56 protein-coding genes and 2 pseudogenes (2 of these 58 only partly in view) are annotated in these 54907 nt (G+C 71.8%); 25 read left to right on the plus strand and 33 right to left on the minus strand.

The window, feature by feature from the left end; all coding sequences use genetic code 11:
• Positions 1 to 768, plus strand: partial view of an SMI1/KNR4 family protein gene (locus ACGFMM_RS13705; RefSeq protein WP_393646149.1) — the 3' portion only. It extends 663 nt beyond the left edge of the window; only the last 768 of its 1431 coding nucleotides appear in the window; its start codon lies beyond the left edge, outside the window; it ends in the stop codon at positions 766 to 768.
• Between the two features lie 4 nt (positions 769 to 772).
• On the opposite strand, the gene ACGFMM_RS13710 is transcribed toward ACGFMM_RS13705, so the two are convergent.
• The 5 genes and pseudogenes from ACGFMM_RS13710 to ACGFMM_RS13730 all read right to left on the minus strand — a co-directional run.
• Complete coding sequence (locus ACGFMM_RS13710) at positions 773 to 1198, minus strand: hypothetical protein (RefSeq protein ID WP_393646152.1); 426 nt, start codon at positions 1196 to 1198, stop codon at positions 773 to 775.
• Entirely contained in the window at positions 1195 to 1905 is a 711-nt protein-coding gene (locus ACGFMM_RS13715) for an Imm52 family immunity protein (RefSeq protein WP_393646154.1), read from the minus strand. The genes ACGFMM_RS13710 and ACGFMM_RS13715 overlap by 4 nt, the downstream gene beginning before the upstream one ends.
• Before the next feature lie 10 nt (positions 1906 to 1915).
• On the minus strand, positions 1916 to 4177 hold the full coding sequence (locus ACGFMM_RS13720) for a Tox-REase-5 domain-containing protein (RefSeq protein WP_393646156.1): 2262 nt from the start codon (positions 4175 to 4177) through the stop codon (positions 1916 to 1918).
• A 255-nt stretch (positions 4178 to 4432) separates the two neighbouring features.
• Positions 4433 to 6451: an AMP-dependent synthetase/ligase gene (locus ACGFMM_RS13725; RefSeq protein WP_393646158.1), complete on the minus strand. Its 2019-nt coding sequence runs from the start codon at positions 6449 to 6451 to the stop codon at positions 4433 to 4435.
• Positions 6452 to 6511: 60 nt separating this feature from the next.
• Positions 6512 to 6718: pseudogene (locus ACGFMM_RS13730) on the minus strand (acetyl-CoA C-acyltransferase); the annotation flags it as partial.
• Between the two features lie 81 nt (positions 6719 to 6799).
• Here ACGFMM_RS13730 and ACGFMM_RS13735 point away from each other — a divergent pair.
• Together ACGFMM_RS13735 and ACGFMM_RS13740 are read left to right on the plus strand one after the other, a co-directional pair.
• Entirely contained in the window at positions 6800 to 8116 is a 1317-nt protein-coding gene (locus ACGFMM_RS13735) for a 3-oxoacyl-ACP reductase (RefSeq protein ID WP_393646160.1), read from the plus strand.
• 3 nt (positions 8117 to 8119) lie between these two features.
• A complete protein-coding gene (locus ACGFMM_RS13740; RefSeq protein WP_393646162.1) occupies positions 8120 to 8941 on the plus strand; it encodes a MaoC family dehydratase in 822 nt (273 codons plus the stop codon).
• Here the strand turns inward: ACGFMM_RS13740 and ACGFMM_RS13745 are convergent.
• The gene (locus ACGFMM_RS13745; RefSeq protein WP_393646319.1) at positions 8910 to 9530 is read right to left on the minus strand and encodes a TetR/AcrR family transcriptional regulator; all 621 of its coding nucleotides are present in this window, start codon (positions 9528 to 9530) and stop codon (positions 8910 to 8912) included. The genes ACGFMM_RS13740 and ACGFMM_RS13745 overlap by 32 nt on opposite strands.
• A gap of 238 nt (positions 9531 to 9768) precedes the next feature.
• Here ACGFMM_RS13745 and ACGFMM_RS13750 point away from each other — a divergent pair, with 238 nt between their 5' ends.
• On the plus strand, positions 9769 to 10002 hold the full coding sequence (locus tag ACGFMM_RS13750) for a hypothetical protein (RefSeq protein ID WP_393646164.1): 234 nt from the start codon (positions 9769 to 9771) through the stop codon (positions 10000 to 10002).
• 70 nt (positions 10003 to 10072) lie between these two features.
• On the opposite strand, the gene ACGFMM_RS13755 is transcribed toward ACGFMM_RS13750, so the two are convergent.
• The 5 genes from ACGFMM_RS13755 to ACGFMM_RS13775 form a co-directional block, all read right to left on the minus strand.
• Positions 10073 to 11464: a dicarboxylate/amino acid:cation symporter gene (locus ACGFMM_RS13755; protein WP_393646166.1), complete on the minus strand. Its 1392-nt coding sequence runs from the start codon at positions 11462 to 11464 to the stop codon at positions 10073 to 10075.
• A 309-nt stretch (positions 11465 to 11773) separates the two neighbouring features.
• A complete protein-coding gene (locus tag ACGFMM_RS13760; protein ID WP_393646168.1) occupies positions 11774 to 12067 on the minus strand; it encodes a DUF4229 domain-containing protein in 294 nt (97 codons plus the stop codon).
• A gap of 50 nt (positions 12068 to 12117) precedes the next feature.
• A complete protein-coding gene (locus ACGFMM_RS13765; RefSeq protein WP_393646169.1) occupies positions 12118 to 12642 on the minus strand; it encodes a GNAT family N-acetyltransferase in 525 nt (174 codons plus the stop codon).
• Positions 12643 to 12646: 4 nt separating this feature from the next.
• On the minus strand, positions 12647 to 13810 hold the full coding sequence (gene mqnE, locus ACGFMM_RS13770) for an aminofutalosine synthase MqnE (RefSeq protein WP_393646171.1): 1164 nt from the start codon (positions 13808 to 13810) through the stop codon (positions 12647 to 12649).
• 57 nt (positions 13811 to 13867) lie between these two features.
• Entirely contained in the window at positions 13868 to 14323 is a 456-nt protein-coding gene (locus tag ACGFMM_RS13775) for an Lrp/AsnC family transcriptional regulator (protein ID WP_393646173.1), read from the minus strand.
• A gap of 114 nt (positions 14324 to 14437) precedes the next feature.
• On the opposite strand from ACGFMM_RS13775, the gene ACGFMM_RS13780 reads away from it, so the two are divergent.
• Positions 14438 to 14575: a hypothetical protein gene (locus ACGFMM_RS13780; protein WP_393646175.1), complete on the plus strand. Its 138-nt coding sequence runs from the start codon at positions 14438 to 14440 to the stop codon at positions 14573 to 14575.
• On the opposite strand, the gene ACGFMM_RS13785 is transcribed toward ACGFMM_RS13780, so the two are convergent.
• Genes ACGFMM_RS13785 through ACGFMM_RS13795 form a run of 3 tightly spaced genes read right to left on the minus strand, consistent with a single transcriptional unit; the run spans position 14572 to position 17641 of the window.
• Positions 14572 to 15282 (minus strand): UbiX family flavin prenyltransferase, encoded by a 711-nt coding sequence (locus ACGFMM_RS13785; protein ID WP_393646177.1) that lies wholly within the window; start codon positions 15280 to 15282, stop codon positions 14572 to 14574. The genes ACGFMM_RS13780 and ACGFMM_RS13785 overlap by 4 nt on opposite strands.
• Before the next feature lie 2 nt (positions 15283 to 15284).
• Positions 15285 to 16187 (minus strand): menaquinone biosynthesis prenyltransferase MqnP, encoded by a 903-nt coding sequence (mqnP, locus tag ACGFMM_RS13790; protein WP_393646179.1) that lies wholly within the window; start codon positions 16185 to 16187, stop codon positions 15285 to 15287.
• Positions 16184 to 17641, minus strand: a complete 1458-nt coding sequence (locus ACGFMM_RS13795; protein WP_393646181.1) for a menaquinone biosynthesis decarboxylase — start codon at positions 17639 to 17641, stop codon at positions 16184 to 16186. The genes mqnP and ACGFMM_RS13795 overlap by 4 nt, the downstream gene beginning before the upstream one ends.
• Positions 17642 to 17730: 89 nt before the next feature.
• On the opposite strand from ACGFMM_RS13795, the gene ACGFMM_RS13800 reads away from it, so the two are divergent.
• Together ACGFMM_RS13800 and ACGFMM_RS13805 are read left to right on the plus strand one after the other, a co-directional pair.
• Positions 17731 to 18123: a PLD nuclease N-terminal domain-containing protein gene (locus ACGFMM_RS13800; RefSeq protein ID WP_393646183.1), complete on the plus strand. Its 393-nt coding sequence runs from the start codon at positions 17731 to 17733 to the stop codon at positions 18121 to 18123.
• 1 nt (position 18124) lies between these two features.
• Positions 18125 to 19009: a LysR family transcriptional regulator gene (locus ACGFMM_RS13805; RefSeq protein ID WP_393646185.1), complete on the plus strand. Its 885-nt coding sequence runs from the start codon at positions 18125 to 18127 to the stop codon at positions 19007 to 19009.
• Here the strand turns inward: ACGFMM_RS13805 and ACGFMM_RS13810 are convergent.
• Both ACGFMM_RS13810 and ACGFMM_RS13815 read right to left on the minus strand, forming a co-directional pair.
• Positions 18912 to 19841 (minus strand): DMT family transporter, encoded by a 930-nt coding sequence (locus tag ACGFMM_RS13810; protein ID WP_393646187.1) that lies wholly within the window; start codon positions 19839 to 19841, stop codon positions 18912 to 18914. The genes ACGFMM_RS13805 and ACGFMM_RS13810 overlap by 98 nt on opposite strands.
• A 115-nt stretch (positions 19842 to 19956) precedes the next feature.
• Complete coding sequence (locus ACGFMM_RS13815) at positions 19957 to 20862, minus strand: 2-dehydropantoate 2-reductase (protein ID WP_393646189.1); 906 nt, start codon at positions 20860 to 20862, stop codon at positions 19957 to 19959.
• A gap of 88 nt (positions 20863 to 20950) precedes the next feature.
• On the opposite strand from ACGFMM_RS13815, the gene ACGFMM_RS13820 reads away from it, so the two are divergent.
• From ACGFMM_RS13820 to ACGFMM_RS13840, 5 genes are all read left to right on the plus strand, one after another.
• Positions 20951 to 21187 (plus strand): winged helix-turn-helix domain-containing protein, encoded by a 237-nt coding sequence (locus ACGFMM_RS13820; protein ID WP_393646321.1) that lies wholly within the window; start codon positions 20951 to 20953, stop codon positions 21185 to 21187.
• Positions 21165 to 21671: a nucleoside deaminase gene (locus ACGFMM_RS13825; protein WP_393646191.1), complete on the plus strand. Its 507-nt coding sequence runs from the start codon at positions 21165 to 21167 to the stop codon at positions 21669 to 21671. The genes ACGFMM_RS13820 and ACGFMM_RS13825 overlap by 23 nt, the downstream gene beginning before the upstream one ends.
• Positions 21664 to 22572, plus strand: coding sequence for an isopenicillin N synthase family dioxygenase (locus tag ACGFMM_RS13830; RefSeq protein ID WP_393646193.1), 909 nt, complete (start codon positions 21664 to 21666; stop codon positions 22570 to 22572). Before ACGFMM_RS13825 ends, ACGFMM_RS13830 begins: the two co-directional genes overlap by 8 nt.
• Positions 22573 to 22670: 98 nt before the next feature.
• Positions 22671 to 24734 carry a hypothetical protein gene (locus ACGFMM_RS13835; RefSeq protein ID WP_393646195.1) on the plus strand — a complete coding sequence of 688 codons (2064 nt, stop codon included), beginning with the start codon at positions 22671 to 22673 and terminating at the stop codon, positions 24732 to 24734.
• A 5-nt stretch (positions 24735 to 24739) separates the two neighbouring features.
• Positions 24740 to 26272 carry a hypothetical protein gene (locus tag ACGFMM_RS13840; RefSeq protein ID WP_393646197.1) on the plus strand — a complete coding sequence of 511 codons (1533 nt, stop codon included), beginning with the start codon at positions 24740 to 24742 and terminating at the stop codon, positions 26270 to 26272.
• Between the two features lie 29 nt (positions 26273 to 26301).
• Here ACGFMM_RS13840 and ACGFMM_RS13845 read toward each other — a convergent pair whose 3' ends face one another.
• The 8 genes from ACGFMM_RS13845 to hemL form a co-directional block, all read right to left on the minus strand.
• Entirely contained in the window at positions 26302 to 26832 is a 531-nt protein-coding gene (locus ACGFMM_RS13845) for an SRPBCC domain-containing protein (RefSeq protein ID WP_393646199.1), read from the minus strand.
• A 54-nt stretch (positions 26833 to 26886) separates the two neighbouring features.
• A complete protein-coding gene (ccsB, locus tag ACGFMM_RS13850) occupies positions 26887 to 27969 on the minus strand; it encodes a c-type cytochrome biogenesis protein CcsB (RefSeq protein WP_393646201.1) in 1083 nt (360 codons plus the stop codon).
• Entirely contained in the window at positions 27966 to 29672 is a 1707-nt protein-coding gene (locus tag ACGFMM_RS13855; protein ID WP_393646203.1) for a cytochrome c biogenesis protein ResB, read from the minus strand. Before ACGFMM_RS13855 ends, ccsB begins: the two co-directional genes overlap by 4 nt.
• Before the next feature lie 3 nt (positions 29673 to 29675).
• Positions 29676 to 30440 carry a cytochrome c biogenesis CcdA family protein gene (locus tag ACGFMM_RS13860; RefSeq protein ID WP_393646205.1) on the minus strand — a complete coding sequence of 255 codons (765 nt, stop codon included), beginning with the start codon at positions 30438 to 30440 and terminating at the stop codon, positions 29676 to 29678.
• 4 nt (positions 30441 to 30444) lie between these two features.
• Positions 30445 to 31050, minus strand: coding sequence for a TlpA family protein disulfide reductase (locus ACGFMM_RS13865; protein ID WP_393646207.1), 606 nt, complete (start codon positions 31048 to 31050; stop codon positions 30445 to 30447).
• Between the two features lie 122 nt (positions 31051 to 31172).
• Complete coding sequence (locus ACGFMM_RS13870; protein WP_393646209.1) at positions 31173 to 32417, minus strand: hypothetical protein; 1245 nt, start codon at positions 32415 to 32417, stop codon at positions 31173 to 31175.
• Positions 32418 to 32579: 162 nt separating this feature from the next.
• Positions 32580 to 33260: a histidine phosphatase family protein gene (locus ACGFMM_RS13875; protein WP_393646211.1), complete on the minus strand. Its 681-nt coding sequence runs from the start codon at positions 33258 to 33260 to the stop codon at positions 32580 to 32582.
• Positions 33257 to 34564, minus strand: coding sequence for a glutamate-1-semialdehyde 2,1-aminomutase (hemL, locus tag ACGFMM_RS13880; protein ID WP_393646213.1), 1308 nt, complete (start codon positions 34562 to 34564; stop codon positions 33257 to 33259). Before hemL ends, ACGFMM_RS13875 begins: the two co-directional genes overlap by 4 nt.
• Positions 34565 to 34888: 324 nt before the next feature.
• Here hemL and ACGFMM_RS13885 point away from each other — a divergent pair, with 324 nt between their 5' ends.
• Together ACGFMM_RS13885 and ACGFMM_RS13890 are read left to right on the plus strand one after the other, a co-directional pair.
• Complete coding sequence (locus ACGFMM_RS13885) at positions 34889 to 35434, plus strand: hypothetical protein (RefSeq protein WP_393646215.1); 546 nt, start codon at positions 34889 to 34891, stop codon at positions 35432 to 35434.
• Between the two features lie 75 nt (positions 35435 to 35509).
• Positions 35510 to 35926 (plus strand): MerR family transcriptional regulator, encoded by a 417-nt coding sequence (locus ACGFMM_RS13890; RefSeq protein WP_393646217.1) that lies wholly within the window; start codon positions 35510 to 35512, stop codon positions 35924 to 35926.
• Between the two features lie 224 nt (positions 35927 to 36150).
• Here the strand turns inward: ACGFMM_RS13890 and ACGFMM_RS13895 are convergent, their stop codons facing one another.
• Both ACGFMM_RS13895 and ACGFMM_RS13900 read right to left on the minus strand, forming a co-directional pair.
• A complete protein-coding gene (locus ACGFMM_RS13895) occupies positions 36151 to 37047 on the minus strand; it encodes an ABC transporter substrate-binding protein (protein ID WP_393646219.1) in 897 nt (298 codons plus the stop codon).
• A gap of 505 nt (positions 37048 to 37552) precedes the next feature.
• Entirely contained in the window at positions 37553 to 38143 is a 591-nt protein-coding gene (locus ACGFMM_RS13900) for a TIGR03086 family metal-binding protein (protein WP_393646221.1), read from the minus strand.
• Between the two features lie 80 nt (positions 38144 to 38223).
• Between ACGFMM_RS13900 and ACGFMM_RS13905 the strand changes: the two genes are divergently transcribed.
• The 3 genes from ACGFMM_RS13905 to ACGFMM_RS13915 all read left to right on the plus strand — a co-directional run bounded on the left by ACGFMM_RS13905 (position 38224) and on the right by ACGFMM_RS13915 (position 40806).
• On the plus strand, positions 38224 to 39072 hold the full coding sequence (locus tag ACGFMM_RS13905) for a DUF6597 domain-containing transcriptional factor (protein WP_393646222.1): 849 nt from the start codon (positions 38224 to 38226) through the stop codon (positions 39070 to 39072).
• A 90-nt stretch (positions 39073 to 39162) separates the two neighbouring features.
• Positions 39163 to 40017, plus strand: coding sequence for an NAD(P)H-binding protein (locus ACGFMM_RS13910; RefSeq protein ID WP_393646224.1), 855 nt, complete (start codon positions 39163 to 39165; stop codon positions 40015 to 40017).
• A gap of 54 nt (positions 40018 to 40071) precedes the next feature.
• Entirely contained in the window at positions 40072 to 40806 is a 735-nt protein-coding gene (locus tag ACGFMM_RS13915) for a Mut7-C RNAse domain-containing protein (RefSeq protein ID WP_393646226.1), read from the plus strand.
• Positions 40807 to 40810: 4 nt separating this feature from the next.
• On the opposite strand, the gene ACGFMM_RS13920 is transcribed toward ACGFMM_RS13915, so the two are convergent.
• Both ACGFMM_RS13920 and ACGFMM_RS13925 read right to left on the minus strand, forming a co-directional pair.
• Positions 40811 to 41311 (minus strand): MarR family winged helix-turn-helix transcriptional regulator, encoded by a 501-nt coding sequence (locus ACGFMM_RS13920; protein WP_393646227.1) that lies wholly within the window; start codon positions 41309 to 41311, stop codon positions 40811 to 40813.
• A gap of 88 nt (positions 41312 to 41399) precedes the next feature.
• A complete protein-coding gene (locus tag ACGFMM_RS13925; protein ID WP_393646323.1) occupies positions 41400 to 41966 on the minus strand; it encodes a TetR family transcriptional regulator in 567 nt (188 codons plus the stop codon).
• A 33-nt stretch (positions 41967 to 41999) separates the two neighbouring features.
• Between ACGFMM_RS13925 and ACGFMM_RS13930 the strand changes: the two genes are divergently transcribed.
• A complete protein-coding gene (locus ACGFMM_RS13930; protein WP_393646228.1) occupies positions 42000 to 43520 on the plus strand; it encodes an FAD-dependent monooxygenase in 1521 nt (506 codons plus the stop codon).
• Positions 43521 to 43567: 47 nt separating this feature from the next.
• On the opposite strand, the gene ACGFMM_RS13935 is transcribed toward ACGFMM_RS13930, so the two are convergent.
• The gene (locus ACGFMM_RS13935; protein ID WP_393646230.1) at positions 43568 to 44035 is read right to left on the minus strand and encodes a hypothetical protein; all 468 of its coding nucleotides are present in this window, start codon (positions 44033 to 44035) and stop codon (positions 43568 to 43570) included.
• Between the two features lie 99 nt (positions 44036 to 44134).
• On the opposite strand from ACGFMM_RS13935, the gene ACGFMM_RS13940 reads away from it, so the two are divergent.
• A complete protein-coding gene (locus ACGFMM_RS13940) occupies positions 44135 to 44899 on the plus strand; it encodes an SDR family NAD(P)-dependent oxidoreductase (RefSeq protein WP_393646232.1) in 765 nt (254 codons plus the stop codon).
• Positions 44900 to 44973: 74 nt separating this feature from the next.
• On the opposite strand, the gene ACGFMM_RS13945 is transcribed toward ACGFMM_RS13940, so the two are convergent.
• Positions 44974 to 46167, minus strand: coding sequence for an RtcB family protein (locus tag ACGFMM_RS13945; protein WP_393646233.1), 1194 nt, complete (start codon positions 46165 to 46167; stop codon positions 44974 to 44976).
• 170 nt (positions 46168 to 46337) lie between these two features.
• Here ACGFMM_RS13945 and ACGFMM_RS13950 point away from each other — a divergent pair, with 170 nt between their 5' ends.
• The 3 genes from ACGFMM_RS13950 to ACGFMM_RS13960 all read left to right on the plus strand — a co-directional run bounded on the left by ACGFMM_RS13950 (position 46338) and on the right by ACGFMM_RS13960 (position 49591).
• Entirely contained in the window at positions 46338 to 47228 is an 891-nt protein-coding gene (locus ACGFMM_RS13950; RefSeq protein WP_393646235.1) for a DUF3558 domain-containing protein, read from the plus strand.
• A gap of 113 nt (positions 47229 to 47341) precedes the next feature.
• Entirely contained in the window at positions 47342 to 48073 is a 732-nt protein-coding gene (locus ACGFMM_RS13955) for a DUF3558 family protein (RefSeq protein WP_393646237.1), read from the plus strand.
• Between the two features lie 171 nt (positions 48074 to 48244).
• On the plus strand, positions 48245 to 49591 hold the full coding sequence (locus ACGFMM_RS13960) for a DUF2637 domain-containing protein (protein WP_393646239.1): 1347 nt from the start codon (positions 48245 to 48247) through the stop codon (positions 49589 to 49591).
• A gap of 98 nt (positions 49592 to 49689) precedes the next feature.
• On the opposite strand, the gene lysS is transcribed toward ACGFMM_RS13960, so the two are convergent.
• Positions 49690 to 51411, minus strand: coding sequence for a lysine--tRNA ligase (lysS, locus tag ACGFMM_RS13965; RefSeq protein ID WP_393646240.1), 1722 nt, complete (start codon positions 51409 to 51411; stop codon positions 49690 to 49692).
• A 210-nt stretch (positions 51412 to 51621) separates the two neighbouring features.
• Here lysS and argS point away from each other — a divergent pair.
• Both argS and ACGFMM_RS13975 read left to right on the plus strand, forming a co-directional pair.
• Positions 51622 to 52416: pseudogene (gene argS, locus ACGFMM_RS13970) on the plus strand (arginine--tRNA ligase); the annotation flags it as partial.
• Positions 52382 to 52501: a DALR anticodon-binding domain-containing protein gene (locus ACGFMM_RS13975; protein WP_393646242.1), complete on the plus strand. Its 120-nt coding sequence runs from the start codon at positions 52382 to 52384 to the stop codon at positions 52499 to 52501. The pseudogene argS and the gene ACGFMM_RS13975, both read left to right, overlap by 35 nt.
• Before the next feature lie 88 nt (positions 52502 to 52589).
• On the opposite strand, the gene ACGFMM_RS13980 is transcribed toward ACGFMM_RS13975, so the two are convergent.
• A complete protein-coding gene (locus ACGFMM_RS13980; protein WP_393646244.1) occupies positions 52590 to 53771 on the minus strand; it encodes a helix-turn-helix domain-containing protein in 1182 nt (393 codons plus the stop codon).
• A gap of 316 nt (positions 53772 to 54087) precedes the next feature.
• Here ACGFMM_RS13980 and ACGFMM_RS13985 point away from each other — a divergent pair, with 316 nt between their 5' ends.
• Positions 54088 to 54801, plus strand: a complete 714-nt coding sequence (locus ACGFMM_RS13985; protein WP_393646246.1) for a DUF4232 domain-containing protein — start codon at positions 54088 to 54090, stop codon at positions 54799 to 54801.
• 26 nt (positions 54802 to 54827) lie between these two features.
• Here the strand turns inward: ACGFMM_RS13985 and ACGFMM_RS13990 are convergent, their stop codons facing one another.
• A protein-coding gene (locus ACGFMM_RS13990; RefSeq protein WP_393646248.1) for a DUF1876 domain-containing protein crosses the window boundary here: on the minus strand, positions 54828 to 54907 show its 3' portion. It continues 193 nt past the right edge of the window; only the last 80 of its 273 coding nucleotides appear in the window; the start codon falls outside the window, past its right edge; the stop codon is at positions 54828 to 54830.

Below are 54907 nucleotides of genomic sequence, written 5' to 3' on the forward strand. Positions count from 1 at the left end.
AGGCAGCTCGGCTGCGAGGTGTTCCCGCCGGCCGAGGTGTACGTGGCCCACGCCGCGACCCGCGAGAGCCTCTGGCCGCACGCGGCGACGGAGGCGGTCGGCACCGCGCCGGACGCGGCCGTGCAGGGGCTGGTCGGCTCGCCGGGGTGGCTGGTCTTCGGCGACAACGGGGGCGGGGACCGGATCGCGATCGACCTGACGCCCGGCCCGTCCGGGCACGTCGGCCAGATCGTGATCATCAGTCACGAGGAGTCCGTCGGCGCGGGCCTGGTCGCCGACTCCCTGACGGACCTGGTCCTTGGCCGCCGCGCGACGGGCCGTAGGGGCAGGGGCCACGCGACCGCCGCCCCGCCCGTGGCGTACGTCAACGCCTCGCACGTCCCCGACGTCGAGGCCGCCGCGCATCCGGGCCTGGAGGTCCTGTGCCTGGGCGTCTGGGACACGGCCCCGCTGAGCCTGGCCCCGTTCGCGGCCCTCCCCCGCCTGCGCACCCTGACGGCGTACCCGGACACGCTCGCGGACCCGCTGGAGATCGCGGAGCTGAAGCACCTGGAGTTCCTGAAGCTCACCCCCGAGGACTGGCGCGTCCTGCTGGACGCCGGCGCCGTCCCCCGCACCCTGAAGGCCGCCGCGATCGAGCCCCGCAACCACCACCCGCTGGCCGTCACCGCCGTCGCCAACGAACTGCTGACCCTGTGGAACCGCCCCCTGATCCAGGAGACCGTGCTCGAGGGCGACCTGGACGACCCGGACGACCCGGCGGAGTAACTCGTCAGTCCTCGTCTTCCAGTTCGACGATCGGCTCCCGGGAGACGACCGCCGCGACGATCATCGGGGCGTCGCCGTCGCTCTGGTTGAGGGAGACGCCTACATGACGGCCGTCGTCGCCGACCGGGCCCCAGACCGCCAGATCGCCCAGGAGGTCCTGGTCGACCAGGCTCTGGAACAGGGCCGGCATCGGGGCGCCCGCGACGCCCCGGAAGATCGGGACGCGCATGCCGACCCGGCGGTGCGGGCCCCACCGCGCGTCCAGGGCCGTGGTGAGCGCGGACAGCCGGTCCTGGGCTCGCGACTCCGCCGCAGCCCACTCCTCCTCGTACACGCCCACCAGGCTCGGGCCCTCCCACAGACGGAGGACCGTGAAGCCCTCCGGGGGAAGGGGCGAGCCGAGCGCCGCGGTCAGCTCGTCGGGGGTCACAGCTGGGGCCGGTCCATCGGCCGGGGCAGGGGCTGGAGGGCCCCGGCGGTGCGCAGGAGGAGGTTGGCGCGCAGGACCGCGGCGGTGTCGTCGGGCGAGGCCACGTCCAGCAGGGCGCCGCCGGTGGACAAGGGCTCGGCGCCGGCCGGGAAGTCACGCGGGACCAGGGTCGCGCGGGCCGGGGAGAGATAGCCCGCCCAGCCGATCGCCGGGTCGCTCGGCGCGAAGTCGCCGTCGTCCTCCAGGGTGTCCAGGACGTCGTCGTCCACCACTCCGCCGAAGTCGGGGGACCAGGCCTCCGCCAGCGCGGTGAGCAGTTCCGGGTACGGGAGCTCCTCGTCCTCGGGGACCCGCACCGTCAGCAGCATCGCCATCAGGACGAACTCCGCGGCCGCGCCCGCCCGTCCGCCGAGTTCCAGCGTCCGGCCCAGGCCGTCCTCGGCGAGCAGGCGCAGGTCCGTGCCGGAACCCGACGACCAGTCGTCGGCGGCCTGCACGGCGCGGAGCGCGGCCGCGAGGGACTCCTCGTCGGGCGTCACCACGGCCGCCGCGCCGGAGCCGCCCACCCGGCGCAGCGTCCACGCGCCGCCGCCCTGCGGCGGCAGCAGTCGCGTCACGCGGTCCAGGGTCCGGGCCCAGCGGGCGGCGAGCTCCTCGACCGTCTCTTCCCTGGGGCCCCAGAAGGCCCGTACCACTACACGTCGCATGGCGAGCACCCTACTGGGGGTCGAACTGCTCAGGACGCCTGTCGCCGGCGACGTCCTTGCGCGGCGTGTAGGAGCACTTGATGTCCAGGCCCTCGTCGCGGAACGCCTTCTTGGCCGCCTTCATGACCTCCTCGTTCGAGAAGTGCCACTCCACCGGCTTGCCCCGTGCCGCCTCGACCTGCCGCTTCGCCTCCGTGACGAAGGTGTTCTTGCCGGACGGCGTCAACTCCGTCTTCCCGGGCTGGGCCAGGAAGCTGTCGTAGCCGTTCTTCGCCTCCAGATACGTCTGCCGGGACGAGTCCCAGCCGTCGTAGTCGACCGGCTTCTCGCCCTCCCTGGGGTGCGGGACCGTGTACTCCTGGCCGCGCGTGGTGCCGGTGATCTGCTCCTGGTACCGCAGCCACGACTCGTTCGCCCAGTTCGGCGCGGGGTTGCGGTTGCGGCTCGACCAGTAGCCGTCGCCGTTGTCGGCGTCGCCCAGCGTGCGGGTGGCGAGGTCGTCCGCCCACTCCGGCGGCTGGTAGTTGCGCGGGTCGGAGGTGTCGTTCCGCCTGGGCTCCGGGTACTGCACCATCTTCTCGGCGGCCTTGCGGGCCCGCTCCGGCTCCTCCGCCCGCTTCTGCTCCACCCACGCCTTGTTGGCCTCCTCGCGGGCCTTGCGGGCGTTCTCCTTGGCCTCCTCGTCGCAGCCGTCGTCGGCGAGGATCACGTGGTCCGGGGAGCCCGCCGCGGCGAGCACGCCCGTACCGGAGCCGCCGACCCCGGCGAAGGGGCGGCGGGGCGGCGGCCCGGACGCGATCGTGCAGCCGGACCTGCGGGCCTTGTCCTCGGCCTCGTCGGCCGCCTCGTCCGCCTCCCGGGCCGCGGTCCGCGCGCCGTCCACGTCGCCGGCGTCCGCGGCCTTCTTGGCCCGCTTCGCGGCGTCGCCCGCGTCGTCCGCGTGCTCGGCGATCTCGGAGGCGATCCTGCCCAGCTTGCCGAGCTTGCCGCCCTTGCTGAACACCTTCGCGACGTTGTAGCCGGGGATGAACATCGAGCCGACGTTCCACACGACGTCGGTGACGGCGCGGGTCTTCTCGCCGTTGTTCCAGCGCTCGCGGACCTCGTCGCCGACGAACATGTCGTCGCCGAACGAGATGACGGTGTTCACCGACGCGCCGCCCCAGTCGGTCAGCGCGTCGAAGTAGTCGCCGTCCCGCCACTTCTGGCCGGCGTCCTTGGAGTCCTGCACCCACTGGTCGCCGAGCGATCCGAAGTAGTCGGCCATGCCGGACCAGGTCGACGGCTTGAACAGGTCGATGATGCCGGTGACATCGCCCCACACGCCGTCGACGAGCAGCCCCGCGCCGACCTGGTACACCTTGTCCCAGGCGCAGCCGAAGAAGCCCCAGCCGCCGCAGTCCTCCTCGTCCCCGCCGTCGTCGCCGCCGCCGTCCGCGTCCTCCCCGGAGACGTCGACCGCGTCGTACGCGGCCTCCGGCTCGGGGCGGGTCTCGGGGTACGTGTCCGGGGTGTCCGTGGGCTTGCCGTCGGGGCCGGTGCCGTGGTTGTTCCGGCCGGGGAGCGTGGGATCGGACCCGTCGGTACCGCCGGGGTCGCCCGTACCGCCCGAGCTGTCGCCGCCTCCCGGGCCCTGGCCTCCCGGGCCTTGACCGTCCGGGCCCTGGCCGTCCGGGCCCTGGCCGTCCGGGCCCTGGCCGCCGGGCCCCTGGTCGCCCGCCTGGGTCTCGCTGCCGGACGGATCCGGGCAGGCCGTACCGGTGATCGTGCAGAACGCCGAGCGGAAGCCGTCGGCGAGCGTCCCGCCCACATTCGTCATCAGCAGCGCCGCGATGATGCCGGCGACCAGGATGATCAGGCCGGTGTACTCCAGCGCGCCCTGCCCGCGGTCCCGGTTCGGGCGGAACAACGGGTCGGGGGCGGCCTGCCGTTCGTCCGCGGAGAGCCGGAACCACTCCGTGCTCTCCGGCCGCGTCAGGAAGTAGACGATCAGCGCCGGTACGAACAGCGCGGTGAAACCGTGCACCGAGCCGGCCGCGATGTTCGAGATCGCGCCGAGGGCCAGCCAGACCTGGACGCCGAGCAGCGCGTACCGTACGCGGTCCCCGCCGGTCCAGATCCGCCGGCCCAGCCACCAGCCGGCGACGCCGGGTATCGCGCCCCAGGCGAGCAGGCCGAACAGCTGCCCGCCCACCGCGTCCGCGGCGAGCGCGGAGCCGAACATCCCCAGGCCGCCGAGGATCGTCGCCGCGAGCAGGACGTACAGGAGCACGCGCGTGACCACCAGGCCCCGGGGCAGGCTCCGGCGCCTGCCCGGGCCCGGTGCCGGCGCCGGCGCATAGCCGCCGAATCCCCCGGCTCCGCCGGCTCCCCCGCCGGTGTACACGCCGCCGCCGAACGCAGACACGTTGCCCCCAACAGTCCGTCGCCGCACAACAGTTCAAGCCTGCCAACGCTACGGGCCGGAGCCCCGCACGTCATGGGCCCGTAGGCCCAAATCCTGAACTGCTGTATGCAACAAGGGACTTCAGAGGCGTCCCGCCGCCCCGTCCTCGCGGTACATCTCCTCGATCTCCCGTGAGAAGTCGCGCAGGATCGCCCGCCGCTTCAGCTTCTTCGACGGGGTGAGATGGCCGCTGCGCTCCGAGAACTCCCGGGTCAGCACATGGAACCGGCGGATCTCCTCGGCCCGCGAGACCAGCCGGTTGGCCTCGTCCACCGCGCGTTGGAGGGCCGCGAGCAGATCCGGGTCGGCCGCGAGGTCGCGCAGCGAGACGTGGTCCTTCTGCCGCATCCGCCGCCAGTGCGCCAGCCCGTCGTGGTCGAGGACGACGAGCGCGGTCACGTACGGGCGGCGGTCGCCGACCACCACCGCCTGGCCGATCAGCGGGTGGGCGCGCAGCCAGTCCTCCAGCGGGGCCGGGGCGACGTTCTTGCCCGCCGAGGTGATGATGATCTCCTTCTTCCGGCCGGTGATCCGCAGATAGCCCTGCCCGTCCAGGTCGCCGATGTCCCCGGTCGGGAACCAGCCGTCCGCCGTGTACGGCAGGGCCGCGCCCTGCTGCGCGTCCCAGTACCCGGCGAAGACCACCTCGCCCTTGAGCCACACCTCGCCGTCGTCCGCGATCCGCACCGCCGTGCCCGGCAGCGGCCAGCCGACCGTGCCGGTCCGCGCGGCCATCGGCGGGGTGATGGTGGCCGCCGCGGTGGTCTCCGTCAGTCCGTACCCCTCGTACACCTCGATGCCCGCGCCCGCGTAGAACGCCGCGAGCCGCTGCCCGAGCGGCGAGCCGCCGCAGATGACGTGCCGCACCTGCCCGCCGAGCGCGGCCCGGATGCGGCGGTAGACCAGCTGGTCGTACACGGCCCGCGCGGCCTTCAGCGAGAAGGACGCCCGGTCGGCCTCGCGGGCCTCGCCGTACTTGCGCGCCACCTTCGACGCGCGGTCGAACGACCCCGCGCGGCCGCTGCGTTCGGCGCTCGCGCGGGCCGAGTTGAAGACCTTCTCCAGGAGGTACGGGATCGCCACGAGGAACGTCGGCCGGAACGCGGCCAGGTCGTCGAGGAGGTCGTCGCTGTCGATCGAGGGCGCGTGGCCGATCCGGACCCGGGCGCGCAGACAGCCGATGGCGACCATCCGCCCGAAGACGTGCGCCAGCGGCAGGAACAGCAGCGTGGACGGCGGCTCCTTGCCGATCAGCGTGCGGAAGACCGGGTGCAGCAGTTCGACCGCGTTGTCGGCCTCGGCGTAGAAGTTGGCGTGCGTCAGCGCGCAGCCCTTGGGGCGGCCGGTGGTGCCCGAGGTGTAGATGAGCGTGGCGATGGTGTCGGGGGTGAGCAGACCCCGGCGGGCGGTGACCGCCTCGTCGGGGACGTGCGCGCCGGCCCGCCGCAGCTTGTCGATCACTCCGGTGCCGAAGACCCAGAGGTGGGTCAGGCCGGGTATCTGGCGGCGCTCGGCGGAGACCACGCGGGCCTGCTCCATGCCCTCGACGGCGCAGGCGACGGCCCCGGAGTCCTGCAGGATCCAGCGGGTCTGGAACGCGGAGGAGCTCGGGTAGACCGGGACGGTGACCAGGCCGGCGGCCCAGGCGGCGAAGTCGAGCAGGGTCCACTCGTACGTCGTCCGCGCCATGATCGCGATGCGGTCGCCGGGCTGGAGCCCCTCCGCGATCAGGCCCTTGGCGACGGAGTGCACCTCGGCCGCGAAACGGCCCGCGGTGACGTCCTCCCAGGCGCCGTCCGGGCGCTTGCGGGTGATGACGACGGCGTCGGGGGCCTCGCGGGCGTTGTCGTACGGCAGGTCGGCGAGCGAGCCACGCCGGGGGCGGGCGACGAGCGGGGGGACGTACGCCTCTCGGACGCGGCCGTCGACGACGAGCGTGCGGGGCGGGACGGGGGCGGCGGCGGACACGAGCGGCTCCTCGGGTTCGTCTGAGGTGGGTGGGGTCGTGCGGGACTCCTGGTGCGGGGGCGTGCAGGGGTGGGGAGGGGGAGGGAGGGGTGTACGGCACCCGGGAGGGCGCACGGTACCGGGTGGGCGCATCGCGCCGGGGTGGGCACACGGCACCGGGTGGGCGCACGGGCGCCTGTGGAGGCGTACGCGTCAGGGGCGTTCGAGGATCGCTGTCACGCCCTGGCCGCCCGCCGCGCTGATCGAGATCAGGCCGCGGCCGGGAGTGTCCCGCTCCGACAGCAGCTTGGCGAGCATTGCCACGATACGGGCACCGGTGGCCGCGCAGGGATGCCCCGTCGCAAGTGAGGAGCCCGCGACGTCGAGACTGTGCCGCGGCACAGCGGCCAGGCCCCGCTTCGACGGCATCTCGACCAACTCCTGACCCATGAGTAACCTTACTCTACGGTAAATCCACGACCGCGCAGGGAGTCTGGACAAATGGCCGACCGCTATCTGCACTTCACCGGTACCCCCGCCGGCCGTCTCCTCACCCGCAGGCTCGGCCTGCCGCAGCCCGCGACGCTGCACCGCTGGTCGGCGGAACGGCCGCACCTGGAGGGGGCGTTGCTGCACCTGACGGCGGGCCGGTCGACCCGTACGGAGGAACTGGCCGCGGTCCTCGCGCGTACCGGCCTGCCGGCGGGCTGCGGGAACGGCCCCGTGGCCGCGGTGGTGCTCGACGCGACCGGCGTCGCCGACCCGGCCGGGCTCGCCGAGGTGCACGCGGCTCTGCACCCGGTCGTGCGGTCGGTCACGACGAGCGGACGCATCGTCGTCCTCGGCGCGGTCCCGTCTCCGACGGACCATCACCAGGCGGCGGTACAGCAGGGGCTGGAGGGCTTCGTGCGCTCGCTGGGCAAGGAGGCCGGCCGGGGCGTCACCGTCAACCTCGTACGGATCGAGGGCGGGGCGGGGGCCGCGGAGTCCACGCTGCGGTTCCTGCTGTCGCCGAAGTCCGCGTACGTGAGCGGGCAGGCCGTCACGGTCACGGACGCCGAGCCCGGTGCCGTCGCCGACTGGGACCGGCCGCTCTCCGGCCGCACCGCCCTGGTCACCGGCGCCGCACGCGGCATCGGCGCGGCGGTGGCGGCGACCCTCGCGCGCGACGGGGCGCGGGTGATCTGCCTGGACGTCCCCCAGGCGGGCGAGGACCTGGAGCGCACGGCGGCACGACTGGGCGGCACCGCGCTGGCGCTGGACATCACGGCGCCGGACGCCGCGGACCGGATCACGGCGGAGGCGTCCGCCGGTCTGGACGTCCTCGTCCACAACGCGGGCATCACCCGGGACCGGCGCCTGGCCAACATGGACGCGGCTCGCTGGGCATCGGTGATCGCCGTGAATCTGACCTCGGTCCTGGACACCACGGACGCCCTCCTGAAGACCGGCACGCTACGGGCCGGCGGCCGCATCGTGGCGACCGCGTCCATCGCGGGCATCGCCGGCAACAACGGCCAGACGAACTACGCGGCGAGCAAGGCGGGCGTCATCGGCCTGGTCCGCTCCCTCGCGCCGCGCGCGTACGCGGAACACGGGGTGACGGTGAACGCGGTCGCGCCGGGCTTCATCGAGACGAAGATGACGGCGGCCGTGCCCCTCCTCATCCGCGAGGCGGGCCGCCGCATGAACTCCCTGGCGCAGGGCGGCGACCCGGTGGACGTGGCCGAGACGACGGCCTGGCTGGCCCACCCCGCCTCCACCCCGGTCAACGGCCAGACGGTCCGCGTCTGCGGCCAGAGCCTCCTGGGCGCGTGACGCATGCGCACCTTGCCTGCCCTGGCGGCCGCGGTGGCCGCCACGCCCCTGAAGCGCCCCCACCCGGAGGCCCCGCTCCCCCAGGTCCGCCTCACCCGGGAGGCCGTACCGGCCCCGGCCCGCCTGACCCGCTACGCCGAACTCTGCGGCTTCACCGGGCGAGGAGACGGCACGCTCCCCCTCCCCTACCCCCACGTCCTGGGCTTCCCCCTGGCCATGCGGCTCATGAGCCGTCGCGACTTCCCGCTCCCGCTCCTGGGCCTGGTCCACACCTGGATCACCCTCGACCGGCACGCACCCCTCACCGCCGCCGACCGCCTGCACCTCACCGTCCACGCCGAGTCCCTGACGCCCCACCGCCGCGGCACGGAGGTCACGATCGTGACGGAGGCGCGGGTAGCGGGCGAACTGGTCTGGGAGTCCCGCAGCGGCTACCTGGCCCGCCACTCCACAGCGCACCAGGGCGACACCGCGCCCGGCACCGCGTCCGACGCCCCGCTCCTCCCCGCCGTCACGGAATGGCGGCTCCCCGCCGGCCTGGGACGGCGGTACGGAGCCGTCTCCGGCGACCGGAACCCCATCCACCTGCACCCGCTCACGGCCAGGGCCTTCGGCTTCCCCCGGGCCATCGCCCACGGCATGTGGACGTTCGCGCGCTGCCTGGCGGAACACGACGGGGTCACCCGCGCACAGGCGCGGTTCCGCGCCCCGGTCCTGCTCCCCGCCACCGTCACGTACGCCGCGGACCCGGCCACCGGCGCGTTCCAGCTGCGCTCGGGCGAGCGCGTACACCTCAGCGGGGAGACCAGCGCTCGCTCTGCATGAGGTTGCCGAGGCCCGCCCAGGCGAAGTTCATCAGCGTCGCCGCCGCCTCCCAGGCCGTCATGCCCGGCGTCTCGTTGGCCCAGATCGCCAGCGACTCCGCCGCGCCGACGAGCGCCTGGGACAGACCGGCCACGTCCCGCTCGGCGAGCTCGGGATCGCGGTCGGTGGCCCGGTGGGTCTCCTGCGCCGCCGCCCCGATCAGCGTGGCCACGTACGCCACGATCTCGTCCCGCATCAACGCGGCCTCGGCCGCGAACGGCTCCGTACGGGCCTGCCGGCTCAGCACCGCCCACCCGTCGGGGTTGTCCGCGGTGTGCGTGAAGAACGCCAGCAGCCCGGCCCACAGCTGCTCGTCCGCCGGCAGCCCCGGCTTCACCGCGGACCGCACCGCGTCGAGCAGCGTCTTCGTCTCCCGCCGGATGCAGGCGACGAAGAGCTCCTCCTTGGAGTTCAGGTACAGATACACCAGCGGCTTGGACACGCCCGCCAGTTCGGCGATCTCGTCCATGGACGCGTTCTGGTACCCCCGCTGTCCGAACGTCTGCACGGCGGCGTCCATCATCTGCTGCTCGCGCACCGCGCGCGGCATCCGCTTGCCCCTCGCGCCGCCCACCTCGGACATCCTTACCGCCCCCACCTGCTGATGACTCTCCGTCGAAAGCGTACGTGCCTGCTCGCGGGCCGACACGACCACCGGCGCCAGGGCCATTGCGGTGGACCTCGCGCTTCTTCGGCCGACACGCCGACCTCGTGTCTAGCACATCAGCACGACCGGACACACTCTGTAGTTGACCGTTACAGTCAGCTACCGCAACAGGAGGAGCGGCATGGCCAATCAGAACGAGGAAATCGCCGCTGATCGAGTCCTTTCCGTGGAGGAAGGGGCCGCGATCAAGCAGAGCATCGCCGCGCAGCGATCGCTCAAGCAATGGCGTTGGATGGGCAACTACGGAAGCCCCTTCGACGCGGCCGCCGTGGCGAATCAGAACCCGCCGTGCGTGGCCGGAGAAGTGATGTTCTCCTTCAACGGCAACCTCGTCCCGGCCTGGATGTTCTACTGACCCCTCGCATGTCGAAGCGCCCCGGATCCACCTGGATCCGGGGCGCTTGTGTCGATGCAGGGCGCAGGCCCTACGCGGCGACGGGCACCGCGACCTCTCGCTCGATGCCGGCCGACTCCGCCTCGTCGATCGGCGACGCGGACGCGGAGTTGTACGCGTCCAGGTCCAGGATCTTCTCGCGGGCCGAGACGACCACCGGGACCAGCGCCTGACCGGCCACGTTCGTGGCGGTGCGGATCATGTCCAGGATCGGGTCGATCGCCATCAGGAGGCCGACGCCCTCCAGCGGGAGGCCGAGCGTGGAGAGGGTCAGGGTCAGCATGACCGTCGCGCCGGTCAGGCCGGCGGTGGCCGCCGAGCCGATGACCGAGACGAAGGCGATGAGCAGGTACTCCTTGATGCCCAGCTGCACGTCGAAGATCTGCGCGATGAAGATCGCGGCGAGCGCCGGGTAGATCGCGGCGCAGCCGTCCATCTTCGTCGTCGCGCCGAACGGCACGGCGAAGGACGCGTACTCCTTCGGGACGCCGAGGCGCTCGGTGACGCGCTGGGTGACCGGCATGGTGCCGACGGAGGAGCGGGAGACGAAGGCCAGCTGGATGGCGGGCCAGGCGCCCTTGAAGAACTGCAGCGGGTTGACCTTGGCGACGGTCGCGAGCAGCAGCGGGTACACGCCGAACAGGACCAGGGCGCAGCCGATGTAGACGTCGGCGGTGAAGGTCGCGTACTTGGCGATCAGGTCCCAGCCGTACTCGACGATCGCGTTGCCGATGAGGCCGGCGGTGCCGATGGGGGCGAGCCGGATGACCCACCACAGGGCCTTCTGCAGCAGCTCCAGAACCGACTCGGACAGGTTCAGGATCGGCTGGGCCTTCTCGCCGAGCTTCAGCGCGGCGATGCCGGCGACGGCGGCCATGAAGACGATCTGCAGGACGTTCAGCTCGGTGAAGGGGGTGATGACGTCCGTCGGGATGATCCCGGTGAGGAAGTCGATCCAGCTGCCCTGGTGTTCGGGCGCCTTGCCGTCCTTCGGCGTGAGGCCGGTGCCGGCGCCGGGGTTGGTGATCAGGCCGATGGTCAGGCCGATCGCGACGGCGATCAGCGAGGTGATCATGAACCAGACGAGGGTCTGCGCGGCCAGCCGGGCCGCGTTGTTGACCTTCCGCAGGTTGGTGATCGACACCAGGATCGCGAAGAAGACGAGCGGCGCGACGGCGAGCTTGAGCAGCTGGACGAAGATGCCGCCGACCTGCGTCAGGGTCTCCTTCAGCCAGCTGACGTCCTGGCTGCGGGCGAGCCAGCCGAGCAGGACGCCGATGGCCAGACCGGCCACGATCTGGGCCCAGAACGGGATCTTGGGTATGCGCTTGGACGCGGACAACGGACACACTCCACAGGTGCGTTCAAGGGGGAGGGGAACGGAATGCGGCGCCCGCGCACGGAGGGGGCGGCGCCGCTGCATGGCTGCCGGGGTCAGAGCACGCGGCGACAGACCGCGGACATACAGCGGCACAGGTCGACATGCAGGCGCGCCACGAGCGGGGTGCTCATGGCATCGGGGAGGCGCACTGCGGTCGTCATGCCCGTACGTTAACACTTGAACTTTGAGATCCTCAAAGCTGTTCTTTGAGGTGTGCGGAGCCCCTCGTCGCCTGCGAAACGCAGAACACCCCGGTCAGGAGCCTTCGAGGCTCATGACAGGGGTGTGAGCTGTGAGGAAGCTTACCCCGACGCAAGCGTCGGCTCCCTGGAGCGGCTACGCCGCGCGCATTTATGCCGCGTCCTCCTGCGAACGGGCCGCCTCCAGGCGGCCCTTCGCCTTGTCGACCTTCGTCACGATCTGCTCGGACATCGCGTCGCGCTGCTTGCGCAGCAGGACGAAGCTGAGCGGCGCGGAGACCACGATGGACAGCAGCAGCACCCACAGCAGGTTCGAGTCGCCGAGTCCGCGCGGCAGGACGCCGGCGTAGACCAGGCCCCACAGGGCGAGGAAGCAGCCGACGAACACGCCGAGCCGCATGAGGGTGTACCGGAGGGTGGCTGCACCCGTGCCGTTGGCGGACACGACGGCCCCTTTCTGTGGACTACGAACAGTGAAACATGTGCCGAAATCGATCAATTCAGCGGGAGGAGCATGATGACGTCGTCCCGGTCGTCGCCCTCGGCCACCCGGATCGCCGCCGGGACTCGCCCGACCTCCTTGTAGCCGCAGGCCGCGTAGAACGCGTCCGCGCCCGTGCCGCCCCGGCAGGTGAGGCGGATCGCGTCGATCCCCTCGAAGCCGCGGACCTCCCGCTCGACCGCGGCCATCAGGTCGCGTCCGTACCCCTTGCCCTGGTGGGAGGGGTGGACCATCACGGTGTACGCCCAGACCCAGTGCCGCATCAGCCGGTGGGTGTTGTACGTGACGAAGGCCGTCGCCGCGACCGCGCCGGCCCCGTCGTACCCGACGAGCAGCCGGGTCCGGCCCTCCGCCATGGCCACGAGGTGGGCGTCGAGGGACGGGCGTATCTCCTCCGGCGTCACCGGCGGGACGAACCCGACCGCGCCGCCGGCCCGGGACACGTCGGCCCACAGCCGCAGGACGCCGTCCTGGAGGGCGGCGTCCACGGCGGGGTCCAGCTCGAAGGTCAGCGCCACAACGTCAGACGCGCATCGGCTGGGGCGACTCGCGCAGTCCGGCGTCCGGGCCCGGGTACTCGCGGATGACCTCGTACCGGGTGTTGCGCTCGACCGGGCGGAAGCCGGCGTCCTTGATCAGCTCCAGGAGGTCTTCCCGGGTGAGCTTGTTCGGGGTGCCGTAGTCGTCGGCGTCGTGCGTGATCTTGTACTCGACGACGGAGCCGTCCATGTCGTCCGCGCCGTGCTGGAGCGCCAGCTGGGCGGTCTGCACGCCGTGCATCACCCAGAAGACCTTGACGTGCGGCACGTTGTCGAAGAGCAGCCGGGAGACCGCGAAGGTCTTCAGGGCCTCCGCGCCGGTCGCCATCGTGGTCCGCGCCTGGAGCCGGTTGCGGATCTTGCCGTCCTTCATGTCCACGAAGTCGTGCTGGTACCGCAGCGGGATGAAGACCTGGAAGCCGCCGGTCTCGTCCTGGAGCTCGCGCAGCCGCAGCACGTGGTCCACGCGGTGGCGCGGCTCCTCGATGTGGCCGTAGAGCATGGTGCACGGGGTCTTCAGACCCTTCTCGTGCGCCAGGCGGTGAATCCGGGACCAGTCCTCCCAGTGGGTGCGGTGGTCCACGATGTGCTGCCGGACCTCCCAGTCGAAGATCTCGGCGCCGCCGCCGGTGAGCGACTCCAGGCCGGCCTCGATCAGCTCGTCGAGGATCTCGGAGGCGCTGAGCCCGGAGATGGTCTCGAAGTGGTGGATCTCGGTGGCCGTGAAGGCCTTGAGCGAGACGTTCGGCAGCGCCTTCTTCAGCTCGCTCAGCGACCGCGGGTAGTAGCGCCACGGCAGGTTGGGGTGGAGCCCGTTGACGATGTGCAGCTCGGTGAGGTTCTCGCCCTCCATCGCCTTGGCGAGGCGGACGGCCTCCTCGATGCGCATCGTGTACGCGTCCTTCTCGCCCGGCTTGCGCTGGAACGAGCAGTACGCGCAGGAGGCGGTGCACACGTTCGTCATGTTGAGGTGACGGTTGACGTTGAAGTGGACCACGTCCCCGTTCTTGCGGGTCCGCACCTCGTGGGCCAGCCCGCCGAGCCAGGCGAGGTCGTCGGACGCGTAGAGCGCGATGCCGTCCTCGCGGCTCAGCCGCTCACCGGCGAGCACCTTCTGCTCCAGCTCCCGCTTGAGCCCAGCGTCCATTTGCCGCCGCCTCCCATGTCTCCGAAATCAGGCTCCACCACCGTACTCGCTGGACCCTCAGGCCTCGGGCGGCAGGTCCCCGACGCGGTTCTCCCACTTGGTGGAGAGCACGATCGTGGTGCGGGTCCGCGAGACGCCCTTGGTGCCGCTGAGCCGGCGGATCGTCTTCTCCAGGCCGTCCACGTCGTTGACGCGGACCTTGAGCATGAACGAGTCGTCGCCGGCGATGAACCAGCAGTCCTCGATCTCGGCGAGGTCCTTCAGCCGGCGGGCCACGTCCTCGTGGTCGGCGGCGTCGGAGAGGGAGATGCCGATCAGCGCGGTGACGCCGAGGCCGAGCGAGGCGGCGTCGACGGTGGCGCGGTAGCCGGTGATGACACCCGCGGCCTCCAGGCGGTTGATGCGGTCGGTGACGGAGGGGCCGGAGAGCCCGACGAGGCGGCCGAGCTCGGCGTACGAGGCCCGGCCGTTCTCCCGGAGGGCCTGGATGAGCTGCCTGTCCACGGCGTCCATAGGTCTGAAGCCTTCCATTGTCCAGCGATACCGCGAGTTTAGGTATAGAATCTAAGGTACACAGGGGTCGACACCCTGTGAATCTTTCAGCTGATCAAAGACGATCTTTCAGGAGTGGTGTTCACCGTGTACACGATCGAGATGGCCTACGCCCGTATGCGCGAGCTGCAGGACCTGGCCAACCGCTCGCGTGCCCACCAGCCGGCCGCCTCGAAGCGCGCGCGGAACAAGCGCGCCGCCAAGAAGCGCTAATCGACACGAGAGCCGCCTCCCAGCTCTCCCTTCCACCGGCGGTACAGCACGTGCGGCACCCCTGCCGCGTCGAGCGCCCGCCCGGCGACGAAGTCCACCAGATCCTGGATGTGCGTCGCCCCCGCGTAGAACGCCGGCGAGGCGGGCAGCACCACTGCGCCCGCCTCGTCCAGCGTCACCAGGTGCTTCAGCGTCTGCCCGTTCAGCGGGGTCTCCCGCACGGCGACCACCAGCGGCCGGCGCTCCTTCAGCATCACGCTCGCCGCCCGCTGCAGCAGGTCCTTCGACAGGCCCAGCGCCACACCCGCCACCGCGGCCGTCGACGCGGGCACGATCAGCATCCCCTTCACGGGGTACGAGCCCGAGGACGGCCCCGCGGCCAGATCGCCGGCCGCCCAGTACCGCACGTCGTCCACCGGCACGTCGAACGCGTCCGGCTTCCCGTCCGCGCCCCGCGCCAGCCAGGTCCTCAGGTCCTCGCGCCAGTGCGCGTCCCGGAACGAGATCCCGGTCTCGTCGAGCAGCGTCAGCCGCGAGGCCCGCGAGACCACCAGGTCCACGCTCTCCCCCGCCGCCAGCAGCCCCCGCAACACCGCGGCGGCATACGGCGTCCCGGACGCCCCGGACACCCCGACCACCCAGGGCCGGCGCTTCTCCCCCGCCTGCTGATCCACTTCCCGCTCCACGCCGTCGAGACTATCCGGCACGACTACAGGGTGAGCCCGCGCACCAGCAGGTCCAGCAGGGCGCACACGAACAGAGTGATCCCGATGAAGCCGTTCGTGGTGAAGAACGCCCGGTTGAGCCGCGACAGGTCGTGCGGCTTCACGATGGTGTGCTCGTAGCAGAAGGCCGCCACGACGATCACCAGGCCGAGCCAGAAGAACAGCCCCGCGTCCGTCGCCAGCGCGTACCAGACCAGCAGCGCCGTGGTCACCGCCGCCGAGGCCCGCGCGCCCCACAGGGCCGCCGGGATGCCGAAGCGGGCCGGCACCGACATGACGCCCTCGGCGCGGTCCGCCTGCACGTCCTGGCAGGCGAAGATCAGGTCGAAGCCGCCGATCCAGATGCCCACCGCGAGACCCAGGATCACGGCGTCCCACGACCACGAGCCGGTCACCGCCAGCCAGGCCCCGATCGGGCCCATCGACTGCGCCAGGCCCAGGATCGCGTGCGGGAAGTTCGTGAACCGCTTCCCGTACGGGTAGACCACCATCGGCACCACGGCGAGCGGCGCGAGCGCCAGGCACAGCGGGTTCAGCAGCGCCGCCGCGCCCAGGAAGACGACGACCGCGATGCCCGCCCCGGTCCACGCCGAGCGCACGGACACCGCGCCGGTCACCAGCTCCCGGTTCGCGGTGCGCGGGTTACGCGCGTCGATCTCCCGGTCGATGATCCGGTTGCAGGCCATCGCGAAGGTCCGCAGGCCCACCATGCACACCGTCACCAGGAACAGCGTCCACCAGTGGATCTTCCGGTCCAGCTGGAACATCGCGGTGAGCGAGGCGATGTACGCGAACGGCAGGGCGAAGACCGAGTGCTCGATCATCACCAGGCGCAGGAACGCCTTCGTCCGGCCCGGCCGCGCGCCGGGCACCGCGGCCGTGGTCACAGCCCGTACTCCTTCCAGCGGCGGTCCACGAGCGCGGCCGTCGCCGGGTCGGACTCCACCATGTCCGGCCAGCCGCCGTCCCGGGTGTAGCCCTCCTCGGGCAGCTTCCTCGTCGCGTCGATGCCCATCTTGCCGCCCCAGAACTGCTGGTAGGAGGCGTGGTCGAGGTGGTCGACCGGGCCTTCGGTGATCAGTACGTCGCGTGCGTAGTCGACGTTGCCGAGCGCCCGCCACGACACCTCGTGGTAGTCGTGCACGTCGCAGTCCGCGTCGACGACCACGATCAGCTTCTCCAGGGAGAGCATGTGCGCGCCCCAGATCGCGTTCATGACCTTCTGCGCGTGCTTGGGGTACTTCTTGTCGATCGAGACGATGATGCAGTTGTGGAAGCCGCCCGACTCGGGCAGGTGGTAGTCCACGATGTCCGGCACGATGATCTTCAGCAGCGGCAGGAAGAACCGCTCCGTGGCCCGGCCCAGCGGGCCGTCCTCCGTCGGCGGACGGCCGACCACGATCGACTGCAGCAGCGGACGCTTCCGCATCGTCACGCAGTCGATCTTCAGGGCGGGGAACGGCTCCTGCGGCGTGTAGAAGCCGGTGTGGTCGCCGAACGGGCCCTCCGGCAGCATCTCGCCGGGCTCCAGCCAGCCCTCAAGGACGACCTCGGCGTCGGCCGGCACCTGCAGCGGCACGGTCTTGCAGTCGACCATCTCGACCCTCTTGCCCTGCAGGAAGCCCGCGAACAGGTACTCGTCGATGTCCTCCGGCAGCGGCGCGGTGGAGGCGTACGTGACGGCCGGCGGCGCGCCGAAGGCGATGGCGATCGGCAGCTTCTCGCCGCGCCGGGCGGCCACCTGGTAGTGGTTGCGGCTGTCCTTGTGGATCTGCCAGTGCATGCCGATGGTGCGCTTGTCGTGGCGCTGCAGCCGGTACAGACCGAGGTTGCGGATGCCGTTCTCGGGGTGCTTGGTGTGGGTCAGGCCCAGGTTGAAGAACGAGCCGCCGTCCTTGGGCCAGGTGAACAGGGCCGGCAGCTTGTCCAGGTCGACGTCGTCGCCGGTGAGGACGACCTCCTGCACCGGGGCGTTCTCGGACTTCACCTTCTTCGGCGGTACGTGCGCCATCGCGCCGAGCTTGCCGAAGGCCTCGCGGACGCCGATGAAGCCCTTGGGCAGCTCGGGCTTGAGCAGCCCGGCGACCTTGTCGCTGATCTCGTCGTAGGACTTCAGGCCGAGTGCCTTGAGGAGCCGGCGGTCGGTGCCGAACACGTTCATGGCCAGGGGCATCGAGGAGCCCTTGACGTTCTCGAAGAGCAGCGCCGGGCCCCCGGACTTCTGGACCCGGTCGACGATCTCCCCGACCTCCAGGTACGGATCGACTTCGGCCTTGATGCGCTTGAGGTCGCCTTCGCGTTCCAGAGCCCTGAGCAGCGAGCGGAGATCGTCGTAAGCCATAGGGGCAAGTATCGGTCACGGGCTAGGCTGGAGTTGTCACCGGGGCCGTTCGAACACGCCCCGCCATCGCTTTCAGGGGGCTGTCCCGCATGCTCAGGGCGTTGATGTACATCCTGCCGCTGGCACTGACGATCTACGCCGTCATCGACTGCCTCAACACCCCCGAGGACGAGGCGCGGCACCTCCCCAAGATCGCCTGGATCTTCATCGTCCTGCTCTTCTGGATCGTCGGCCCCATCGCCTGGTTCGCCGCCGGCAAGGTGCGCAACCCTCCCGCGAACGGCCGTACGCCCTCCGAGTGGCACCGCAACCACCGGCACGAGTGGGTCGCGCCCGACGACAACCCCGACTTCCTGAAGTCCCTGCGCGAGGACAACAAGAAGGACGAGTCGCTCCTCAAGGACTGGGAGGCGGACCTGCGCCGCCGCGAGGAGGAGCTGAAGAAGCGCGAACAGGACGGGGACGGCGGCGAGAAGTCCTGACGTGGAACTGCGGCTGCTGGTGACCTTCGAGAAGGTCGCCGCCGTGCTGTCCTTCACCCGGGCGGCCGCCGAGCTGAAGTACGCGCAGTCCAGCGTCACCGGCCAGATCAGATCGCTCGAGTCCTCGCTCGGCGTGGAGCTGTTCGAGCGACTGGGCAGCCGTATCCGGCTCACCGAGGCCGGGGAGCGGCTGCTGCCGTACGCCCGGCGGATCATCGAGCTCGACGCTGAGGCGCGGGCCGCGGTCACCGGGCCCGACGAGCCGGCCGGCACGATCGCCGTCGGCACGATGGAGTCGCTGACCTCGTACCGGCTGCCGCCGCTCCTGGAGCTGTTCCACCACCGCTACCCGAAGGTACGGCTGACGCTGCGGCCCACGCTGGGCGACGAGACCCGGCAGGCGCTGCTCCGGGGCACGTACGACCTGGGGTTCCTGATGGAGCGGGAGACGGAGCACGCCGGTCTGGAGTCCGAGGTGCTGGCGCAGGAGCCGCTGGTGCTGGTCGCGGCGCCCGGGCATCCGCTGGCCGGGCGGACCGGCCTGACGAACGCGGACCTCGCGGCGGCGGCGCTGGTGGGCACCGAGCCGGGCTGCCCGTACCGCGATCTGTTCGAGGACGAGTTGCGGGAGTGGACGCCGCCGTTCATGGAGTTCGGCACGATCGAGGCGTCGAAGCGCGCGGTGGCGAGCGGGCTCGGGATCGCGCTGCTGCCCCGGATCGCCGTCTGTGAGGAGCTGGCGTCCGGGGCGCTGGCGGCGCTCGACTGGGCGGCGCCGTTCACGCTGTTCACGCAGATCGCGTGGCGGCGGGGGAAGCAGCTGCCGGAGCATGTGCGGCTGTTCGTGGAGCAGGCGCGGCGGCTGGTGTCCGAGCAGCAAGGGTGACCTTCAGGCTGGCCAGGACGATCAGCGGGACGCCGAGCGCCTGGACGAGCCCGATGTGGTGTCCGTACACCGCCCAGTCGGCGAACATCGCGACGGCCGGGTAGGTGAAGGCCAGCACGGCGATCTTCGCAGTGGGCAGCTTCTGGTAGGCGGCGTACATGAGGACGTACATCAGCCCCGTGTGGACGAGCCCGAGGCCGGCGAGCCACGCCCAGCCCGCACCGACCCCGGCCACGTCCGTCGCGTCGACGAAGGGCAGCAGCAGCGGAAGCCCCACGAGTACCTGCACGAGCGCGACGAGGTGCGGCCGGACGCCGGTGATCCGCTTGGTGACGATCGTCGACAGCGCGTAGAGCACGGCGGCGCCGAGCGCGAGCCCGAGTCCCTTGAGGGAGGCGGTGTCCCCGGGCCGTATGCCGGACACCAGCACGAGGCCGACGAAGGCCACCCCGAGCCAGCCGAGCCTGGCGGCGGTGATCCGCTCCCGGAACAGGACGGCACCGAAGACCACGAGGAAGAACGGCTGGGTGTGGTAGACGACGGTGGCGAAGGAGATCGAGGTCGCCTCGTACGCCTCGAACAGGAACACCCAGTTGAAGACGATGAACACCCCGCCGAGCGCGGCGAGTCCGAGCTTCCTCGGCGTGAACCCGTGCCCGGTGAAGTACCCCCGGGCGAGGCTGTACGCACCGAGCGCGACGGCCCCGAAGAGGCACCGGAAGAACACCACGGTGAAGGGCGCCGCGCCGGACTCGACGACGAAGATGCCGAGGGTGCCGGAGAGCACCATGGCGAGGGTCAGTTCGACGGTTCCCCTGGTCTCGTTTCTCATGCCGCCGACGCTACGGACGGCCCCGTCGGCGGGTCCACGAGCCAGTGGGGCGACCTCCCGATGGGGCCATCGGCGCGGCCGATGACCCCGTCGCCCCGGACGACGACGGCGGCCCCTACGTCACTTCTTCGCCGCGCCGACGGCCCTCGCTGACGGCTTCCAGCAGTGCGGTGAGACTCTCGTTGTGCGGAGTGGGAACGCCCAGGCGGGCGCCGGCGCGCACCACCGCACCGTTACGGGCGTCGTACTCCAGCTCACGGCCCGCCAGCCGGTCCCACAGCATGCTGCTGCCGGATTCGGCGGACATCGAGCGCAGCGTCGCGATGACCCGGTCGGCCAGATCCGGGGGAAGGTCCGCGCCCGACGCGGCGGCCACCTGCCGCGCCTCCTCCACCAGCGCGCGGCCCAGCCGGGCGATGCCCGGATGGGCGAAGACCGGCATGCGGCGCATCGTCAGGGCGGTGATGGCGCCGTTGGCCACGTTCTGGCACAGCTTCGCCCAGGCCGCCGTCACGAAGTCCTCGGTCGTCGCCACGGCGATCCCGCTGCCCTGGCACAGCACGGCGAAGTCCGCGCCGTCGTCGCCCTCGGGCACCACGATCCGCGGTCGGCCGAACAGCCGGATGTGGCCCCGCCGCAGCGACTCCGCCGAGATCTCCACCACGGCGGGAAGGATGCCGGCGTCGCCCACCAGCGGCGCGACCCGCTCCACGTGCTCGACGCCGTTCTGCAGCACCGCGACACGGGTGCCCGCACCGCACAGCCGCTCCAGCCACGGAGCCGCCCCGGCCGTCTGGTGGGCCTTGGTCGCCAGCACCACCCAGTCGACGGCGGACACCAGAGACGGGTCGAGGACCTCCCGGACGGGCGCCTCCTGAACCCCCCCGTCGGGCCCGTCGATCCGCAGCCCGTCCAGCGGCGACCGCAGGCACGCCGTCACCTCGAGCCGCCCCGTCGAGGCCAGCCCGGCGGCCACCACGCCGCCCACCGCTCCCACACCGACCACCGCAACACGCGTCATGATCGCCGAGCCTACTCGTGGGTATCCAACTGGTGTGGCCACACCGCCCCTTTGCCTGTCAGGGCACGGGCTACTCCGGGGCCCCCAGCTGGTCTACGTCGCGGTGGCCGACCACATCGCCGCCCGTATCACGGCCGGTGAACTGACCCCGGGCGCACGCCTGCCGGCAGAGCGGGACCTCGCCGAGGAGTACGGCGTCGCCTACCTGACAGTCCGCCGCGCCGCCCGGGTCCTGCGCGAGCGGGGCCTGATCCTGACCGTGCACGGCAAGGGCACGTTCGTCGCCGATCCGCTCCCGACGGATGAGGGTCAGGACGACGTGTGATCCCCCCGCCCCGCCGGGGAAGAGTCCCCCCGTGGACATCGAACAGGCACGGCGGTGGCTCGGCACCGCCCTCGACGAGGCGCGGGCCGGGCGGGACGAGGGCGGGGTCCCGATCGGGGCCGCGCTCTACGCGGCCGACGGGGCGCTGCTCGGGCGGGGGCACAATCGGCGGGTGCAGGACGGGGACCCGTCGCTGCACGCGGAGACCGCCGCCTTCCGGGCGGCCGGCCGGCAGCGCTCGTACCGGGGGACGACCATGGTGACGACCCTGTCGCCGTGCTGGTACTGCTCCGGCCTGGTGCGGCAGTTCGGGATCTCGCGGGTGGTCGTCGGGGAGGCGGAGACCTTCCACGGCGGGCACGACTGGCTGACCGAGCACGGGGTCGAGGTCCTCGTGCTCGACGACCCCGAATGCACCACGCTGATGCGGGAGTTCATCGCGGAACAGCCCGCCCTGTGGAACGAGGACATCGGCCATGAGTGAAGCGAACCTCCCCCTCATCGACCTCACCCAGGACCCCGCCCCGCAGCTCCCCGCCGTCGACCGCGCCCTGCGCGAGGCGGGGTTCCTGCTGGTCACCGGACACGGGGTGGACCCCGACCTGCGGGCGGCGATCCGGGACGTCTCCCGCCGGTTCTTCCACCTCCCGGCCGCCGTGAAGGAGCCGTACGCCGTACGGGTCGGCGGCCGGGGCTGGCTGGGGCCGGGCGCGGAGGCCAACGGGTACGCGGAGGGCACGGTGACCCCGCCCGATCTGAAGGAGTCGCTGTCGTTCGCGGCGGACGAACCGACCGGGAACCCGGCGGTGGACGCCGAGTGGTTCCTGCCGAACGCCTGGCCCGCCGAGGTGCCGGAGCTGCGGCCCCTGGTGGAGGAGTACCTGCGGCAGATGCAGGGGCTGTCCGACCGGATCCTGGACCTCCTCGGCACCGCGCTCGGCGAGGACGCCGACTTCTTCACCAGGCACACGCACCACCCCACCTTCGGCTTCAACGTCAACTGGTACCCGGGCCGGGAGCGGCTCGGCGACCCGGAGCCGGGGCAGTTCCGGATCGGCCCGCACACCGACTTCGGCACGGTGACCGTCCTGGACCGGCAGGCCGGCAAGGGCGGGCTGCAGGTGTACACGGACGCCGGCGGCTGGCAGGACGCCCCGTACGACCCGACCGCCTTCACCGTCAACATCGGGGATCTGATGGCGGGTTGGACGGGCGGCCGGTGGCGCTCGGGCCGGCACCGGGTGCTGCCGCCGCCGGCCGACGCGCCGGAGGAGGAGCTGATGTCGCTGGTGTACTTCTACGAGTGCGACCCCGGCACCACCATCCACGGCATCGAGTCGCACGGCTATCTGCGCGCCCAACTCGACGCGATCACAACCGGGTGACAACTCGCGCACTCTCTGTACGAAAGAGTGGCATGTTCCCAACACCCGCTCGATAAACTGGACTTGACGCTGTGGCGGGGGATGTCCAGGGGGTGGCGGTGGACAGAGAGCTGTACGGCCGCGAGGCGGTCCTGTCGGAATCCGGGCTCGCGGCCCGGCTGATCGGCCTCAGCCCGTACGGTTTCGCCCGCGTCCCGTTCGAGCACGGCGACGACCCGCCGGTCACCGTCTTCACCGGCGGCCGCGGCATGGGCAAGACCGCGCTGCTCAAACAGCTCCGCAACGCCTACCGGGAGGCCACCCCGCTCGCGCTGCTCGACTGCGCGCGCATCGAGGCGCCCGCCGACCACGGCCCCGGCTGGAACCCGCTCACCGGCGCGCTCGGCGAACTGGCCGTGCAGCTGTCGCCGAAGGTCCACGCGGCCAAGCCGGTGCAGTTCCCGCGGCTGTCCCTCGGGCTGGTCGCCGTCGCCTCGATCAGCTGGGCCCAGGACGACGACGAACGCGCCCGGCGCGACCTGCAGCGGCTCGGGCCGGTGCTGTCCACCGTCGACGCCACCAAGGGCGCGGCCGCGAACTGGGTCACCAAGGTGCTGTCCAAGCTGGCCGCCCGCGCCGCCGAGACCACCGCGCCCATGGCCGGACTGCTCGCCGAGGCGACCGTGGAGACCGTTCTGGAGGAGGTGTTCGGCCGCTTCCAGCAGCGCGCCGACTCCTTCTACGGCGCGTACCGCAACGCCGGCGGCCGCGGCCGCGCCGGGCTGCAGCAGCTCGCGGTGGACTTCGAGCAGGGCGGCCGGCGCCGCCGCGAGGCCGAGGACTTCCTCGTCGGCGCACTGGTCGAGGACCTCGGCCGCGCGTACACCGGACTCACCCGCGCCGGCACCCGCCGCGGCCGGCCCGTCCTTCTGCTCGACAACGCGCACGAACCCCTCGGCCGCCGTCTGATCGAACCGCTGCTGCGGGCCCGCGCCGACGGCCGCCGCGACCGAGTCGTCGTCCTCGCCGCCTCCCGCGCCCACGAGCACGAGGCGCTGCGGCACGCCACCCGGCTGCGGCTGCCGGAGACGGCGCACCGCGCGCCCTGCCCGCGCGGCACGGACGTCACGTCCGGCATCCTCGCCGTCGGCCTCACCCCGCTCTCCGCCGCCCAGACCCAGTCCGCGTTCGACCGGCTCGACCCGGCCGGCCGGACCCCCGCCGACCTCGCCCGAGGCGTCCACCGTCTCACCGGCGGCCGGCCGCTCGGCGTCGCCCTGCTCGGCCGGGCCGCCGCCGAGGCCCCCGCCGCGCAGCGCGCCGCGCTCACCCCCGCCGCCCTGCTGGACCTGACCGTGGAGCTGCGCGAGGACAGCGCGCCCGTCCCCGTCGCCGCGACGCTGCTCAAGGAGCTCCTGCCGCAGCTGCGGCGCGGCCCGCTCGCGGTGCTCGCCGCCGCCCACGACGAGGACTCGGCCCGGATGCTGGCCCGCACCCGGCTGCGCGCCGAGGCCCCCGACGGCGACCTCGTCCTCGCGGTCCGCGACCGGCTGCGCGCCGAGGACTGGCCCGAGGGCCCGGAACACTTCGTCGCCGACCCGCTGCTGCGCGCCCTGCTGCTGCACCGGCTCCGCTTCCACGACGGCGACGCGCCCGCGTACGCGTCCTGGCGCGCCGTCCACGAGACCCTGCGCCAGTACTACGGGCCGGCCCCCGCCCCGTACCGGCTCCACCACGACCTGGCGCTCGGCGGCACCGAGGAGACCGTGACCCATCTGCGGGTCACCTTCCCCGCGCCGGACGTGCACGACTGGCTGCGCCGGCTGCGGTTCCTCGCCTCCGCTCCGTACCCGCGCGTGCAGCACCGCCCCGGCGCCGACCCGCGCCGCGCGGTCGCGCTGGGCCGCGAGCCGGCCGGGCCGCTGCCGGGCGGCCTCGACGACGACGACATCGAGCTGCACCTCTGCCTCGGGCGGCTGCTGCACGCGCTGTGGCTGCTCACCGACCCGCTGGCACTGCCCGACGACGAGGTGGCCGACAAGCTGGCGCACGAGCTGCGCCAGCTGTCCGGCCGGCACCTCACCGGCAACAGTCCGCTCTGGGACGCGGCCACCCACTGGCCGAGGGACATCCGCGCCTGGCGGGCGATCGCCGTCCCGCCCGGCCGGGAGGACGGAGTCTGACGACCATGCCCAACCGGCTGCGCTACCGCGTCTTCTACACCACCCGCCAGAAGATCGTCACGTCGGTGCTCGCGCTGATCGTGCTGGCCGCGGCCGTCACGTACACGGTCGACCGGCTCACCACCCCGGAGGACCGTTCCTGCGCCGCGGGCGTCGAGCGGCCCGCGGGCAGCTCCGAGTGCATCGGCGTGAACGGCGACGGCCACGCCTTCGGCGTCCCCGCGCTCGCCGGGGCCGCCGCCGCGATCGCCCGCGAGAACGAGACCCTCAAGCCCGGCACGTACGCCACCGTCGCCCTGCTGCTGCCGCTGACCTCGCCCGACTCCGGGACGCGGATGAAGGTGCTGCACGAGATACAGGGCGCGTACGCCTACCAGTGGCGCGCCAACCACGCCTCCAACGACCAGACCCCGAAGATCCGCCTGGTCCTCGCCAACACCGGCAGGGGCAGCGCCCGGTGGCGGCCCGTCGTCGAGCGGCTGAAGACGATGACCGGCGCCCCGGACCGGCTGCGCGCCGTCTCCGGCGTGGCGACCAGCTCCACGCCCGTACGGGAGGCGGTGACCGCGCTGACCGGGGCGGGCATAGCCGTCGTCGGCACCACCATCACCGCCGACGACCTCGCCAACGGCCCCGGCCGCACGCCCTTCCCCGGGCTCGCCCGGGTCTCCCCCACCAACTCCGACGAGGCCAAGGCACTCGCCCACTTCGGCAAGGTCGACGCGGCCAAGGCGCTGCTCGTCCAGGACACCCGCTCCGGCGACCACTACACCGACACCCTGAAGGCCGCGTTCGCCGCCTCCCTGAAGGGCGCCCCGTACGAGCCGCAGCTGTTCACCTCGCCGCCGGACGCCACCGACGAGGGCACCACCGCGAACACCTTCCGCCAGATCACCCATCTGATCTGCGACACCCGCGCCGAGACGGTGTTCTTCGCCGGCCGGCACACCCAGCTGCGGCAGTTCATCAACGCGCTCGGCGACCGCGGCTGCGCCGAGCGGCACTTCACGGTGCTGACCGGCGACGAGGGCTCGTACCTGGGCGCGGACGGCCGGCTGGACCGGGACGCCCTGAAGGCCCGGCTGACCGTGCGGTACGCCTCGCTCGCCCACCCGGACGCCTGGAAGCCGGCCCCCGGCCGGCCGGTCCCGGCGGCGGGCGGCTCCACGGCCGACTACGACCGGTTCCTGGCGGACCTGGTGGCCGCGGGGCTGGAGCCGGTGGCGTTGCAGGACGGGCAGGCGATCGTCGCGTACGACGCGATGGCGACGGCCGTGCACGCGATACGCCAGGCCACCGGCGAGGGCGCGCACTACCCGGCGCCGGCCGACGTGGCGACGCAGTGGCCCCAGGTGAAGGGCTCGCTGCGGGTGCGCGGGGCGAGCGGCTGGATCTGTCTGGACAACCACGGCAACCCGTACGACAAGGCGGTGCCGATCGTGGAGCTCGCCCCGGACGGCTCGCAGCGATTCGTGCAGCTCGCCTGGCCGGAGGGCCGTCCGCCGGCCGCGGACTGTCTGCCGCCGAAACGGGGGTGAGCGGGCTCAGGGGGTGAGCGGGACGCCCCCTACGGCTCCCATTTCGGCCAGGGCGCCTCGTCCCGTTCGTACAGGTCGCGCAGCTGCTGCCAGCGCTCGGCGGTCCACAGCCGCCAGTCCGTCGGCTGCCCGTCCAGGGCCCGCGCGAGCCGCTCGAAGTGGTCGTGCCAGCCGGCCAGCGTGTCCAGCTTCTCCTTGCGCGTGCCGTGGAAGGCGTTGGTGAAACGCAGCACGGTCGACGCGCCGCCGGGGCCCTGTTCCAGGTGGAACCGGATCCGTCCGTGCGGCGGGTCGACCGTGTACTCGGCCACCACCTCCGGGTCCCAGGCGGTCACCCGCCCGGAGACCACGGTGGGCCCGTTGAGCCAGCGCAGCGTCACCGCCCCGCCGAGCCGTGGTTCCAGCGGGTCCGCCGCGCACAGCCACTGCGGCAGGCCCTCCGGTGTGGCGACGGCCGCCCAGACCGCGATCCGCGGGTGCGGCAGGTCCAGGGTGAACCTCAGGGTGTGCTCGTCGCCGTCCTGCGTCATGCCGATGCCGTGAGAGATCGCCTGGGTCATACCTCCAGCGTCGCGCGGCGGCCCGCGGGACGCGAGCTCACACGACGCCGCAGGTCAGACGCCCGCGTACGAGTGCTTCGAGCTGACGAAGATGTTGACGCCGTAGTAGTTGAAGAGGAAGCAGGCGAAGGCGATCAGCGCGATGTACGCGGCCTTGCGGCCCTTCCACCCGGCGGTGGCGCGGGCGTGCAGGTACGCCGCGTAGCCGACCCAGGTGATGAAGGACCAGACCTCCTTGGCGTCCCAGCCCCAGTAGCGGCCCCAGGCGTCGCCGGCCCAGATCGCGCCCGCGATGATCGTGAACGTCCACAGCGGGAAGACGGCCGCGTTGACCCGGTAGGCGAACTTGTCCAGGCTCGCCGCGGCGGGCAGCCGCTCCAGGACGGAGCGGGCGAAGGAGCCCGGGTTGCCGCCGGTCGCGAGCTTGTTCTCGTACGAGTCGCGGAACAGGTACAGCAGCGTGGCGACCGCGCCCAGGTAGAACACCGCGCCGCAGAAGATCGCGGTGGAGACGTGGATCCACAGCCAGTACGAGTGCAGCGCCGGCACCAGCTGGTCGCTGTCGGTGTACAGCCAGGTGGTGGCGATGCCCAGGTCGAGCAGGACGGTGGTGACCAGCGCCAGGCCCATCCAGCGGACGTTCTTCCGCGCGGCCAGGAAGCCCAGGTACGCGCCGACGGCCACCGTGGAGAAGGTGATCGAGAACTCGTACATGTTGCCCCAGGGGGCCCGCTGCACGGACAGCGCGCGGGTGACCACGCCGGCCGCCTCGACCAGGAACGCCAGCGCGGTCAGCGAGACCGCGATCCGGCCGTACAGGTCGCCCTTGACGGTGCCGCCGGCCGCGCCGGGGCCGTCCGGGACGTCCCGCGCGCCGGCGGCGGCGCGGGTGACCACCTTCGGCTTCTCCAGGACGGCCGTGCCGCCCTTGACCTGCACGGTCACTTTGGGGGCCGGGGCGGCCGCGGCGGGCTGCTCCGTCAGCGCGGCGGCCGTTCGGCCGACCTTGCTGCGGCTGCCGAAGACCCACTCGGCGATGTGCGCGAGGAAGGCCAGGGTGTAGACGGCCATGGAGGAGTAGATGAGCACATTGCTCATCTCCGCCAGGCTCTCGTTCGTGGCGGCGGCGAGATTCACTTGTTCTCAGGCCTTTCTGCCTCGGCAGGTTCAGCGGGTTCAGCAGGTTCCGGCGCGGTCGGCGCCTTCGCGTTGAGCGTGACCGCCAGATCGGCCAGCTCCTCCGGGAGCTTGGCCGACTCGCTCCGGCCAAGACCCGCCATCTCGACGACGGTGATGCCGTCGTCCCCCCGTACGGCCCGGACCCAGATCCGGCGCCGCTGGATGAACAGCGACCCCGACAGTCCGGCGATCGCGGCCAGCGCACCGGCCAGCGCGAGCCCGTTGCCGGGCTGCTGCGAGACCTGGAAGCTGGCCCACTCCTTGATCTCCTTCTCGAAGGTGATCGAGCCGGCCCCGTCGGGCAGCGTCATGGTCTCGCCGGGCAGCAGGCGCTGGGCGAGCTTGTTGCCGTTCTTGTCCGTGAACTGCTTCATCCGGGACTTGTCCAGCTGGTACACGTTCTGCGGCAGTCCGCTGTCGACCTTCAGGTCGCCGATGTAGCCGGTGAGCGCCATGACCGGGAAGTCCAGGGCCGGGAACTGGGAGAACATGTTCCCCTTGCCCGCGCCCGCGAACGTCGGCACGAAGAAGGCCTGGAAGCCCAGCTGCTGCTTCGTGCCGTTCTTGTCGCGGTAGCCGTCCATCACCTTGATCGCACCGGTCGAGGTGATGTTGTTGTCGATCGGCAGCAGCGGCACCGCGCCCTTGAAGACCTCGTTGCCGCGGCCGTCCCTGACGGTGACGACGGGCGCGTACCCGTGGGCGATCAGATAGACCTTCGAGCCGCCGACCTTCAGCGGCTCGTTGACCCGGACGATCGCCTTCCGCTCCTTGCCGCCGGCCTCGAAGTACGTGACGGCCGCCTCGAAGGTGCGGGGGGTGCCGCGCTGCGGGCCGCCCTTCTCGTACGTGCCCGTGAACGAGTCCAGCGTGAAGCCGAACGGCTCCAGGTCGTGGGTGCTGAACTGGGAGCCGGACTTGAAGTCGTCGTACTGGGTGAGCGTGTTGGAGAAGCCGTCGCCCTCGACGATCAGCTTGCCGCCCTCGGACTTGAACAGCTGGCCCCAGGCGAAGGCCACCAGCATCACGATCAGCGCCAGGTGGAAGGCCAGGTTGCCGACCTCGCGCAGGAAGCCCTTCTCCGCCGCGACCGCGTCCAGGTCCGCATGGGCGCGGAACCGGCGCGACTTCAGCAGCTCGAGCGCGGCCGCACGGACCTGCTCCGGCTCGGCCTCGGTGCGCCACGTGGTGTACGCGGGCAGGCGGGTCAGCCGCTTCGGCGCGCCCGGCGGGCGGCTGCGCAGCTGGCCGACGAACTGCCAGGTCCGCGGCACGATGCAGCCGATGAGGGAGACGAACAGCAGGATGTAGATCGCGGAGAACCACACCGAGCTGTACACGTCGAACAGCTGGAGCTTCTCGTAGACCGGCGTCAGCGTCGGATGCGCGTCCTTGAACTGGGCGACCTTCAGCTCGTCCGCCGCGGTCTGCGGGATGAGCGAGCCGGGCACCGCGCCGAGCGACAGCAGGAACAGCAGGATCAGGGCGACCCGCATCGAGGTCAGCTGCCGCCAGAACCAGCGCACCCACCCGACGACGCCGAGCGTGGGCCCGCCGAGGCCGGTGTCCTCCTTGGGCGCGGTGGACAGCTGGGCCCCGGCCGCACCGAGGTCCTGCTGCTCACCGGCGTCGGTCGCGCCCGTCGGCTCTGTCTTGCTCATGGACTAGATCCCCACCGTGAAGCCGTTGGTCCAGGTCTGCATCGCGGAGACCATGCTGTCCCACGCACCGGTGAGCAGCAGCAGGCCGGTCGCGATCATCATCACTCCGCCGATCCGCATCACCCACGCGTAGTGCCGCTTCACCCAGCCGAACGCGCCGAGCGCCTTGCGGAAGGCGATGGCGGCGACGATGAACGGCAGGCCGAGACCGAGGCAGTACGCGAACGTCAGTATCGCGCCGCGGCCCGCGCTGGCCTGGTCGAAGGCCAGCATGTTCACCGAGGTGAGCGTGGGCCCGAAGCACGGGGTCCAGCCGATCCCGAACAGCGCGCCGAGCAGGGGCGCGCCGAGCAGCCCGGCCGTCGGCTTTCGGTGGAAGCGGAACTCGCGCTGGGTGAGCCAGGGCATGAGCCCCATGAAGAAGACGCCCATGAGGATCATGAGCACGCCGAGCACCTTGGAGAGCACGTCCTGGTAGCTCTGCAGGGTCTGCCCGAAGAAGCCGAAGAGGGCGCCGCCGGAGATGAAGACGGCGGTGAAGCCGAGCACGAACAGGGACGCCCCGGCGACCATGCGGCCGCGGCGGGCCTCGGCGAGGTCGGTGCCGCTGACCCCGGTGACGTAGCTCAGGTAGCCGGGGACGAGCGGCAGGACGCAGGGCGAGAAGAACGAGACGAGTCCGCCGAGCAGGGCGATGGGCAGCGCGAGGACGAGGGCTCCGCTGTAGACGGTCTCGTTGCGGCCGAGTTCGGCGGCGAGGTGGAGCACGGGGTCACTTCTCCGCGATCAGCGGAGCGATCATCGACCGGAGCTTTTCCTCGTTGAGGGCCATGAGGGAGCGCGCGGCGATCTTCCCGTCCTTGTCGAGGACGACGGTGGAGGGAATGGCCTGGGGGTTGAGCGTGCCCTTGGGGAAGCCGTTGAGGATGATCCGGCCGGCGGGGTCGTACAGGCTCGGGTAGCCGACCTCGTACGCCTTCTCGAACTCGAGGGCCGGTTTGATGTTGGCGTCCCGGGTGTTGATGCCGACGAACTCGACGCCCTTGGCCTTGAGCTCCTCGGACACCTTCGCGAAGTGCGGCGCCTCGGCCCGGCAGGGCGGGCACCACGAGCCCCAGACGTTGAGGACGACGACCTTGCCCTTGAGGGCGGCGACGTCGAGCTGCTTGCCGTCGAGCGTCTCGCCCTTGATCGCGTTCGGGGCCTTCCGCTCGCCCTTGGCGACGGTGGCGATACCGCCCGTGTTGGTGACGAAGTTGGTGTCGCCGCCTCCGCCGGACCTGCCCTTGTCGTCCGAGGAGCAGGCCGAGAGCGCGAGTGCCGCCGTCAGGGTCGCGACGGCGAGCAGGGTGCGACGGGGTGCACGGCGGTAGCTCATGTGAAAAGTTTCGCATGGGTGTTTCGCCGATCTTGGGCACCCCCCTACGTGCCCGGAAAGCCCCTTGTCAAGGGTGCTTAAGCGGGCGCGTCGGGGGGGCGGTGCCGGCGGCGGGCTCGGCGTCAGGCGGCGGCCGTGAGGAACGCGTTCCAGCCGCCCGCGGGCTTCTGGCCGACGTCGAGGGTGCGCAGCTTGGCGAGGATCTTCGGGTCCTGGACGTCGAGCCAGTCGGTGAACTGGCGGAACGACACGAGCCGGACGTCCTTCTTGCCGGCCATCCTCGTGAGCGCGGCCTCGACGGCGTCCATGTAGATGCCGCCGTTCCACTGCTCGAAGTGGTTGCCGACGAAGAAGGGCGCGCGGTTGGACCCGTACGCCCGGTCGAAGCCGGCGAGGAGGGCCCCGGTGGCCTGCTCGCGCCAGCCCGGGTAGCGCGAGGGCACGCCGCGGGTGGAGTTCTTGGACTGGTTGGCGAGCATGTTGTAGTCCATCGACAGCACCTCGAAGGAGTGCCCGGGGAACGGCACGGCCTGCAGCGGCAGGTCCCAGATGCCCTTGCGCTTCTCCGGCCACATCTGACGGCCGCCGGGCGAGCTGGCGTCGTAGCGCCAGCCGAGCCGCTTGGCGGTGGGCAGCAGATTGTCCTGGCCGAGCAGGCAGGGGGTGCGGCCACCGACGAGTTCCTTCGTGTAGTCGAAGGGCAGCGGGTCGACGTCGGTCCAGCCGCTGTTGGTCTTCCACTGGGTGACGAAGCCGACGGCCTGGTCGATCTCGTTCTGCCACTGGGCGGGGGTCCAGTTGCCGACGGAGCCGTGACCGCCGCAGAAGTGGCCGTTGAAGTGGGTGCCGATCTCGTGGCCGTCGAGCCAGGCCTGGCGGACGTGCTTCAGCGTGTCCTTGATGTGGGCGTCGGTGAGGTACCCGATGTCGGAGGCGCCGACGCGGTTGTTCGGCGGGCGGTAGAGGTGCTTCTTCGACTCGGGCAGCAGATAGATGCCGGAGAGGAAGAAGGTCATGGCGGCGTCGTGCTTCTTCGCGAGCTCCAGGAAGCGCGGGAACAGGCCGTTGCCGACCTCGCCGGCCCCGTCCCAGGAGAAGACCACGAACTGCGGAGGCGTCTGACCCGGCTCCAGCGGCACCGGCTTGGCGGGCTGGCGGGGCTGCGGACCGGTGTCAGCGGTGGAGCCGTCCCCGATGAGCTTGACCGGCGGCGCGCTGGGGCTGGGGACGCGCGACGGCTGCCCACCCTTACCCGACCCGGAATGCCCTGATTTGTTCCTGTTGTTGGAGCTGCACCCGGCGACGCCGAGGGCGGCTGCGGCGCCAACCCCCGCCCCCAGCAGACCCCTTCGACTGATCCCGCTCATTGCGCCCCCATCCACCCCTCGATATGACCAAAAGATCATCCAAACCGGCTAATGAGTGAGATGCGGGGAGGAACGCGGCGGTTCCGGCCGTTGGCGCAAAAGTTTCGGGGCGACCAGATGACTTTCAGGTCATCCGATCGCCCCGATCATGCCCCGGGAAGGTCAGGCTCCGAACGCTTTTGCCTTTCCCTTCACAGGTTTCGCACCCGCCAGCAAGTGCGCGGGCACCAAGTCACGGGCCGGCTCGCTGTATCCGACCGAAACGATCCTGTCGCCCTGGTACGTGAACGAGGTCAGCGAGGCCAGCGTGCACTGCCGGCGCCGCGGGTCGTGCCACAGCCGCCGCTTCTCCACGAAACTGCGCACGATCCAGATCGGCAGCTGATGGCTCACCAGCACCGCCTCATGACCGCGCGCCGCGTCCTTCGCCGACTCCATCGCGCCCATCATCCGCACCACCTGCTCCACATACGGCTCGCCCCAGGACGGCCGGAAGGGATTGGTCAGGTGCTTCCAGTTGCCCGGCTTGCGCAGCGCCCCGTCGCCCACGCCGAACGTCTTGCCCTCGAAGACGTTCGCCGCCTCGATCAGCCGCTCGTCGGTCTCCAGGTTCAGCCCGTGCGACTTCGCGATCGGCGCGGCGGTCTCCTGCGCGCGCTCCAGCGGCGAGGCCACCACATGCGTGACGTCCCGGTCCGCCAGGTGCTCGGCGACCCGGTCGGCCATCTGCCGGCCGAGCTCCGACAGGTGGTACCCGGCGCGGCGGCCGTAGAGCACGCCGTCCGGGTTGTGCACCTCGCCGTGCCGCACCACGTGGACGACGGTCATGTCCTGCCCGCTCATGCCGTGGCCTCCGCAGCCGCCCGGGCCGCCGCCGGCAGCGCCGCCGCGATCCGCTCCACGGCCCGCTCGTCGTGCGCGGTGGACACGAACCAGGACTCGAAGGCGGACGGCGGCAGGTAGACGCCGTCCGCCAGCATCGAATGGAAGAAGGCGTTGAACCGGAACGCCTCCTGCGTCTTCGCGTCCTCGTAGTTCCGCACCTCGTCGGCCGTGAAGAACACCGAGAACATGTTGGACGCGGTCTGCAGCCGGTGCGCCACGCCCTCCTTGGCCAGCGCGCCGGTCACCAGCCCCTGGATCTCCTTCGAGACCGAGTCGACCTTCTCGTACGCGGCCTCGTCGAGCAGCCGCAGCTGCGCCACGCCCGCGGCCGTGGCCACCGGGTTACCGGACAGGGTGCCGGCCTGGTAGACGGGCCCGGCGGGGGCGAGGTGCCCCATGACGTCCGCACGGCCGCCGAAGGCCGCCGCCGGGAATCCGCCGCCCATGACCTTGCCGAAGGTCATCAGATCGGGCTTCACACCGTCCACGCCGTACCAACCGGCCCGGCTGGTGCGGAACCCGGTCATGACCTCGTCGGAGATGAACAGCGCCCCGTTCTCGCGGCACACATCGGCGAGCCCCTGGTTGAAACCGGCCACCGGCGGCACGACACCCATGTTGCCGGGCGAGGCCTCGGTGATCACACAGGCGATCTCCCCGGGATGCGCGGCGAACGCGGCCCGCACGGCCTCCAGGTCGTTGTACGGCAGCACGATCGTGTCACCGGCCTGCGCACCGGTCACGCCGGGCGTGTCGGGCAGCGCGAAGGTGGCGAGCCCCGAGCCGGCCGCGGCGAGCAGCGCGTCCACATGGCCGTGGTAGCAGCCGGCGAACTTGATCACCTTGGCGCGCCCGGTGAACCCGCGGGCGAGCCGGATGGCGGACATCGTGGCCTCGGTCCCGCTGGAAACCAGCCGAACCTGCTCGACCGGCTCGATCCGGCCGACGATCTCCTCGGCCAGCTCGACCTCACCCTCGCCGGGCGTGCCGAACGAGGTCCCCCGGGCCACCGCGGCCTGCACCGCGGCCACCACCTCGGGGTGCGCGTGGCCCAGGATCATGGGCCCCCAGGAGCAGACCAGGTCGACGTACTCGCGACCGTCCGCGTCCGTGAGGTAGGGACCCGAGCCCGACACCATGAACCGGGGCGTGCCGCCCACGGCGCGGAAGGCGCGGACCGGTGAGTTCACGCCGCCGGGCGTCACGGCGGACGCGCGGTCGAAAAGCGTCTGTGAGACTGGGGCTTCGTATGAATACGGCACTGTGGTCCTGACCTGCGAGTAAGAAAAAGCGGCTGACGAACTGGGCTGACGGACTTGATCGGCGAACGGGTTCCGGCGAACGTGGCGTGATGAACTTGGACGCGAGTCACCCGGAATGCTCCCCGAATTACCCCGGGGCGTCCGCGTGCCGCGTCTGCGAAACTGGGACGTCATAGGGATGGCTCACGGAAACCATGGTGTCAGAGGCCCGGACGTTCTTGCGGAACAGGTGTTTCACCGCACGCGGGTGGGGGAGGTCACTGGCACGATGATCGGGTTGCGCGGCGGGGTCGTGTTGCCTGCTAAAGGCAGTCGGGTGGAGATATGCATCGCGGTGGCGGACTGGGCGAGGGGACGGACGAGCCTGCCCGGCGGGGAAGGCACCGGCGCCGACGGGAGACCGACGAGCCCACGGCGAACAGGAGCGGCCGCTTGGGGGTGACGTACAAGTACTTCGGCGCGCCCGACGGGGCGACGGCAGCCCGCGTCCCGATCTCGATGCGCCCGGAGGAACTGGGCGGGGACGAGCTCGGCATGGGCGGCATGTTCACCAAGATCAAGCCGGAGACCATAGCCGCGATGGTGCTGACGGGCATCCAGGGCATGCCCCTGCACAAGGTCCCGCCGCTGGAGCTGGTGGTCCTGCACCCCGACTACGCCGTGGTGAAGCTGCCCACGACGGTCGTCGACCCGCTGCGCGGCATCGGCGAGGAGTCGGTCGGCGCGGCGGCGTTCATCTGGTCCACGGTCCCGGACCGCGGCGGCCCCCGCGACGCGTTCAACGTCTACCAGCTGCTCCACGAATGGCAGGACTTCTCCGTACGACTCCACGAGGCGGGCCACCAGCCGTACTGCCTGGTCTGGCCGTAAACGCTCCCCCGAATATCACCGGAAATCGGAACAAAAGCACCTAAGATACCGGTGATCCGACGGAGAGGACGACCTGTGCCCGGAGAACACCTGCAGATCGGCGAGGTCGCGGTGCGGACGGAACTGCCGCTGCGCACCATCCGCTCGTACGAGGACGCCGGACTGGTCGTCCCGTCCGCCCGCTCCCAGGGCGGGTTCCCGCTCTACACGGACGCGGACGTGGCCCGGCTCATGGTCATCCGCAGGATGAAGCCGCTGGGCTTCAGCCTCGACGAGACCCGCGACCTCCTGACCGCGGTGGACCGCCTGGACGCCGCCGAAACCGACCCGGAGTTCCCCGCCCCGGAACGCACCCGCCTCATCGCCCGGGTCCGCCGCTACGAACAGGCGGCGGAGACCCGCATGGACGAACTCAGAGCCGGCCTGGCCCGAGCCGAAGACTTCGCAGCCTCCCTCCGCACCCGCAGACAACGGGCGGAAGCCCAGGCATAGGGGCGAGCCGACCACTCGGCGGGTCCGGCGACGAGACGGGAGTGGGGGACGCGGAGGGGGTCGCATTCGGGACGTGAAGCGTGATTTGTGGCGCGCGAGAAACGCCCAGTACCGGGTGGGACCCGAACGCGCCGTAAATCATGCAGTCCCGAATGCGACCCCCGGAACGTCCCCCACGGCACGCACCACGCACGGAACGCGGAAGGCCGCAGCGGCGGACGGCCTCACCCGAGCGCGGCAGCAACGTCCCGGAAGAACGCGGCGAAGGCCCCCGCACTGGGCGGCGTCTCGGGATTCCACGGCACGACCCGAGCCCCCCGCACCGCCTCCCGCCACACCGCGGGACAGCCGTCCCACCCCTCCCCCGCCCGCACCGCGTTCGCCCGACTGTCGACCAGCACCACGTCCGCCCCCAGCGCCGCCGCCGACTCCCAGTCCGTCGTGAGCCACCCGGTCCCCGCCCCCGGCCCCGGCTCGACGAGCCGCACCCCGAGCTCCCGCAGCCGCGCCAGCTCCGGCCAGGCCGGCGGCCGCGCCACATGCACCTGCTCCACCCCGGCGCCGGACAGCGCGACGACAGCGGGCCGGCCCACGGCCGCCCGGACCGCAGCCTCGGCAGCAGCGACGGCGGCCCCGCCCTCGTAGGCCCCGTCCTGCAACGCCCCCGCCTCGTCCCGAAGCGCCCCCGCCACCCCCGCGAACCGCTCCAGAATCCGCGGCAGCACCACGTCACTGCCCACCGACAGCGCGACCAGCGGCAAACCGAGCCCGTCCACGACCGCCTCGTCGATCGCGTACGGGGACTTCCCGTCGTACGTCACGTCCACCACGAGATCCGCCCGCACGGCTCCCAGCGGCCCGTCCGCCCCGCCCGCCCCGCCCGTCAGCAGCCGCCCGGGACCGAGGTACGGCACCCCGGCCGCCGCCAGCCCGCCCGCCTTGACGGGGTCGAGCCCCGCGCCGTCGTGCCCGGAGCCGTACACCGCGACCGGCACGACCCCGAGGTCGAGCAGCGCCGCCCCGGCCCGTACGTACGCGGCGACCCGCCGCGGCCGGCGGGCGAGCCGTAAGACCGCGCCCCGGTCGTCGATGAACTCCCACCCACTCGCGTCCGCACCCATGCCGCCGCGCTCCCTCCCGGCCGGAAATCCGCTACCCGCCACCTTGAGACGGCGCCACGGCGCGCACAAGAGGGCCGAGGACCGACCCGTACCCCCTGCCGCAAGTCCCCCGTCCGGGTGTTAACTGACCGAGTAAGGAGGAACGACGACATTCCCTCCCACACCCCGCCCGGCCAGCCCCCATGGAGGCCCGCCATGGCCAAGCCAGGCCCCCAAACTCCAGCCCCGAACCCACCCCAAACCCCAAGCCCAACCCACGCGCGCACCGCACTCGCCGCACTCTGCGCACTGGGCGTGCTGGCCGGCGCGTCCGCCGCGGTGTGGGCAGCCGCGCAGGCCGCACGCCGACGCGCACGCGGACAGCGACGCCGCGGAGACGCACCGCACCCGCTGGACCGGATCTGGCACCCCCAGGAGTCGGTCCCGCTGACGCCGGCGGAGGAAGAGGCGTTCGACGACGTGGTGGCGCACCTGACGCACAAAGCGAACCCCTAGCCAGAGGCCCCTACACGACGGCGAACGGATCCCGCCCCGTAGTCGCCAGCATCCTCTCGAATGCCGTGGCGCCCTCCCGTACCTCGACGGCCGCCCCGAACACGTTCATCTCCCGCGCCGTCGGCGCGAGCTTCTCGACCACCGGAACCAGCCCCTCGACCACCTCGGGCGCGGGCTCGAAGGCCGCCCCGGTGGCCCGCGCCAGGTCCCACGCGTGGACGGTGAGGTCGAGCAGCGCCATCGCCCCGACGATCCGCGCCGGCATCCCCATCGATCCGGAGATGCCGTCCTCCGCGCCGGGCTCGCCCCAGGCGGCGACGAGCTTGCGGGTCTCGGCCTCGAAACGGTCCGCCCAGTCGTCGCCGGCCCCCACGTAGTCGGGCTCGGCGGAGAAGTCCGCGTCGCGCTTGGCGGCCAGTTCCTGGAACTGCACGACCACCTGGAACAGGTGGTTCACCAGCGCCCGCACGTCGTACTCCGAGCACGGCGTCCGCGCCCCGAGGAGCTTCTCGTCGCCGACGATCCCGCGCAGCACGGGCACGGCACGTGTCGCGGCCACGTCGAGGAGGTCACTGATCCGGTTCGCGTCGCTCTCAGTCATGCCCCCGACGCTAAACGCGCCCCCGTCCCGGGTCTTGAACAAACGCGACACCCGCACCGCCCAGCGCCTAGCATCGGCCCATGCCGCGCGAGGACACCCGGGGGATCGTCGACGCCGAGGGGCTGTTCCGGCGCGTGCGGTTCCGCCGGTACGACCCGGCGGCGCCGGAGCTCCGCCGGTACGTGGAGCACTACTGGCTCATCGACTGGGAGCTGGACCGGCCTTATGTGACGCACGTCGTCCCACACCCCTCCGTGAACGTGGTCTTCCAGAGGTACGGGGACGCCGCGGTGGCGGAGGTGTCCGGCATCGGCCAGGAGCTGTTCGAGAAGAAGCTGACGGGCGTGGGCCGGGTCTGCGGGATCCAGTTCCGCCCGGGCGGCTTCCACCCGTTCGCCCCGGAGCAGCCGGTCTCGGCCTGGACGGGCAGACGAGTGACCCTGCCTGAGGTTTTCCCGTCGACGGATGAGACGGCGACCCTCTCCGCCGTACTCAACCCGCCGACGGACGCCGAACGGGTGGCGGCCCTGGACGCTTTCCTGCTGACGCGCGGCGCCCGCCCGGACTCGGCGGCGGACCGCGCGATGGCACTGGTCGACCTGATCCGCAAGGGCAGCGGTGAAGCCGACACGGCCGGCGCCACCGCCCAACCTCCCGTCCGCCGCGTCTCCGACCTGGCGGACCGCGCCGGCCTGTCGATCCGCTCGCTGCAACGCCTGTTCGCCGCGTACGTGGGCGTGAGCCCGAAGTGGGTCGTCCTGCGCTACCGCATCCACGAGGCCCTGGAACGCGCGGAGGCGGACCGCGCGGGCGGACCGGACTGGGCCGCGCTGGCCGCGGAGCTGGGCTACAGCGACCAGGCCCATCTCGTAAGGGACTTCACGGCGACGGTGGGCGTGCCGCCCACGGCCTACGCCCGCGCGCTCTGACGTTTGAGAACCCGCTTGACGGGCAGAACGAAATCACGAGAAATTATCTGCGCCACGCAGATTCTTCGCAGCACAGAAAAGGAGCCAACCATGACGATCCTCGTCACCGGCAGCCGCGGCCGCGTCGCCACCGCCCTCCTGTCCCTCCTCCACACCGCCGGGCTCGAGGCGCGAGCCGCCTCGAAGAAACCCGGTGACCTGTCGCCACCGCCCGGCGTCGAGGCCGTGCGCTGCGACCTCGCGGACCCGGACACCTTCGGCACCGCGCTCGCCGGCGTCGACTCGGTGTTCCTGTACGCCGAGCCCGCGCACATCGACGCCTTCACCGCGCGGGCCCGCGCCGCCGGGGTGGAGCACGTGGTGCTCCTCTCGTCCAGCTCGGTGCTCGCCCCGAACGCCGCCGAGAACCCCATCGCCGGCTCGCACCTGGCCGTCGAGCGCGCCCTGGAGGCCGCCGCGGCCGACGGCTCCTTCGAGGCGACACACCTCCAGCCGGGCGCGTTCGCCACGAACGCCCTCGGGTGGGCCGCGGCGATCCGGTCCACGGGCGCGGTGGACCTGCCGTACCCCGGCGCGCACACCGACCCGATCCACGAACGGGACGTGGCCGAGGCCGCGTTCGCGGTGCTCACCGAGCCGAAGCTGCGCGGCTCCTCGTATCTGCTGAGCGGCCCGGAGTCCCTCACGTTCGCCGAACAGCTCGCCGTCCTGGCGCAGGTGACGGGTCGTGACATCGAGGTGCGCGAACCGAGCCCCGCCGCGTGGCGGGCTTCGGTCGCGCCGTACATACCGGGCACGTTCGCCGACGCGCTGCTGCGGCACTGGGCGGACCACGACGGGGTGCCGGTCCCGACGACCGGCACCGTCGAGGAGCTGACCGGCCACCCGGCCCGCACGTTCGCCGCCTGGGCGACGGAACACGCGAAAGCGTTCCACTCCGCCTGACGCACGCCCCGAATTCCCTGGCCGCCCCCGCCATCCCGGTGACATCCTGTCCCCGTGAACGGACCGGAGATCTTCGTCAGCTTCGCCCCCGGACTGCGCCTGTTCGTCGGCGCCGAGCGCCGCTCGGGCCGTACGTCCGTGGCCACCGACGGCGTGTCCACGCTCGGCCATGTCGTCGAGTCGCTGGGCGTGCCGCTCACCGAGGCGGGGCGGCTGCTGGTGGACGGTCGTCCGGTCGACGTCTCCCACATCCCGGCCGCCGGCGAGAGCGTCGAGGTGGAGGGCGTGGTTCGCCCGCAACAGGTGCCGGGCGCGCCGCTCCGGTTCCTGCTTGACGTCCATCTGGGCACGCTGGCGCGGCGGTTGCGGCTGCTCGGCGTGGACGCGGCGTACGAGAGCGAGGACCTGGGCGACCCGGCGCTCGCCGCGCTCTCGGCGAAGGAGCAGCGCGTGATGCTGTCTCGTGACCGCGGGCTGCTGCGCCGACGCGAGCTGTGGGCGGGTGCCTACATCTACAGCGACCGGCCCGACGAGCAGCTGCGGGACGTCCTGGAGCGGTTCGCGCCCCCGCTCGCGCCGTGGACCCGGTGCACCGCGTGCAACGGGCTGCTGACCGAGGCCGACAAGGACTCGGTGCGGGAGCAGTTGGAGCACGGCACGGAGCGCACGTACGACGTGTTCGCCCAGTGCACCGCGTGCGAGCGGGTGTACTGGCGGGGCGCCCACCACGCCCGGCTGGACGCGATCGTCTCCGACGCGATGCGCGAGTTCGGCGGCGCGGCGGCCTGACGCCCTAGTCGGCCGGCTCGTCGTCGATGCTGCCGGTCCGCAGCCGTTCGATCTGCGCGGCGCCGAGTTCCACGGTCCGCTTCATATGGGCGATGAGCAGTGCCACTTCGGCGTTGCTGTAGTCGTCGAACATCCTGGTCCACGCCCGGTTGAGGCGCTGCCAGAGCGCGCCGAGCTCCGCCATCCGCTCGGGCACGGGCGCGACGAGCACCTTGCGGCGGTCCTCGGCGTCGCGCCGCCGGGCCACATAGCCCGCCCGCTCCAGGCGGTCGACGAGCCGGGTGGCGGAGCCGGTGGTGAGCCCGGTCAGCTCGGCGACCCGGCCGATCGTGACGGGCTCGCTCTCCAGGCTGAGCAGGTTGAGGCACTGCACGTCGGTCGGGTGCAGCCGCAGATGGTCGGCGACGGCCTGGTTGAAGAGCGCGTACGCGGCCATGTAGCGGCGCGACTCCTCGTACAGCTCGGTCATGAGCGCACCGCGCCGGGCGGAATTCGCTTGCGTCATGCAGAAAGTGTACGAAGAAGGAACTCCGGCCCCGCGCCCCCGCGCCGCCCTCGCCCTCGGGCCACCCCTCGCCCCCGCGCCGCCCCGCCTATACGACCGCCGCCGCGTCCGTCAGATACCGCTGCACGGTCGGCCCCAGCCAGGCCACGATCTCCTCGCGGGACATGTCCACGGCGCGCGGCAGCCGCAGCACGTAGCGGGCGAGCGCCATGCCCAGGATCTGGGAGGCGACGAGCGCCGCGCGGTCGGCGGCCTCGGCCGGATCGGGGCAGACGCCGGCCGCGATCGGCCCCAGCTGCTCCTTGAAGATCGTCCGCATGCGTTCCGCGCCGGCCTCGTTGGTGACGCCGACCCGCAGCAGCGCGGTGAGCACCTCGTCCTGCTCCCAGCGGTCGAGGAAGTGGGTGACGAGGACGGCCCCGATGTGCCGCGCGGGCAGCGCCCCGACGTCGGGCAGCCGCAGGTCGAACTCGGAGGCGGCGGCGAACAGCCCCTCCTTGTTCCCGTAGTAGCGCATGACCATCGACGGGTCGATTCCGGCGTCGCGGGCAATGGCCCGGATGGTGGCGCGTTCGTAGCCGTCGGCGGCGAAGCGCTCGCGGGCGGCGTCCAGGATCGCGGCGCGGGTGGCGTCGGAGCGGCGTGGCGCGGTCATCATGTCAACGACTGTAGGCCAACAGGTGTTGACATGCCACTCGGGGCGCGCCATGATTGCCAACAAGCGTTGACCAACAAGCGTTGGCAGACCACAACCGCGAGCCGGGCCACCGCCGGCCGCACCGGGGAGGCAGTCGTGCAGCACACGAAGACCGACACGGACGTCCTGGTCGTGGGCTCGGGCCCCACCGGCCTCCTGCTCGCCGGCGACCTCGCCGCCGCAGGACAGCGGGTCACCCTCGTCGAGCGCCGCCCGCACGGCATCAGCAACATGACCCGCGCGTTCGGCGTCCACGCCCGCACCCTGGAACTCCTCGACGCCCGCGGCCTCGCCGACGAACTCGTCGAGACCGGCACCCGGCTCACCGGCCTGCGGCTCTTCCGCCGCCTCTCGCTCGACCTCGGCCGGCTCGCCACCCGCTACCCGTTCCTCCTGATCACCCCGCAGTACGAGGTCGAACGCCTCCTGGAGCGCCGCGCCCTGGCCGCCGGCGTGGAGTTCCGGCACTCCACCGAACTGCGCGGACTGCGCCAGGACGCCGGCGCCGTCACCGCCGAGCTCACCGACCCCGACGGCAAGGAAGTCACCCTCACCGCCCGGTACCTGGTCGGCGCGGACGGCCACCGCAGCGGCGTCCGCGGCGCGCTCGGACTCCCCTTCCCCGGCGTCTCCGTCATCCGCTCCATCGTGCTCGCCGACGTCCGGCTCGCCGAGGAGCCGGAGGGCCTGCTGACCGTCAACGGCGCGGAGGACTCCTTCGCCTTCATCGCCCCGTTCGGCGACGGCTGGTACCGCGTCATGGGCTGGAACCGCACCCGCCAGGTGCCCGACAGCGAGCCCGTCGACCTCGACGAGGTCCGCGAGATCGCCCGCCAGGCCCTCGGCACGGACTACGGCATGCACGACGCCCGCTGGATCTCCCGCTTCCACAGCGACGAGCGCCAGGCCCCCGCGTACCGGGCCGGCCGGGTCTTCCTCGCCGGCGACGCCGCCCACGTCCACTCCCCCGCCGGCGGCCAGGGCATGAACACCGGCCTGCAGGACGCCGCCAACCTCTCCTGGAAGCTGATCTCGGTCCTGCGCGGCGACGCCCCCGACCCCGAGGGCCTGCTCGACAGCTACCAGGACGAACGCCACCCCGTCGGCAAGATGGTGCTGCGCAGCAGCGGCACCATAGTCCGCCTGGCGATGGCCCACACCGTCCCGCGGCGGGCCGCCCGCTCGCTGGTGGCCGGCGTGCTCAACGCCCTCCGCCCCGCCTCCGACAAGGCCATGGGCCAGCTCAGCGGCCTCGGCATCGGATACGGGACCGGCGCCGCCGCCCAGCGCTCCGGCGGCGGGCGCGCCCCCGACGCGGCGCTCGACCGCGGCCGGCTCTACGAGCTCCTGCGCGACGGCGACTTCGTCCTGATCACGCCGCAGGGGACCGAAGCTTCCGTGGCCACCGCGCCGCAGGCCCCCGGCCGGATCGCCAAGGCCGCCTGGGCCGACCCGTCGCGCCGCACGACGATGCTCGTCCGCCCCGACGGCTACGTGTACTGGGAGGGCTAGGAACGGCTGGGGACGGCTAGGGGACAGCCGGAGACGACCGGCGCCGGCTAGAACACATACGGATCCCCGGTCGCCGGCACCAGCACCTCATGCCGATGATTGCCCGGATTCCGGTCGGTGGCCCCACCGTTCCAGACGGTGTCCACCATCACCGTCAGCTCCTCCGGCTCACCGGCCGTCCGCAGCTCCAGGCTCAGCTGCCGGGCCGCGCCCGCGGCCCGCAGCGCGCCGGTCCCGCACAGCACCACCCGGTCACCGCCCCACAGACAGGCGGGAGGCAGGTCCTGATCCGCCGCGAGCGGCACGGAGAACTCCAGCCGCACCGTCCCGCCCGACAGAGAGGAAGGGCCATGGTTCTCGCTGGTCAGCAGGACGCCGACCCGGCCCTGCCAGAGCGACACATGTCCGTGATGGGCCACATCGGCCTCGGGCGCGACGGCGACGGCAGCACCGCCCGCACCGAGCACGGACATCGCGGCGACGACAAACGACAGCCCCCTGCGCAACAACGTCATGCCCAGAAGATACCGATCACGACCCATATATTCCGATTACTCGTCGGCCCGGCGCGTCTATCCTGACCGGGCACCGCCCCCACGTACGAGGAGCCCCGCATGACCGCCCCCGGCAACCGGATCGCCGTCGTCACCGGAGCGAGCAGCGGGATCGGCGCCGCCACCGCCCGCCGGCTCGCCGAGACCGGCTACCGCGTGGTCCTCACCGCCCGCCGCAAGGACCGCATCGAGGCCCTGGCCGCCGAGCTCACCGACGCCGGCCACAAGGCCACGGCCTACGCCCTCGACGTCACCGACCGCGCCGCGGTCGACGAGTTCGCCACCGCCTTCCGCAGCCTGGCGGTCCTGGTCAACAACGCCGGCGGCGCACTCGGCGCCGACCCGGTCGCCACCGGCGACCCGGCGGACTGGCGCCAGATGTACGAGACCAACGTCATCGGCACCCTCAACATCACCCAGGCCCTGCTGCCCGCCCTCACCGCGAGCGGCGACGGCACGGTGGTAGTCGTCTCCTCCACCGCCGGCCACGGCACCTACGAGGGCGGCGCCGGGTACGTCGCCGCCAAGCACGGCGAACACGTCCTCGCCGAAACCCTCCGCCTGGAGATCGTCGGCACCCCGGTCCGCGTCATCGAGATCGCCCCGGGCCTGGTGAAGACCGACGAGTTCGCCACCACCCGCTTCCGCGGCGACACGGACCGGGCCGCCAAGGTCTACGCCGGCGTGGCCGACCCCCTGACCGCCGACGACGTGGCCGACACCATCACCTGGACGGTCACCCGCCCGCCCCACGTCAACATCGACCTCCTGGTGGTCCGCCCCCGGGCCCAGGCCTCCAACACCAAGATCCACCGCGAGCTCTGAGGGCTTCCGGATCCGGAAACGGCGAAGGACCGCCCCACCAGGGCGGTCCCCGCGCACCGGCGCTCCGGCCGGCGTCAGCCCTTCACACAGATGACCTGCTTCAGCTTGGCGACGACCTCCACCAGGTCGCGCTGCTGGTCGATGACCTTCTCGATCGGCTTGTAGGCGCCCGGGATCTCGTCGACCACGCCGGAGTCCTTGCGGCACTCCACGCCCCGCGTCTGGTCCTCCAGGTCCTTCGTCGAGAAGCGGCGCTTCGCCGCGCTGCGGCTCATGCGCCGGCCCGCGCCGTGGGAGGCCGAGTTGAACGACGCCTCGTTGCCGAGGCCCTTCACGATGTACGAGCCGGTGCCCATCGAGCCCGGGATGATCCCGAACTCGCCGGAGCCGGCGCGGATCGCGCCCTTGCGGGTGACCAGCAGGTCCATGCCCTCGTACCGCTCCTCCGCCACATAGTTGTGGTGGCAGGAGATCACCGGATCGAAGGTCACCTTCGCCTTCTTGAACTCCCGGCGGATCACGTCCTGGAACAGCGCCATCATGATCGCGCGGTTGTACTTGGCGTACTCCTGCGCCCAGAAGAGATCGTTCCGGTACGCCGCCATCTGCGGGGTGTCCGCGACGAACACCGCGAGATCGCGGTCGATCAGCCCCTGGTTGTGCGGCAGCTTCTGCGCCTGGCCGATGTGGTACTCGGCGAGTTCCTTGCCGATGTTCCGGGAACCGGAGTGCAGCATCAGCCAGACCGCACCCGTCTCGTCGAGACAGAACTCGACGAAGTGGTTGCCGCTCCCGAGCGTTCCCATCTGCTTCTCGGCCCGGTCATGACGGAACCTGACCGATTCCGCGACCCCGCCGAAGCGCTGCCAGAAGTCGTCCCAGCCCGAGGTCGGGAACCCGTGCAGCCGCCCCGGATCCACCATCTCCCGGTGCATCCCCCGCCCCACCGGAATCGCCTGTTCGATCTTGGAGCGGAGGCGGGAGAGGTCGCCCGGGAGGTCGTTGGCCGTGAGGGACGTCCTGACCGCGGACATGCCGCAGCCGATGTCCACACCGACCGCCGCCGGGCAGACCGCGCCCTGCATCGCGATCACCGAGCCGACCGTCGCGCCCTTGCCGTAATGCACGTCGGGCATCACCGCGAGGCCCTTGATCCACGGCAGCGTCGACACGTTCTGGAGCTGCCGCATGGCCCCGTCCTCCACCGAGGACGGGTCCGTCCACAACCGGATGGGCACCTTCGCGCCCGGCACCTCTACGTACGACATACTTCCTCGATTCCCCCGGATCAGCAGAAAACGCAAAAACCGGCATCAAGGCCCGTACAGGTGGCGACGGACCGGCATCAACGGCTGCGCGTGCGATAGACATTGTGTCCACCGGCCCCATCAGGGCGGCAAACAGTTTTCGGCATTACGGGAGAAGGGAGCCTGCGCTCGTGCAGCGAAAGGCGTACGACCCCGGCCGCGCGGAGCGTTCCGCCCGACCCCGCGCCACGCTCACCACGGCCGCCCTCGCCGCAGCCGTCGTCACGGCACTCGGCGCGGGCCTCGCCGGCTGCTCGTCGGGGACCAACGGCGCCGGCGTCGCCGCCGACGCCAAGGCCGGCGCGGCGGCCCCCGGCTCCGTGCCGCCCGGCCGCTACAGCACGCTCTTCGAGCCCTGCGGCTCCGTCCAGCAGCCCACCCTCGAGGACCTGCTCCCGGGCGCCGCCGAGCTCCCCGACGACCAGCGCGAGAAGGTCTACGCCGGCCGCCCCGCCGTCACCTACGACAACGGGCGCCGCGTCGGCTGCAGCTGGAAGGCCGACGGTCCGGACACCTCCCACGAGCTGACCCTGGACCTGGAGCGCGTCGTCTCCTACGACCCCGCCGTCAGCGACGACGACCGCGCCCAGCAGGTGTACTCCGGCAAGCAGATCGCCGCCGCCCTGCCCGCGCCCGCGCAGACCGCGACCAGCCCGACGCCCACCGTCACCTCCGCGACCACGGTCCCGCCGTCCGGCGCCGCGAGCTCCCCGCCCGCCTCCCCGTCCGGCAGCACCGCCTCCGCCTCCGGCACCGGCACCGCCTCCGGGACCGGCACCGGTCTGGAACCCCGCGTCCTGGAGGGCCTCGGTCACGCCGCGTTCCTCAACGATGTACTCACCGAAGCCGGCTCGGCCTCCCGCCAGCGCACCGTCAGCGTGGTGTTCCGCACATCCAACGTGATCGTGACCGTCGAGTACACGGAGCAGGTCACGGCGACCGCCGAGCTCCCCGACAGCAAGGAACTGCAGGAAAAGGCGCAGAGTCTGGCCCGTCAGCTGGCGGACCGACTGGAGGACTAGCGGCCCGCCTGGCCCGCCCCGGTCCGGCCGCGGGTCCGCCCGCCCTCGTCCCGCCCGCTCCCCCTGCCGCGTAACGTGTCGGCAGACCCGTCAGCGAACCGACTGAAGGAACCATGCACCGATCAGCTCCGCGACTCACCCGCATACTCGCCTGCGCCGCCGTCCCGGTGATGCTCGTCGTCGCCGGTTGCTCCTCGGACTCCGACGGCAAGACCCCGGACAAGGGCGCCGCGCAGTCCTCCTCCGGCACCTCCAAGGGGGCGGCGCCGAAGGACAGCACGCCGTCCGTGGCGCCCGCGAAGTACGCCGAGCTGCCCGAGCCGTGCAAGGCGATCACCGTCAAGACGATCGACGAGCTGGTGCCCAAGGCCAAGTCGAAGGCCGGCACGCCGTCCACGTCCACCGACACCTCCGCCCGCGGCGGCTGCTCCTGGAACGGGCTCGTCGACAAGGGCTTGAAGGGCTCGCAGTACCGCTGGCTGGACGTCTCCTTCCTGCGCTACGAGTCCGTGGCGACGCTGGGCAGCGGCGAGAAGCGCGCCCAGGAGAGCCAGACCAAGGAGATCGCCAAGCTGAAGGCGACCGAGGGCGCGAAGAACGTCCGCGACTCGGTGGCCTCGGGCGTCGGCGACCAGACGACGACGGTCGCGTACACGCTGCGCAAGACGGGCGAGGACTTCGTGTACGCCACGACGGTCGCCCGCGCCGGAAACGTCCTGGTCATCGTCAACTACAACGGCACCGGCTACGCGGGTGCGGACACGCCGAACGACCAGAAGATGATGGACGGCGCCGTGAAGGCGACGAAGGACGCGGTGGCCGCGATCGCCACGGCGAACAAGTAGGGCGAACAAGCAGCAGGCCCGAACTCGGGCGGACGGCAGGGCGAGTGGCCCGTGTTCGCGTGGTTTGGCGAGTGTTCCGGCGGAGTCCGGTCCTCCCCCTGAGGACCGGACTCCGTCGGCGTATGCCAGGCTGTGCCCCCGAGTTGTCTTAGAGCGGGAGGGGATCGCGGGATGGCCGCGATGCAGCTGACACGCACGCACCGGATACTCATCGGTGTCGTGGTCGCCGGAGCGGTGGTCATCGCCGGGATCGGTTTCGCGGGTTCGTACGCCGCCGTGCGTGAGCTCGCCGTGCAGAAGGGCTTCGGCACCTTCTCCTGGTTCTTCCCGATCGGCATCGACGCGGGCATCTGTGTGCTGCTCGCGCTCGACCTGTTGCTGACGTGGATCCGGATCCCGTTCCCGCTGCTGCGGCAGACGGCCTGGCTGCTGACGGCGGCGACGATCGCGTTCAACGGCGCGGCCGCGTGGCCGGACCCGCTGGGCGTGGGCATGCACGCGGTCATCCCGGTGCTGTTCGTGGTGGCGGTGGAGGCGGCCCGGCACGCGGTGGGCCGGATCGCCGACATCACGGCGGACAAGCACATGGAGGGCGTGCGGCTGACCCGCTGGCTGCTGTCCCCGGTGCCGACGTTCCGGCTGTGGCGGCGGATGAAGCTGTGGGAACTGCGGTCGTACGAGCAGGTGATCAAGCTGGAGCAGGACCGGCTGATCTACCAGGCGCGGCTGCAGGCCCGCTACGGCCGGGCGTGGCGGCGCAAGGCGCCGGTGGAGGCGCTGATGCCGCTGCGGCTCGCCAAGTACGGCGTGCCGCTGGCGGAGACGGCGGCGGCGGGGCTCGCGGCGGCGGGCATCGAGCCCGTACTGCTGCCTCCGCAGCCGAAGCCCGAGGAGCCGCCCGCCCTGACCGCGCAGCCGGTGGCTGCCGTGCCCGCGGCCGTCCCGGCGGCGGCGCAGACGCCTGAACTGGAGCGTGGCCGCCCGGCCCAGGAGCCGCAGGAGCAGCAGGAGCAGCAGGAGCAGCAGCAGGAGGCTCAGGTCACGGACCAGGCGCAGGAGGCGGTCCAGCAGGGAGTCCTCCCGCAGGCAGCCGTCCCGCAGGGCCCCGCCGCCGAGCCGGGCTCCGAGGCCGGGAACCACTGGTTCTACAACCAGCAGCAGCTCCCGCCCGACGCGTACCAGGGCGGCTACGACCCGACGTTCGTGGACGGTCTGGAGCCGACCCCCGTCGCGGTGCCGCAGGGCCCCGAGGAGGTCGCGATCCCCGCTCCCCGCCAGGAGGAGGCCGTGCCGCCGTTCGAGGAGCCCGGCATGGAGGAGTTCGCGGAGGCCGCGTACAAGGCGATGTGGGACTTCGTGGACGAGCAGCAGGCGTTCCCGACCGTGGAGCAGCTCGACATAAGGCTGAGCGACATGTACGGCGTGCATCACCCGCGGAGCGGGTCGATGCTGCGCGAGCTGCACCCGAAGATCAAGCACCGCGTCGAGCAGGAGATGCAGGAGCACTACCCCGCCTGATCCCCCGCGGGAGCGCGTACGGCGTGCACGTACGGCGAAGGGCCGCCACCCGGTTTCCCGGCCGGCGGCCCTTCGCCGTGTCGTCCTGTCGTCGTGCGTTACGCGGCGAGCAGCTTGCGCACGCGGTCCGCGCCGACGGCGAGGAGCAGCGTGGGCAGGCGGGGGCCGGTCTCGCGGCTCACGAGGAGCTTGTAGAGCAGGGCGAAGAAGGCGCGCTGGGCCAGCTTCAGCTCCGGGGTCGGCTTGGCCTCGGGGTCGAGGCCGGCCAACACCTTCGGGACGCCGTAGACGAGCGTGGTGAGCCCGTCGAGCGACCAGTGGGTGTCCAGGCCCTCCAGGAGGAGCCGGAGGGACTCGCGGCCCTCGTCGTCGAGCGAGCCGAGCAGTTCGGCGTCGGGCTCTTCGCGGACGATGGTGCGCTGGTCGGCCGGGACCTGGGTGGTGATCCAGTTCTCGGCGCGGTCGAGCCGGGGCCGGGCCTCGTCGAGGGAGGTGACCGGGTTCTCCGGGTCGAGCTCGCCGAGGATCCGCAGGGTCTGCTCGTCGTGGCCGGCGGTGATGTCCATGACCGAGGCGAGCGTGCGGTACGGCAGCGGGCGGGCGGTGCGCGGCAGCTCGCCGGCGGCGGTGCGGGCGGCCCGGGCGTGCGCGGCAGCGTCGGCGGGGAGCACCGTGCCGTCGGCGACCTTGGCCTCCAGCTTGTCCCACTCGTCGTAGAGCCGCTGGATCTCCTGGTCGAAGGCGATCTTGAAGGACTGGTTGGGCCGGCGGCGGGCGTAGAGCCAGCGCAGGATCTGCGGCTCCATGATCTTCAGCGCGTCGGCCGCGGTGGGCACGCCGCCGCGGGACGACGACATCTTGGCCATGCCGCTGATGCCGACGAACGCGTACATCGGGCCGATCGGCTGGACGCCGTCGAAGATGCCGACGATCTGGCCGCCGACCTGGAACGACGAGCCGGGCGAGGAGTGGTCGACCCCGGAGGGCTCGAAGATCACGCCCTCGTACGCCCAGCGCATCGGCCAGTCGACCTTCCACACCAGCTTGCCGCGGTTGAACTCGCTGAGCTTCACGGTCTCGGCGAAGCCGCAGGAGGCGCAGGTGTAGGCGAGCTCGGTGGTCTCGTCGTCGTACGAGGTGACCGTGGTGAGGTCCTTCTCGCACTGTCCGCAGTACGGCTTGTACGGGAAGTAGCCCGCGCCGCCGCCGGAGCCGTCGTCCTCGGCGGCCGCGCCGGAGCCCTCGGCGGCCTCCAGCTCGGCCTCGTCGAGCGGCTTCTGCGACTGCTTCTTCGGCGCCTTCTTCGTCCGGTACTGGTCGAGGATGGCGTCGATGTCACCGCGGTGCCGCATGGCGTGCAGGATCTGCTCGCGGTACACGCCCGTGGTGTACTGCTCGGTCTGGCTGATCGGGTCGTACTCGACGCCCAGCTCGGCCAGCGACTCGACCATGGCGGCCTTGAAGTGCGCGGCCCAGTTCGGGTGCGGGGAGCCGGCCGGGGCGGGGACGGAGGTCAGGGGCTTGCCGATGTGCTCGGCCCAGGACTCGTCGACGCCTTCGACGCCGCCCGGCACCTTGCGGTAGCGGTCGTAGTCGTCCCAGGAGATCAGGTGCCGGACCTCGTACCCGCGGCGGCGGACCTCGTCGGCCACCAGGTGCGGGGTCATGACCTCGCGCAGGTTGCCCAGGTGGATCGGGCCGGAGGGGGAGAGACCGGAGGCGACGACGACCGGTTTGCCAGGCGCACGTCGCTCCGACTCGGCGATGACCTCGTCCGCGAAACGGGAGACCCAGTCGGTCTCTGTGCTGCTCTGAGCCACGGTCGGTTCGTCCTTCTTCCTCGATTGCTGCGGAGCCCGGCGGCCCTATGTGCCGCCTCTGCGCTCCTGTAGAAGCCATTCTCCCAGACGAAAGAGGACACTCCGAGGTTGTCCACAAGCTCTGTTTCGTCCACAGGCGGAGAAAACACGTTGCTCGCCCATGGGACACTTTCACAAGCGAAATAACCCGTCGTCGACGCGATCCCGGCGAACGACGTGCTGAAGGAGATCGAGGTCTCCGGCCCCGGCTTCCTCAACATCACGATCACCGACGAGGCGATCGTGCGGACGCTCGCGGCGCGTGCCGCGGACGACCGGCTCGGCGTGCCGTTCAACGAGGCCGCGGGCACGACGGTGATCGACTACGCCCAGCCGAACGTGGCGAAGGAGATGCACGTCGGCCATCTGCGGTCCGCGGTGATCGGCGCGGCGATGGTCGAGATCCTGGAGTTCACCGGCGAGTCGGTGGTCCGGCGCCACCACATCGGCGACTGGGGCACCCAGTTCGGCATGCTCATCCAGTACCTGATCGAGCACCCGCACGAGCTGGACCACAAGGCCGAGGGCCAGGACGCGGAGACGTCCGGCGCGGAGGCCATGTCGAACCTGAACCGGCTGTACAAGGCCTCGCGGGCGCTGTTCGACTCCGACGAGGAGTTCAAGACCCGGGCGCGGGCGCGAGTCGTCGACCTCCAGGCGGGCGACGAGCAGACGCTGGCGCTGTGGCAGCGGTTCGTGGACGAGTCGAAGATCTACTTCTACTCGGTCTTCGAGAAGCTCGACATGGACGTCCGGGACCCCGACATCGTCGGCGAGTCGGGCTACAACGACATGCTGCAGGAGACCTGCCGGATCCTCGAGGAGTCGGGCGTGGCCGTCCGCTCCGAGGGCGCGCTGTGCGTGTTCTTCGACGACGTCAAGGGCCCGGACGGCAACCCGACGCCGCTGATCTTGCAGAGACCAGTGCCCGGTGCTGAAGGCGGACACGGACGAGCAGCGGGAGAACCGCCTCTTCCTGATCGACCTGACCGCCCGGACGCTGCACCGGGGCATGGCCCTGCTGGGCATCCGGACGCCCGCGCGCCTCTGACGCGTACGGGGAAGGCCCCGGCCCGGATCGTGCGATCCGGGCCGGGGCCTTCGCCGTTGCGGGGGCCTACGCCGTACCGCGGGTGGCCTCAGTACTTCACCCACTCACCCTTGTCGGGCCACCAGCCGTACGTCGGCCGGCCCTCGATCGCGCTGGTGCGGAACGGCTGCCCGCCGTCGTCCACCCGGATCCGGCCCTTCTCACCGCCGCTGCTCCAGTCCAGCTCCAGGTACCAGCTCGCGGCGTGCTGTTCGGTGTGCACGTCCAGGTTGAGCACCTGCGGATCGCCGGTGGCGACCTTGTACGGGAAGTCCTTCGCCGGCACCACGCGGTCGCCGTCCTGCCCGGCGATCGGCTTCAGATACGGGCGCGGCGCGTCGAGGTCGACGTCGAAGGTCTGCGGGGTGATCCCGCTCCCGCAGCCGTCGCCCATCGAGTACGCCGACCGCTCCAGCGGCTCGCTCTTCTCCACGACCCGTACGTGCAGCCGGGTGAGGACCACGGGAGCCTGGGTGCGGCCGGTCACGGTGAGCTGGAGCTGCAGGTGCCCGCCGTCGATCCCGCCGAGCGCGCGGGCCCAGCCGCGGGTGTCCTGGGGCGGGGGCGGCGGAGGGACGTGTCCGGGCTGCTGGTCGAGCACGTAGTACTGGCCGCAGGGCGCGGCCCAGTTGTACGAGCTGATGCCCACGCCGAGCGGGGCGGCGGCCGCGGCGGGCGCGCCTCCGGAACCGCCGCCGGTGTCGGCCTCGCCGTCGCCGCGGAGCACGTACGCGGTGGACGCCGCGACGCCGACCACCGCGACGGCGGCGAGCACGGCGAAGAGCCGCTTGCGGGAGCGCCGGGCGGCCGGGGGCCGGTGGGTGACGAGCGGGAGGAGGTCGGGGTCGGGGGCGTGGGCGTCGGGCGTGTCGGCGTCGGGCGCGGGTGCCTCGGCCATACGTACCGCCGGAGCCTCCGGCGTACGGGTCTCCGTCGCATCCGCCCCCGACAGGCCCGGGTCCGGCAGGTCCGGCTCCGCCTTCCCCCGCCGTCGCGCCTCGTCGGCCAGGATCCAGGCGCGGTGCAGGTCCATGACCTCGTCGCGCGAGGCCCCGCAGAGCCGGCCGAGGCGTTCGACGGGCGCGAACTCCGCCGGTACGGCGTCCCCGTTGCAGTACCGGTGGAGGGTGGACGTGCTCACGTGGAGGCGCTTCGCCAGCACCCCGTAGCTCAGCCCGGACCGCTCCTTCAGCGCGCGCATCAGTCCCGCGAAGCCCTCGCCCGCGTCCATCAAAGCCCCCCGATCGCCCGTTCCGCATCCCAGGAACGCATTCCAGGGGACCGGCGTTTCAGCAGGTCACCACGGGTGCGAGCGTTCCAGCGTCCCTCATTGTCCCGTGCCGATTGCCGTCCGGTCACACCGGCTCGCAGAGTGGTGGTCATGCCGAACAGCCGCGTCACCGACGCCTTCGCGGTCGGGGTGCTGATCGCCTGCACGGCCATCGTCCTCGTGCTGCTGCACCGTCACTGACGACCGGTCACCGACGTCCGAAGCACGACGTCGCTCACCAACACTCACCGACTGAAAACCCAACGGGGGATCCACCATGCGCACTACCGCACGCCGCCTCGCCCTGCCCGTCGCCGCCGTCGCCGCGGCCCTCGCACTCACCGCCTGCCAGTCGGGCGACAGCTCGTCCGCCGCCCCGAAGGAGACGGCCTCGTCGCCCGCCGCCCCGAAGGCCCCGGCAGGTCAGGCCTCCGCACCGGCGTCCGACCCCGCCGACACGTCCGGGAACACCTCGTCCGGCAAGAGCGGCGGCACGTCCGAGAGCGCCGGGTCCAAGAGCCCCAAGCCCGCCACCGGCAAGCCCGGCGCCCCGAAGCCGCCCGCCGACACGTCCGACGCCGGTCCCGTCCGCACCGTCTGCACCGCGGCCGGCACCAGGATCGTCGCGAGCAAGGTGAGCCGCCCCATCAACCACCTGGTGCTCACCGTCACCAACATCGGCAAGCGGCCCTGCAACGTCGTGAACGCCCCGTTCGTCGGCTTCGACGAGGCGCAGGCGCCGATCCGCATCATCGAGGACAGCAAGCCGCAGGCCGTACTGACCCTGGCCCCGGGCGAGTCGGGCTACGCGTCGCTGATCCTCACCGGCGAGCCCGGCCCGGACACGCACGGCAGGACCGTGAAGAAGATCCGCGTCAACCTCACGCGGGAGAGCGGCACGACGGTGACGGCGCCGTCGGGCACATTCGCCGACAACGGCGCCGCCGTGTCGTACTGGCAGCAGAGCATGGACGACGCCCTCCAGTACTGAGGGCGGGCGTCGCGCTTCAGCAGAGGTCAGCCGCGGATCGGGTGGGACGTCCGGCCGGACATCTGGTCGATCTCCTGGTGGGCCTTCTGAAGCATCTGCGACGCGA

The sequence above is a fragment of the Streptomyces sp. NPDC048604 genome, from assembly GCF_043199435.1.
Classification (GTDB): Bacteria; Actinomycetota; Actinomycetes; order Streptomycetales; family Streptomycetaceae; genus Streptomyces.

What these genes read in the sequence shown, in the direction of transcription:
- ACGFMM_RS13715 (WP_393646154.1), bottom strand. Translation starts at nt 1,905, where the DNA reads ATGCGACGTGTAGTGGTACGGGCCTTCTGGGGCCCCAGGGAAGAGACG.
- ACGFMM_RS13725 (WP_393646158.1), bottom strand. Translation starts at nt 6,451, where the DNA reads ATGCGCCCACCCGGTACCGTGCGCCCTCCCGGGTGCCGTACACCCCTC.
- ACGFMM_RS13735 (WP_393646160.1), top strand. Translation starts at nt 6,800, where the DNA reads ATGGCCGACCGCTATCTGCACTTCACCGGTACCCCCGCCGGCCGTCTC.
- ACGFMM_RS13740 (WP_393646162.1), top strand. Translation starts at nt 8,120, where the DNA reads ATGCGCACCTTGCCTGCCCTGGCGGCCGCGGTGGCCGCCACGCCCCTG.
- ACGFMM_RS13745 (WP_393646319.1), bottom strand. Translation starts at nt 9,530, where the DNA reads ATGCCGCGCGCGGTGCGCGAGCAGCAGATGATGGACGCCGCCGTGCAG.
- ACGFMM_RS13750 (WP_393646164.1), top strand. Translation starts at nt 9,769, where the DNA reads ATGGCCAATCAGAACGAGGAAATCGCCGCTGATCGAGTCCTTTCCGTG.
- ACGFMM_RS13755 (WP_393646166.1), bottom strand. Translation starts at nt 11,464, where the DNA reads ATGCAGCGGCGCCGCCCCCTCCGTGCGCGGGCGCCGCATTCCGTTCCC.
- mqnE (WP_393646171.1), bottom strand. Translation starts at nt 13,810, where the DNA reads ATGGACGCTGGGCTCAAGCGGGAGCTGGAGCAGAAGGTGCTCGCCGGT.
- ACGFMM_RS13775 (WP_393646173.1), bottom strand. Translation starts at nt 14,323, where the DNA reads ATGGACGCCGTGGACAGGCAGCTCATCCAGGCCCTCCGGGAGAACGGC.
- ACGFMM_RS13795 (WP_393646181.1), bottom strand. Translation starts at nt 17,641, where the DNA reads ATGGCTTACGACGATCTCCGCTCGCTGCTCAGGGCTCTGGAACGCGAA.
- ACGFMM_RS13800 (WP_393646183.1), top strand. Translation starts at nt 17,731, where the DNA reads ATGCTCAGGGCGTTGATGTACATCCTGCCGCTGGCACTGACGATCTAC.
- ACGFMM_RS13810 (WP_393646187.1), bottom strand. Translation starts at nt 19,841, where the DNA reads ATGAGAAACGAGACCAGGGGAACCGTCGAACTGACCCTCGCCATGGTG.
- ACGFMM_RS13815 (WP_393646189.1), bottom strand. Translation starts at nt 20,862, where the DNA reads ATGACGCGTGTTGCGGTGGTCGGTGTGGGAGCGGTGGGCGGCGTGGTG.
- ACGFMM_RS13825 (WP_393646191.1), top strand. Translation starts at nt 21,165, where the DNA reads ATGAGGGTCAGGACGACGTGTGATCCCCCCGCCCCGCCGGGGAAGAGT.
- ACGFMM_RS13830 (WP_393646193.1), top strand. Translation starts at nt 21,664, where the DNA reads ATGAGTGAAGCGAACCTCCCCCTCATCGACCTCACCCAGGACCCCGCC.
- ACGFMM_RS13840 (WP_393646197.1), top strand. Translation starts at nt 24,740, where the DNA reads ATGCCCAACCGGCTGCGCTACCGCGTCTTCTACACCACCCGCCAGAAG.
- ACGFMM_RS13845 (WP_393646199.1), bottom strand. Translation starts at nt 26,832, where the DNA reads ATGACCCAGGCGATCTCTCACGGCATCGGCATGACGCAGGACGGCGAC.
- ACGFMM_RS13855 (WP_393646203.1), bottom strand. Translation starts at nt 29,672, where the DNA reads ATGAGCAAGACAGAGCCGACGGGCGCGACCGACGCCGGTGAGCAGCAG.
- ACGFMM_RS13865 (WP_393646207.1), bottom strand. Translation starts at nt 31,050, where the DNA reads ATGAGCTACCGCCGTGCACCCCGTCGCACCCTGCTCGCCGTCGCGACC.
- ACGFMM_RS13870 (WP_393646209.1), bottom strand. Translation starts at nt 32,417, where the DNA reads ATGAGCGGGATCAGTCGAAGGGGTCTGCTGGGGGCGGGGGTTGGCGCC.
- ACGFMM_RS13875 (WP_393646211.1), bottom strand. Translation starts at nt 33,260, where the DNA reads ATGAGCGGGCAGGACATGACCGTCGTCCACGTGGTGCGGCACGGCGAG.
- ACGFMM_RS13885 (WP_393646215.1), top strand. Translation starts at nt 34,889, where the DNA reads ATGCATCGCGGTGGCGGACTGGGCGAGGGGACGGACGAGCCTGCCCGG.
- ACGFMM_RS13895 (WP_393646219.1), bottom strand. Translation starts at nt 37,047, where the DNA reads ATGGGTGCGGACGCGAGTGGGTGGGAGTTCATCGACGACCGGGGCGCG.
- ACGFMM_RS13900 (WP_393646221.1), bottom strand. Translation starts at nt 38,143, where the DNA reads ATGACTGAGAGCGACGCGAACCGGATCAGTGACCTCCTCGACGTGGCC.
- ACGFMM_RS13905 (WP_393646222.1), top strand. Translation starts at nt 38,224, where the DNA reads ATGCCGCGCGAGGACACCCGGGGGATCGTCGACGCCGAGGGGCTGTTC.
- ACGFMM_RS13910 (WP_393646224.1), top strand. Translation starts at nt 39,163, where the DNA reads ATGACGATCCTCGTCACCGGCAGCCGCGGCCGCGTCGCCACCGCCCTC.
- ACGFMM_RS13920 (WP_393646227.1), bottom strand. Translation starts at nt 41,311, where the DNA reads ATGACGCAAGCGAATTCCGCCCGGCGCGGTGCGCTCATGACCGAGCTG.
- ACGFMM_RS13925 (WP_393646323.1), bottom strand. Translation starts at nt 41,966, where the DNA reads ATGACCGCGCCACGCCGCTCCGACGCCACCCGCGCCGCGATCCTGGAC.
- ACGFMM_RS13930 (WP_393646228.1), top strand. Translation starts at nt 42,000, where the DNA reads ATGCCACTCGGGGCGCGCCATGATTGCCAACAAGCGTTGACCAACAAG.
- ACGFMM_RS13935 (WP_393646230.1), bottom strand. Translation starts at nt 44,035, where the DNA reads ATGACGTTGTTGCGCAGGGGGCTGTCGTTTGTCGTCGCCGCGATGTCC.
- ACGFMM_RS13940 (WP_393646232.1), top strand. Translation starts at nt 44,135, where the DNA reads ATGACCGCCCCCGGCAACCGGATCGCCGTCGTCACCGGAGCGAGCAGC.
- ACGFMM_RS13945 (WP_393646233.1), bottom strand. Translation starts at nt 46,167, where the DNA reads ATGTCGTACGTAGAGGTGCCGGGCGCGAAGGTGCCCATCCGGTTGTGG.
- ACGFMM_RS13955 (WP_393646237.1), top strand. Translation starts at nt 47,342, where the DNA reads ATGCACCGATCAGCTCCGCGACTCACCCGCATACTCGCCTGCGCCGCC.
- ACGFMM_RS13960 (WP_393646239.1), top strand. Translation starts at nt 48,245, where the DNA reads ATGGCCGCGATGCAGCTGACACGCACGCACCGGATACTCATCGGTGTC.
- ACGFMM_RS13980 (WP_393646244.1), bottom strand. Translation starts at nt 53,771, where the DNA reads ATGGACGCGGGCGAGGGCTTCGCGGGACTGATGCGCGCGCTGAAGGAG.
- ACGFMM_RS13985 (WP_393646246.1), top strand. Translation starts at nt 54,088, where the DNA reads ATGCGCACTACCGCACGCCGCCTCGCCCTGCCCGTCGCCGCCGTCGCC.